Consider the following 57,671-nt stretch of genomic DNA (forward strand, 5'->3'; position numbering starts at 1 on the left):
GGATCAGCGTAGACCGCCACACTGGCGATCCCCGCGTCCCGGCACGCACGAGCGACACGGACAGCGATTTCGCCACGGTTGGCGATAAGCACCTTACGCACAACAAACTCCTCAACAGGGGGGTGGATTCACAGGCACAGTTCAACGCGACCTCGCACAAGCCCGGCCACAGGCGTCCGGCAGTAGGGCGTTACGAGCGCGGCCGCAGGGGCAGGTGCAGGTCCACGCGGGTGCCGTCGACCGGAGAGCTCTCGATGGTCAGCCGGCCGCCGATGTCCTCCATGCGCTGCGCCATCGACGCCAGCCCCGCCCCTCCGGTCCCGCCGGCCTCACCGCCGGTGCCGGCCTCGCCACCGGCCGCGTCGAAGCCGCGCCCGTCGTCCTCCACCCCCGCGTGCGCCCACCAGCGCGTCGTGCGCAGCGTGACCGTGACCCGGCTCGCGTGGGCGTGCTCGAAGCAGTTGCGCAGGGCCTCGCGCACGGCGAGGAAGAGGGCGTGCCGGTGGGCGGTGGCGATGAGCTGTTCGTTGCCGGTCGCCCTGACCGTGACCTCGACGCCCGGCGGTGCGGTGCGTGTCGCGAACCGTTCGATCGCCTCGCGCAGCGGCGGCAGTTCCGTGACGGCGCGCAGCTCGCCCAGCAGTTCGCGCACGTGGGACTCGGCTTCGCGCAGCAGGTCGTGGGCGGCCGCCAGGCGGGCCGGGGCCTGCGGAGCGGCGGCGCTCTCCGTGATCAGCCGCCGGGCCGTGGCCAGCGTGCCGCCGATGTGGTCGTGCAGGTCGCGGGCCATGCGGCGGCGTTCGTCCCAGCGGCACTCGACGTGCGCGTCGCGCTCACCGGCGAGGCCGTCCCCTTCGACGTCCCCTCCGTGCGCGTCGCGACCGTCCTCCCCGGCCCACGGCAGGACCGGTGTCCGGCGCCCGGCGTCGGTCTCCGGGCGCGGGGCGCCCGCCGTGCGGGTGCCCGCCAGGCGGGCCAGGCCCTCGTGCAGGGCGCGGGCGAAGTCCTGTCCGACGGCCGAGGCCAGTACCGCCGCCCCCTCGGTCTCCATCTCTCAGCTCCTCGTGCCTCGAGGGGCCTTCGGGTGGCACGCCCCCACGGGCGACCCGCGGCCCCTCCCAGGCCCGAAAGCTAACCGGAGGGTTCCTACTGGGCACCCACCGTCGGGTAATCAGGCACTACGGGCCGGTCACTGGCCGTCTCACAGCCGGTCAGGCCGGTCAGGTACGACGTGGCGGGGGTGGTGCGGAGCGTGGACAGTTGATCCTCGACGACGAGGGCGCCGAGGAAGAGATCCCACATGCCGCTGATGCGCACGGCGAGCCGTTCGGGGCTCATGCCCCGGCAGGCGTCCGCCTCGGCGCCGGCGATGATCGCGGCCACCAGGGCCTCGGCCGAGTCGGTGGCGACGTCCGTACGCAGCAGCCGTTCGTGCCGCGCCTGGCTCAGCAGCCTCAGCGCCGCCTGGACGCACACCGAGTGGTAGTCGACGAACTGCTCCTCGTCGCTCGCGCGTTCGCGGCCGATGCGGAGGCTGGCCCGTACCGTCGGCTCCTCGCACACCCAGCGCGCCAGCAGATGGGTGACGTCGATCAGGGTCTGCACCGGGGAGCAGCCGTTGCCGTGCAGCAGCCGCGTGATGGTGTCCTCGAGCAACTCGCAGCCGGAGCGCTGAACGGCCTCGGCCAGATCGCCCTTGGACGCGAAATGGAAATACAGCGCGCCCGTGGTCACTTGGGCGCGGCGGCTGATGTCGGTCAGCTTGGCCTCGGCGTAGCCATGTTTGTCGATCTTCTCGGCGGCGGCCTCGAGCAACCTTCTGCGGGTTCGCTCCGATCTCTGCTGCATCGCCGATCAACACTCCTCCCGGCCCGGCCCACCCGGCCCTCGCTGGCTGTCCCGCGACGTCAGAATAGGCCCTGACGGGCGCCGTCAAAGGCCTGACGAAGGGGCCTGCCGGCCGCCTCGTGCGTATCTCGTCCAGTTCTCGAGCGCGCTGTCCGAAAATGCGGGCGGATACCGACCGCGACGCACGCGAGGAGAAGAAGCAGTGGGCGCAGTGGGCACTGAATGGTTCCGACGCTACGGACCGGCCTCGCAGGACGGCCCGCGGCTCATCTGCTTTCCGCACGCCGGGGGCGCGGCAAGCGCCTTCCTGGGCCTCTCGCGTGCGCTCGCCCCGGCCCTGGACGTGCTGGCCGTGCAGTATCCGGGCCGGCAGGACCGTCATCAGGAGACCCCGCTGGACGACATCGGCCGGCTGGCCGACCGGCTCGCGGAGGAGACGGCGGCGCTGACCGACCGCCCGTACGCGTTCTTCGGGCACAGCATGGGCGCCGTCCTCGCCTACGAGACCGCGCGGCGCCTGGAGCAGCGGTCGGTGCCGGGCCCGGAGCGGCTGTTCCTGTCCGGGCGCGGCGCGCCCGGCGCCCGGCCCAACCCGCACGACCAGGTGCGCACCGACGCCCATGTGCTGGCCGCGATCCGGCGTCTGGGCGGCACGACCGGCGGCGTGTTCCAGGACCCCGACCTGCTGGCCATGGTGATGCCGGCGCTGCGCGCGGACTACCGGGCGCTGAGCGGCTACGCCTGGACGCCGGGCGCGCCGCTGAGCACGCCGTTCACGGTGCTGATCGGCGACAGCGACCCGGTCGTCAGCGTGGAGGACGCCGCCGCCTGGCACGGGTTCTCCGCGGTCGCCGGCGATGTGCGGGTCTTCTCCGGCGGCCACTTCTATCTCGACCATCACACGGCGGAGCTTGCGGAGTTGATTTCCCGGACGCTCGGTGTGGCGGCGGTCGGCTCGGCGCTCTGAACGGTGGGCTCGGCGCTCTGAACGGGGGGCCGTCGCGGGTGCGGCGGCTCATTCCCGGGTCATCACTCGCCAACGCCGTTGCACAGAACGGCGGATGACCATTTCATTACTGGGCGTTTCCGGGGGATTACGCGGGCGCCCGTATGTTCGTCGCCATGAACGCTGAATCCCCTGAACTCGAACTCGCGGAACCTTACCTCCTCGAGTGGCTGGCCTCCGTCGGCCTCGACGTCGAGTACGTCCGGGCCGAGGGAAATACGCTCTACTACCTGGACGCGCAGGGCCAGGAAATTCCGGTGCTCGACTACGCGGGCGGCTACGGCTCGCTGATGCTGGGGCACAACAATCCCGAAATCGTCGAGTACGCCAAGTCGCTGCTCGACCGGGGGATCCCGGTGCACGCCCAGTTCTCCCGGCACCCCTACGCCCATCACGTCGCGGTGGCGCTGAACGAGATCCTGCACCGCGAACTGGGCGACGACGAGCCCTACTCGGCGATCTTCGCCAACACCGGGGCCGAGGCCGTCGAGGCGGCCGTCAAGCACGCCGAGCTCGACCGGGTCATGCGGATGACGGACCTCCTCTCCGCCGTCGAGGGCCGGATCGAGGCCGCGCGGGCGGCCGTCGCCGCAGGTGAGGCGACCGTGTCCGGCACCGCGTTCGACGCGCTGGGCATCGGCGAGCGGCCGGCGGGCGCGGCGGGCTTCGAGGCCCTGGCCGCGGAGATCGCCCGCCGCAACGCCGAGACCCGCTCGCGGGGCCCGGTGTTCCTGGCCCTGGAGGGCTCCTTCCACGGCAAGCTGATGGGCAGCGTCCAGCTGACCCACAACGAGGGCTACCGCGCCCCGTTCGCGACGCTGGCGGCACAGGCGCGGTTCGTGCCCCGGGACCGTCCCGAGGTCCTGAAGGAGATCGTCGAGGAGGAGCGGGCCGGGCTGTTCGACGTGGTCGTCGAGCACGGGTCCGTCGAGGTCGTCGAGCGGAACGCGCCGGTGTTCTGCGCGTTCCTGCTCGAGCCCATCCAGGGCGAGGGCGGCATCAACGTCGTCACGCGCGAGCTCGCCGCCGAGATCCAGCGGGTGTGCGCGGAGATCGACTGCCCGATCGTCGTCGACGAGGTGCAGAGCGGCATGGGCCGCAGCGGGGCGTTCCTCGCCGGCTCCCTGGTGGGCCTGCGCGGCGACTACTACGCGCTGGCCAAGAGCCTGGGCGGCGGCCTGGCCAAGGCCTCGGTGATGCTGGTGCGCCGCTCCCGCTACCGCAAGGAGTTCGAGCTGGTGCACAGCTCGACGTTCGCCAAGGACGCCTTCTCCTGCTTCATCGCCCTGAAGGTGCTGGAGCTGATGGAGGCCGACGGGGGCCGTGTCTACCGGCTGGCCGCCGAGCGGGGCGAGCGGATGAAGGCCATGTTCGAGGCGGTGCGGGCCGACTTCCCCGACGTCGTCAAGGAGTCGCGGGGGCAGGGGCTGATGCTGGGCTTCGAGTTCCGGGACCAGAGCCAGGCTGCGGATGCGGTGATTCGGGAGAATGCCGGGTTCTTCGGGTATGCGGTGGCCGGGTATCTGCTGCGGGAGCATCGGATACGGACGTTTCCTACGGCCAGTGCGGTGCATACGTTGCGGTTCGAGCCGTCGGTGTATGTGACCGATGAGGAGATCGGGCGGTTGGAGGCCGGGTTGCGGGACGTTTGCCGGGTGCTGCGGGAGCAGGACGGGGAGCGGTTGGTTTCCGTTCGGTAGGGCTTCGGGTGCGGGTGCGTGGTGGGGTTCTTTTCTCCCCCACCCCGCCCCTTCCCGTAACCGGGGGCTCCGCCCCCGGACCCCCGGTCCTCAAACGCCGGACGGGCTGAGTGGTTGCCGGGGCGAGCCGAGTGGTTCCCCGGACGAGCCGAGTGGTTGCCCGGACGAGCCGAGTGGTTGCCCGCACTCACACCGCCGCCGCCAACCCCCTCGGCTTCCTCAGCCTTCCGTACAAGTGCCGCAGTGCCCCCGACGGGGAGCCCGAGGCCAGGAGTTTGCGCATGTAGCGGCGGCGGTCGTCGGGAGCCTCGCCTACGTCGGCGAACAGGTCGCGGCGGTCGGCGGGGGCGGCGAGCATGAATTCGACCAGGTGGTCGATGGCGGCGTCGGAGAGTGGGTCGAGGCCTATGGTGCTGGCGTGTCGTTTGCCCGCGCCCCAGCCGGGGCGGCGCTGGAGCAGTTCGGGGCGGGCGGCGGCCACCACGAGCAGGGGGACCGCGCCCGCGGATTCGACCAGGCCCTCGACGCAGTCCAGCAGGGCGGCGTCCGCGCGGTGCAGGTCGTCGATGATCAGCACCAGGGGGCGTTCGGCGGCCAGGGCGACCAGGAAGCGCCGCCAGGCGTCCAGGACGCCGGCCGTGCCGGCGCCCAGCCAGGTCGCCGCCTCCGGTACGACGAGCGGGGTGAGCAGGGACAGCATCCGGTCCGTCTCCTGCTGGTCGCCCGTGATGCGGGCGACGGCTGCGACCAGCTTGGCGCGGGCGTCGTCCGCCGCCTCGCCGGGCAGGATGCCGCAGGCGGCCGCCAGGATCTCGCTCTGCACGGCGAGGGCGTTGTCGTCGAGGAACGAGGGGGTGCGGCCGATCAGGAAGCGCGGCGGTTCGCTCTTCTCCGCGAAGGTGCGCTCGAACTCCATGACGAAGCGGGTCTTGCCGATGCCCGGGTCGCCGAGGACGGTCACCAGGTGGGGCGTCGAGCGGTGCCGGGTGCGGCCGAGCAGGCCGTGCAGGACGTCCAGTTCGCAGTCGCGGTCGACGATCGGCACGGCGTGCTCGCCGGGGTATTCGCGGCGGATGCCGCGCACCTCCCAGCCGGTGGCGGGGTCGCCGACCGGGGAGAGGGCGAGCGCGGCCTCGGTGGCCTGCCGGGTCGCCGCGCAGACCCGGATCTCGCCGCCGGGCACCCGGGACAGCAGCAGCTGGCCGGTGTGCAGCAGGGTGCCGATGACGGTGGGCGGGGTGTCGGGGTCCTCGGGGCGGTAGCGGACGATGGCCTCGCCGGTGACGACCGCCGCGCGGACGGCGGGGCGGTGGGCGGGGCGGACGGTGGCGTACGCGGTCGAGCCGAGCGCCGCCCGGATGGCCATGCTCGCGTGGACCGCGCGTTCCGCCGCGTCCTCCTGTCCGCTGCACATGCCGAAGACGACCAGGGAGACCGGGCCGATGGAGGCCACCACGGTGCCGCCGAAGTACTCGGCCTTCTCCTGGATGGCCGAGGCCACGCCTTCCAGGGCGGTGTCCGCCTTCTCGGTGGCGGCGGCCGGCACGTCGTCCTGGTCGAACAGCTCGGTGGCGATGAGGGCGACGCTGACCTGGGTGCGCTCGGCGACGGTCGCCCAGGTCCGCTGCCCGGCGACCGGCGCGGGGGCCGCGGGCGCGGGCGCGGGGGTGGCGGGTGCCGGGGCGAGCGCCGGGACCGGGGCCGGCGGGGCGGGTGCCGCGGCCGGCTCGGGGGCGGTGCGGCCGTCGGCCGACCGCACCGTGTACGGGGCCGGGCCGGCCGGCGGCAGCGTCAGGGAGGGGTCGTGGGTGAGGATGGCGTGCTGGAGGCTGCGCAGGGAGCGGCCCGGCTCGAGGCCGAGGTCCTCCACGAGGGTGGAGCGCACCTTGTCGTAGGCGGCCAGCGCGTCGGCCTGCCGGCCGCAGCGGTAGAGGGCGAGCATCAGCTGCCCGCAGGAGCGCTCCCGCAGCGACTCGGTGGCGACCATGGTCTCCAGGTCGCCGAGGACGGCCTGGTGGCGGCCGCAGGCCAGTTCGGCCTCGAAGTAGTCCTCCATGGCGTCGAGCCGGGCCTTCTCCACCGCGGCCAGTTCCGGCCAGGCGATGCCGGTCTCCACCAGGTCGGCGAGCGCGGGGCCCTGCCAGAGGGTGAGGGCCTCGCGCAGCAGGGCGGCGGCGTCCTCCGGAGCGCCGGAGGCGAGCCGGGAGCGGCCCCGCTCGACCTGGCGCTGGAAGCGGTGGAGGTCGACCTCCTCGGGGTCGACGCGCAGGATGTAGCCGGGGGCCTGGGTGAGCAGCGCCGGGGCGGAGCCGTCGCCCGTCGAGAGCACGCCGCGCAGTCCCCAGACCGCGTTCTGCAGGATCTTCCGGGCCGAGGTGGGTGCCTCGTCGACGGCCCACAGGGCCTTCAGCAGCTGGCTGGTGGCCACCACCCGGTTGGCCTGCAGCAGCAGGAAGCCCAGGGTGGCGCGCTGCTTGATGCCGCCCAGGGCCACGGCCCGGTCCGCGTCGAGGACTTCCAAAGGACCCAGCATTCGAAACCGCATCGCTCACCCAAGTTCGTATGGCAAACCCACTGAAGCGGTGGAAACGGTAACGAGTGGATCTCGGAGGCTCCTCGGGGTGCTCTGGGAGACCTCTCGGGGTGCTGTCGGGGTCCGGTCGAGGCGCCCTTGGGGCGCTCTCGAGGATCCCTCGAGGAGGGCCGGTGATCCGCCCGGACCGGCGGGCTCAGCCCGAGGGGCGCAGCATGCGCAGCTCGTGCTCCTCGCCCCAGGCGGCGAGCGGGCGAAGACTCTCGTGCAGGGTGATACCCAGTTCGGTCAGCGAATATTGCACGGCCCTGGGTACGGTCTGGGGGCAGACGTCGCGGTTGACCACGCCGTCGAGCTCCATCTCGCGCAGCTGCTGGCTGAGCACCTTCTCGCTGACGCCCGGGATGGCGCGCCGGAGCTCGCCGAACCGCAGGGGGCGGCGGCGCAGTTCGGTAAGGATGATCGGCTTCCACTTGCCGCCGATGACGTGCAGGGCCGTCACCAGCCCACCGGTGAACGAATGCAACGTCTGCAACGACTGGTGTGCCATGCCCACTCCCCTACCCCCGCCACGACCGCGATCGACCGAGCCTGATGACCAATCAGGGCGACCATACCGCATAAACGGTATGTTTCTCCTGGTCAGGGGGCGGGGGACGGGGTGGTGCACGGCGAAGAGCCCTCGCCGCCGGGCGGGGGAACCCGGCGACGAGGGCTGGCGTGCGCCCGGGGCCGTTACTCGGCCACCAGGCCGTTCTTGGCGACGGGGCGGTCGATGGCCATCAGCCAGCGGCCGTCCTCGTTGCGGGTCAGGACGTCGGTGCAGACGCCCTCCAGGCGCAGCGGGGCGCCCTCGGCGTCGACGGTGTCGATGGCGTACTCGACGCCGATCAGCGCCACGTCGCCGGCCACGTAGGAGTGGGTGACCTTGGCCTCGAGCTTGGGCTTGGTCGCCAGGAACTCCTTGAAGAACTTCAGGCGGGCCTCGCCGGTCAGCGGCTCGCCGGAGAAGTTCGACACCGAGTCCTCGCGGTAGAGGCTGTCGAACCACTCGCCCTTACCGGAGTTGAAGACCTGGAGGAAGATCTCGTTCTGGGTCCAGGTGTCGTCGGTGAGGTCCGGGTTGCTGGGGTCGAAGTCGACGGTGAGGTTCGTCATGGCGGACTGTCCCACTTTCTTTGAGTCACGGGTCGTGGAGCATGGGTCATGGGGTCATGAGCGGGTGGCGGGCGCTCGGGCCCGCCACCCGTCACGGCGCTGCGGGGCCGGATTGCGGGGTGTGCGGGAAGTCCCGGCTCACATCTCGCCGTTGGCCAGCTGGGCGGCGCGCATGCCCGACTCGATGGCGCCGTCGATGAAGCCGCTCCAGCCGTTGGCGATGTCGCCGCTGGCGAAGGTGATGCGGGGGGTGGCCTGGTTGAGGATGTCCGGGTACAGCGTGGTCAGCTGGCCCGGCTTGCGGAAGGTCCAGCCGCCGCGGGAGAACTCGTCGGTGCCCCAGTTGTGCGCCCGGATGCCGATGATGTCCAGGTCGGCGCCGATCTTCCGGATCTCGTCCCTGACCTGGGTCTTGTTGGTCGGGTCGACCGTCGGGTCGACGCTGAAGGCGATGTAGAGCTGGCCCTCGGCGGTCTTCTTGTTGGGGATGAGCAGAGGGATCTTCGAGCCGCCCTCGGCGCCCTGGGCGACGACCCGGTCCGAGCCGCGCGCGTGGATCCACAGCTTGAGGGCGTTCTTCACCGACAGGCCCTGGGAGGCGGCCGCGGTGTGGACGGCCGGCAGGCCCGGCGACCACTTGATCGTGCTCCAGGAGTTGACCGGCATCGCCACGATCACGCCCTTGGCGCTGTAGGTCTTGCCGGCGCGCGTGGTCACCCGCGCCCACCTGCCGTCGTCGGTGATCGCCGAGACCGGGTTGTTGAGCATCAGCGTCGGCTTGGCCTCGTTGAGCATGGCCGAGATCATTCCGCCGGTGCCCGTCTTCAGCCGGTGGTAGGTGGTCTCGCCCCAGCCCTGGATGCTGTAGCCGGACAGTGCCCACCAGTGGGCGAACATCGTCAGGGCGCCCATGGAGCTCGTGCCGCCCGAGTAGATGGCCGTCTGGCCGTTGATCATCAGCTCGTCGGCGAGCGGCAGCTTGATCTCGTTGAGCTTGTCGCGCAGCGAGAGCTTGTCGATCTGCTGGAGCAGGTCCATCCGGGTGGTCGGCGCGTAGGGCTGCGGGAAGTAGTCCCGGGCGCCCGCGAAGAGCTTGTCGAAGGCGGCGCCCATGCGCGCGTTCGCCTCGTCCGCGGTGAAGGCCTTGGGGCCGTCCGGGGTCGGCATCATCATGCGCGAGGGCGCGTCGTCGTCCTCGAGCAGGAGGTTGTAACGCTTCAGCTCCCGGCCGATGTTGGGCTGGGTGGCCTCGACCCAGGTGCCGCCGACCTCGATCTGCTGGCCGGCGTAGGTGTCCGTCCACGTGCGGCCGCCGATCCGGCCCCGGGCCTCCAGGATCAGCACGCGCTTGCCGCGCGCCCGCAGTTCGCGCGCCGCCGTGACACCCGCGAAGCCCGCGCCCACCACGATGAAGTCCCAGGGGACGTCCTCGGCGCCCTCGGACCCCTCGGCCCAGGCCGGGACCGACAGGGTGCTCGCCGCAGTGGCGGCCAGCGCGGTCGCTCCGGCCGCCTTGAGGACCGTACGACGGGAAACATGACGGCGGCCGGCACCGGAAACGGCAGGCCCACCGGTGACGTCGTTCTCGAAGCTTTCGGTGTTCACAGTACTGCTTTCCCCCTGGGCGAATACGGACTGGACATCCGTGATCGGCGGTCGGAAGTGGACGGGAGGGAGTGCGGGCCGGCTCACGGCCGGACGGCCGCGAGCCAAACGGGAACCGGCAGTTTCGCTTTACTCGGCCTGGCCGTACGGGTCGTCGATGGCGTAGCGCCAGTGACCGTCGGTGCCCAGGCGCAGGACGTCCACACCGATGCCCTTCAGGTGCTCGGGCTTGCCCTCGTCGTCGACCGTGTCGATGGTCCAGTCGACGATGAGCAGCGCGGTGTCGCCGGTCACGAAGGACTGCCGGGGCACGGCCGTCATCTTCGGGCCCTTGGCAAGGAATTCCTTCACCGCGTCCTTGCGGGCCTGGCCGGTCAGCGGCTGGCCGGGCTCCCAGACCGCCACGGCCTCGTCGGTGTAGAAGGCGTTGACCGCGTCCGCGTCACCGGCGTTGAACGCCTCGACATACAGCGCGGTGTGCTTTTCGACGTCATTCGTGAGCTGTGCCATGACAGGACTGCACCCACTTTCATTTGGGGTAAGTGACCGGGAAATCGCGCTTGGACACTAACCGCACACTTCCAACCAAACGCTCACCGCGAGGTAATGACCGGCTCACCATCCGTCTGCGGCCGGTCAGTTACCGCGGCATGACCGCTCGCTGAAGTCCCGCTGGATCGCCCCTGCCTAGGATCGATGCAGGATTCAAGTGTTCTCACACGTTGCCGTAATTCATAGGCCGCTGGGGAAAATTCGGTCAGGAAAGGGCTGCTGAGCGCGATGACGAAGAAGCACAACCCCGAAGGGGTCACGGCGCTCCGGGGCGGGAGCGAGCCCATCGCGGTCGTCGGCCTGTCCTGCCGGCTTCCGATGGCGTCGGGCCCTGCCGCCTTCTGGGAGCTGCTGCGCGACGGCTCGAGCGCCATCACCGAGGCGCCGGAGGGCCGTTGGGAGTCCGCGCTGGAGGGCGCGGGCGCCGCCGGCCAGGACCGCGCGGCGCGCCGGGCCGGGTTCCTCGACGACGTCGACCGCTTCGACGCGGCCTTCTTCGGCATCTCGCCCCGCGAGGCCGCCGTCATGGACCCGCAGCAGCGCCTGGTGATGGAGCTGGCCTGGGAGGCCCTGGAGGACGCCGGCATCGTCCCCGCCACCCTCGAGGGCAGCCGGACGGCCGTCTTCGTCGGCACCCTGCGCGACGACTACTCGGCCCTGCTCTACCAGCACGGCGAGCAGGCCGTCACCCAGCACACCATGACGGGTGTCAACCGCGGCGTCATCGCCAACCGCGTCTCCTACCACCTGGGGCTGCGCGGCCCGAGCCTGACGGTCGACGCCGCCCAGTCGTCCTCGCTCGTCGCCGTCCACCTGGCCTGCGAGTCGCTGCGCGCGGGCGAGTCGTCGATGGCGATCGCGGCGGGCGTCAACCTCAACGTCCTGGCCGAGAACGCGGTCACCGAGGAGCGCTTCGGGGGTCTGTCCCCCGACGGCACCACCTACACCTTCGACGCCCGCGCCAACGGCTTCGTGCGCGGCGAGGGCGGCGGCGTCGTCGTCCTCAAGCCCCTCTCCGCGGCGCTGGCCGACGGCGACCACGTGTACGGCGTGATCCGCGGCAGCGCGGTCAACAACGACGGCGCCACCCCGGGCCTGACCGTCCCCAGCCGGGCCGCCCAGGAGCTGGTGCTGCGCGAGGCCTACGAGAAGGCCGGCGTGGACCCGGGCTCGGTGCAGTACGTGGAGCTGCACGGCACGGGCACGCCCGTCGGCGACCCCATCGAGGCGGCCGCGCTCGGCGCCGTCCTCGGTTCGGTGCGCGAGGGCGGCCGTCCGCTGCTGGTCGGCTCGGCCAAGACCAACGTCGGTCACCTCGAGGGCGCGGCCGGCATCGTCGGCCTGCTCAAGGCCCTGCTGGCCCTCGGCCACCGGAAGCTGCCCGCGAGCCTGAACTTCGAGACGCCGAACCCGCAGATCCCCCTCGACGAGCTCGGCCTGGCCGTGCAGCGCGAGCTCACCGACTGGCCCGCGCCGGACCGGGAACTGGTCGCCGGTGTCTCCTCCTTCGGCATGGGCGGCACCAACGCCCACGTCGTGCTGACCGAGGCCCCCGCGGAGGCCCGGCCGGCCCCGCGCGAGGACGTCACCGAGCCCGCCGTGACCCCCTGGGTGATCTCCGCCCGCAGCCGGGCCGCGCTGGGCGCGCAGGCCGGCAGGCTGCACGCGGCCGTCACCGCCGACGAGGGGGCCGCGACCGCCGACATCGGCTGGTCCCTCCTCTCCTCCCGCACGGTCTTCGACCACCGCGCGGTCGTCCTCGCCGAGGACCGTGCCGGGCTGCTGGACGGCCTGCGGGCGCTGGCCGAGGGCACCCCGGCGCAGGGCGTGGTCTCCGGCGCGGTGCAACCCGGACCCCTGGGTGTGGTGTTCACAGGACAAGGGGCCCAGCGAACGGGCATGGGGCAGGAGCTGTACGAGGCCTTCCCCGTGTTCGCCGAGGCGTTCGACGCGGTGTGCGCCGCGCTGGATCCCCATCTGCCGGGGGCGCTGCGGGAGGTGATCGCCGTGGGTGAGGGGCTGGACGAGACGGGCTGGACGCAGCCCGCGCTGTTCGCCGTCGAGGTCGCCCTCTACCGGCTCGTCGAATCCTGGGGCGTACGTCCCGACTACCTGGCGGGGCACTCCATCGGCGAGATCGCCGCGGCCCATGTGGCCGGTGTGCTCTCGCTCGAGGACGCCGCCGAGCTCGTCGCCGCGCGCGGCCGCCTGATGCAGGCACTGCCCGCCGGCGGCGCCATGATCGCCGTCCAGGCCACGGAGGAGGAAGTCCTCCCGCTGCTGGACGGCCGTACCGACGAGGTCGCGATCGCCGCCGTCAACGGGCCGCGTTCGGTGGTGATCGCCGGTGCCGAGGACGCGGCGCTGGAGATCGCCGGGCAGCTGCGCGAGCAGGGCCGCAAGACCAAGCGGCTCACCGTCTCCCACGCCTTCCACTCCCCCCTCATGCAGCCGATGCTGGAGGAGTTCCGCGCGGTCGTGGCGGGGCTGGAGTTCCGGGAGCCGCGCATCGCCGTGGTCTCGACCGTGACCGGCGAGCCGGTCACCGACGGGCAGTGGACGTCGGCCGACTACTGGGTGGAGCAGGTCCGGCGCCCGGTGCGGTTCCTGGCCGCCACGCGCGCGCTCGAGGAGGCGGGCGTGAGCACCTTCCTCGAGCTGGGCCCCGACGGCGTCTGCTCGGCGATGGTCGCCGACTCGCTGCGGGAGGCCTCCGCCGCCGCTGCCGTGCCGGCCCTGCGCAAGGACCGGAGCGAGCCGCAGACACTGCTGGCCGCCCTCGCCACGCTGTTCACGCGCGGCGCCTCCGTCGAGTGGGCCACCGCCTTCGAGGGCACCGGCGCGCGCCGGGTGCCCCTGCCCACGTACGCCTTCCAGCGCGAGCGGTACTGGCTCGACGGCGCGGCGCGGGCCGCGGTGCCGCTCGCCGCGGCACAAGAAACCGGAAGTGCCGCTTCCGTTCCGCGGGGCGAGCTGGGCCTCCGCCTCGCCGGGCTGTCCGAGGCCGAGCGCGAGCGGGCCGTCGCCGAGCTGGTCTCCGCGCACATCGCGGCCGTGCTGGAGTACGGCAAGGGGCAGCGCGTCGAGTTCCACGCGCCCTTCAAGGAGCTGGGCTTCGACTCCCTGATGTCCGTCGAGCTGCGCGGCACCCTGGCCGAGGCCACCGGGCTGCGGCTGCCCAGCGGACTGCTCTTCGACCACCCCACCCCCGCCGCCCTCGCCGCCTACCTCCAGGCCGAGCTGACCGGCGCCGGCGCCCTGGCGGGCGACGACCTCGCCGTGCCGGGCGACGACGGCGAGCCGATCGCCATCATCGGCATGGCCTGCCGCTACCCCGGCGGCGTGGCCTCCCCCGAGGACCTGTGGAAGCTCGTCGCCGCCGGCACCGACGCCGTCTCCGGCTTCCCCACCGACCGCGGCTGGGACGAGGACCTCTACGACACCGACCCCGGGCGCAACGGCAAGAGCTCCGTGCGCGAGGGCGGCTTCCTGCACGACGCGGCGCGCTTCGACGCCGGCTTCTTCGGCATCTCCCCGCGCGAGGCCCTGGCCATGGACCCGCAGCAGCGCCTGCTGCTGGAGACCGCCTGGGAGGCCGTGGAGCGGGCGGGCCTGGACGCCGGCGCGCTCAAGGGCACCCGCACCGGCGTCTTCGTCGGCGCCACCGCCCTCGACTACGGCCCCCGCATGCACGACGCCCCCGAGAGCGTCGAGGGCCACCTGCTCACCGGCACCACCTCCAGCGTGATGTCCGGCCGGATCGCCTACCAGCTGGGCCTCGTCGGCCCCGCCGTCACCGTCGACACCGCCTGCTCCTCCTCGCTGGTCGCCCTGCACATGGCGGTGCGCTCGCTGCGTTCGGGCGAGTCGACGCTGGCCATCGCCGGCGGCGCGACGGTGATGTCCTCGCCGGGCATGTTCGTGGAGTTCTCCCGGCAGCGCGGCCTCGCCGCCGACGGCCGCTCGAAGTCCTTCTCCGAGTCCGCCGACGGCACCTCCTGGGCCGAGGGCGTCGGCCTGCTCCTGGTCGAGCGCCTCTCCGACGCCCGCCGGAACGGCCACCGGGTCCTCGCCGTCGTCCGGGGCACCGCCATCAACCAGGACGGCGCCTCCAACGGCCTGACCGCCCCCAACGGCCCCTCCCAGCAACGCGTCATCCGCCAGGCCCTGGCCGACGCGCGCCTGTCCCCCGCCGACGTCGACGCCGTCGAGGCGCACGGCACCGGCACCAAGCTGGGCGACCCCATCGAGGCCGACGCACTGCTGGCCACCTACGGCCGCCGCCGCGACGAGTCCGCCGCCCCCGCCTACCTGGGCTCGCTCAAGTCCAACATCGGCCACGCCCAGGCCGCCGCCGGCGTCGGCGGCGTCATCAAGATGGTGCAGGCCATCCGGCACGGCGTCCTGCCGCAGACGCTGCACGTCGACACCCCCACCAGCCACGTCGACTGGAGCGCCGGCGGCGTCGAGCTGCTGACCGAGCAGCGGGAGTGGCCCGCCACCGGCGCGCCCCGCCGCGCCGCCGTCTCCTCCTTCGGCATCAGCGGCACCAACGCCCACGTCGTCCTCGAGCAGGCCGAGGAGGCCGCGCCGGCCGGATCGTCCGGCGAGCTCGCCGCCCCCGCGCCCTGGGTGCTCTCGGCCCGCGACGACGCCGCCCTGCGCGAGCAGGCCGCGCGGCTGCGCGAGCACGTGGCCACCACCGGCGCCCACCCGGCCGACGTCGGCCACTCCCTGGCCACCACCCGCGCCGCCTTCGAGCAGCGCGCCGTGGTCAGCGGCCGGACGGCCGAGGAGTTCCTGGCCGGGCTCGACGCCCTCGCCGCCGGCGCCGACGCGCCCGGCCTGGTCACCGGCAGCGCCGCCCGCGCGGGCCTGACCGCCTTCCTCTTCACCGGCCAGGGCGCGCAGCGCCCCGGCATGGGCCGCGAACTGCACGCCGCCCACCCGGTGTTCGCCGAGGCCTTCGACGCGGTCGTCGCCGAGCTGGACCGGCACCTGGAGCGGCCGCTGCGCGAGCTGGTGTTCGCCGAGGAGGGCAGCGCCGACGCCGCCGCCCTGCACGAGACCCGCCACACCCAGCCCGCCCTCTTCGCCGTCGAGGTCGCGCTGTTCCGCCTGCTGGAGCACCACGGCCTGACGCCGGGCCTGCTGGCCGGGCACTCCATCGGCGAGCTGGCCGCCGCCCATGTGGCGGGCGTGCTGTCCCTGCCCGACGCCGCCCGGCTGGTCGCCGCGCGCGGCCGCCTGATGCAGTCGGCCCGCTCCGGCGGCGCGATGATCGCCATCCAGGCCGCCGAGGCCGACGTGGCCCCGACGCTGGCGGGCAAGGAGCACGCCGTCTCGATCGCGGCCGTCAACGGCCCCGAGGCCGTGGTCATCTCGGGTGACGAGGACGTCGCCGAGTCGGTCGCCGCCCACTGGCGCGAGCAGGGCCACAAGACCCACCGGCTCACCGTCAGCCACGCCTTCCACTCCCCGCACATGGACGACGTGCTGGAGGAGTTCCGGGCGGTGGCCTCGGAGCTCACCTTCCACGAGCCGCGCGTCCCGGTCGTCTCCACCGTCACCGGCCGCCCGGCCGAGCCCGGTCAACTGACCTCGCCCGAGTACTGGGTGGGCCAGATCCGCGAGGCCGTCCGCTTCCACGACGCCGTGCGCACCCTGCACGAGCAGGGCGCGACCGTCCTGGTCGAGGCCGGGCCGGACGCGGTGCTGACCGCCATGGCCAACACCTCCCTGGCCGGCGAGGACGTCACCGCCGTCGCCCTGCTGCGCAAGGGCCGCCCGGAGGCCGAGACCCTCGCCGCCGGCATCGCCCGCGCCCACACGGCCGGGGCGCCGCTGGACGCCGCCTCCTTCTTCCCCGGCGCCGCCCGCGTCGACCTGCCCACCTACGCCTTCCAGCGCGAGCACTACTGGCTGGCGGCCGCGCCCGCCACCGACGCCCGCAGCCTGGGTCTGGACGTGGCCGGGCACCCGCTGCTGGCCACCGCCGTCGAACTCGCCGACCGCGAGGACCTGCTGCTCACCAGCCGCCTCGCGCTCGGCAGCCACCCGTGGCTCGCCGACCACACCATCACCGGCACCGTGCTCGTCCCCGCCACGGCCTTCCTCGAGCTGGCCGTCGCGGCCGGCGACCGGGCGGGCGCCGGCCAGGTCGAGGAGCTCACCCTGCAGGCCCCGCTCGCCCTGCCCGAGCGCGGCGCGGTGCGGGTGCAGGTCGCCGTCGGCGCCCCCGAGGCGTCCGGCAGCCGCCCGTTCACCATCCACTCCCGCCCCGAGACCGGCGACGACGAGCAGCGCCCCTGGACCCTGCACGCCTCCGGCGCCCTCGCCCCGGCCCCCGCCCCGGCGGCTCCCGCCGCCGGGCCCGGCCCGTGGCCGCCGGCCGGCGCGACCGCCGAGCCGCTGGAGGACGTCTACGAGCGGCTGGCCGCGCTCGGCTACGAGTACGGGCCCGCCTTCCAGGGCCTGAAGGCCCTCTGGCGCCAGGGCTCCGACCTCTACGCCGAGGTGCGGCTGCCCGACGACCACCACGAGGCCGCAGGGCACTTCGGCCTCCACCCCGCCCTCTTCGACGCCGTGCTGCACCCGCTGGTGCTGGCTGCCGCCAATCCGGCCGAGCCGGAGCGCATCAGGCTGCCGTTCGCCTGGGCCGACCTCGCGCTGTACGCGGCGGGCGCCACGGCACTGCGCGTGCGCATTGCCCCCGGAGCCGACGGCGACACCTTCTCCCTCGAGCTCGCCGACACCACCGGGCAGCCCGTCGCCTCCGTCGGCGCGCTCACCCTGCGCCCGGTCGACAAGGCCCAGCTGGCGCCGCGTGCGGCCGGGGCCGACTCCCTGTTCACGGTGGAGTGGACCGCGCTCGCGGCCGAGGCCGTCCCGGCGCCCGCCGCGTGGACCACGACGGACAGCGACGAACTGCCCGCGCTCACCGACGTCCCCGAGGTGATCGTGGCGACCCCGGCGGCCGGCGACGACGCCCGCGCCGAGGCCCGCCGCGCCCTGCGCCTGGTGCGCGCCTTCCTCACCGACGAGCGCCTGGAGGGCTCGCGGCTGGTGTTCGTCACCCACCGCGCGGTGGCCGCCGCGCCGGGCGAGGACGTCACCTCCCTGGCCTCCGCCCCCGTCTGGGGCCTGGTCCGCTCCGCCCAGTCCGAGCACCCCGACCGCTTCGTCCTCGTCGACACGGACGGTCCCAGCACCGACCCCGCTCTGCTCGCCGCCGCGATCGCCTCCGGCGAGCCGCAGATTGCCGTGCGCGGCGCGGAGTTGCGCGTACCGCGCCTGGCCCGAGCCACGGCCGGCGGGCAGGCGCCCGCCCTCGACCCCGAGGGCACCGTCCTGATCACCGGCGGCACCGGCGGCCTGGGCGCCCTGTTCGCCCGGCACCTGGTCACCGAGTACGGCGCGCGGCACCTGCTGCTGAGCAGCCGGCGCGGCGCGGACGCCCCCGGGGCCGAGGAGCTGGCCGCCGAGCTGACCGGGCTCGGCGCCCGCGTCACCCTGGCCGCCGCCGACGCGGCCGACCGCGAGACCGTCGCCGGCCTGCTCGCCCGCGTCGACGACGCCCACCCGCTGACGGCCGTCGTGCACACCGCCGGTGTGCTCGACGACGCCACCGTCGAGGCGCTGTCCGAGGAGCAACTGGACGCCGTCATGCGGCCCAAGACGGACGCCGCGTGGCATCTGCACGAGCTGACCGCCCACCTGCCGCTGGCCGCGTTCGTGCTCTTCTCGTCCGTGTCGGGCATCACCGGCACCGCCGGCCAGGCCAACTACGCGGCCGCCAACACCTACCTGGACGCGCTGGCCGCCCACCGCCGCGCCGCCGGGCTCGCCGCCACCTCGCTCGCGTGGGGCCTGTGGGACAGCACCCACGGCATGGGCGGCACGCTCGGCGAGGCCGACCTGGCGCGCTGGACCCGGGCCGGAGTGGCCCCGCTGACGCCCGAGCAGGGCCTGGCCCTGTTCGACGCCTCCCTGGCGGGCGGCGAGGGCCTGTACGTGCCCGCCACGCTGAACCTGGCGGCGTTCCGCGCCGCCGACGGCCCGGCGCCCGCGCTGCTGCGCGGCCTGGTCCGTACCCGCGCCACCCGCCGCGCCGCGAGCGCGGCCGCGGGCGACGGCTCCTCGTGGGCGCAGCAGATGGCCGCGCTGCCCGAGGAGCAGCGCACGGAGACGGTGACCGACCTGGTGCGCGGCCTGGTCGCCTCCGTGCTCGGGCACGCCGGGGCGGCCACGATCGACCCGGAGCGGGCGTTCAAGGAGATCGGCTTCGACTCCCTGTCGGGCGTGGAGCTGCGCAACCGCCTCAACGCCGTCACCGGCCTGAGGCTGCCCGCCACGGCCGTCTTCAACCACCCCTCGCCGGCCGCGCTGGCCGCGTTCCTGCTGACCAAGGTCTCGGACGTCCAGGGCGCCCCGGCGGCGCCCGTGGTCCGGGCCGCGGCCGCGGCCGACGATCCGATCGCGATCGTCGGCATGGCCTGCCGCTACCCGGGCGGCGTCAGCTCGCCCGAGGAGCTGTGGCGCCTGGTGGCCGACGGCGTCGACGCCATCAGCGAGTTCCCCGTCAACCGCGGCTGGGACCTGGGCGAGCTCTACGACCCGGACCCGGAGAAGACCGGCAGCTCCTATGTGCGCCACGGCGGCTTCCTGCACGAGGCCGACCAGTTCGACCGGGAGTTCTTCGGGATCTCGCCGCGCGAGGCCACCGCGACCGACCCGCAGCACCGCCTGCTGCTGGAGACCGCGTGGGAGACCTTCGAGAGCGCCGGCATCGACCCGGCCACCGTGCGCGGCTCCAACACCGGTGTGTTCACGGGCGCGATGTACGACGACTACGCGTCCCGGCTGGCGGGCACGCCCGAGGAGTTCGAGGGCTTCCTGCTCGCGGGCAACCTCTCCAGCGTCGTCTCCGGCCGGCTGTCCTACACCTACGGGCTCGAGGGCCCGGCGGTGACGGTGGACACCGCCTGCTCGTCCTCGCTGGTGGCCCTGCACCTGGCGGCCAACGCGCTGCGCTCGGGCGAGTGCGACCTGGCGCTGGCCGGCGGTGTGACCGTCATGGCCGGACCGCACGTCTTCATCGAGTTCAGCCGCCAGCGCGGCCTGTCGCCCGACGGCCGCTGCAAGTCCTTCTCCGCGGACGCCGACGGCACCGGCTGGGCCGAGGGTGTGGGCCTGCTCCTGGTCGAGCGGCTCTCCGACGCCCGTAAGAACGGCCACCAGGTCCTCGCGGTCGTGCGGGGCACGGCCGTCAACCAGGACGGCGCCTCCAACGGGCTCACCGCCCCCAACGGCCCCGCCCAGGAGCGCGTCATCCGCCAGGCCCTGGCCAACGCGGGCCTGGCGCCCTCCGAGGTCGACGCGGTCGAGGCGCACGGCACCGGCACCACCCTCGGCGACCCCATCGAGGCCCAGGCCCTGCTCGCCACCTACGGCCAGGACCGCCCGGCCGACCGGCCGCTCTTCCTGGGCTCGCTGAAGTCCAACATCGGCCACGCCCAGGCCGCCGCCGGCGTCGGTGGCATCATCAAGATGATCCAGGCGATGGAGCACGGCACCCTGCCGCGCACCCTGCACGCCGAGGAGCGCTCGCCGCACATCGACTGGACCTCCGGCGCGATGGAGCTGCTGACCGAGGAGCGGCAGTGGCCCGAGACCGGCCGCCCGCGCCGCGCGGGCGTGTCCTCCTTCGGCATCAGCGGCACCAACGCCCACGTCATCATCGAGCAGCCGGCCGACGAGAGCGCCGCCCCCGCCGAGCGCCCGGCCACCGGCGGCGTCCTGCCGTGGCTGGTCTCCGGCCGCGACGAGCAGGCCGTACGGGCCCAGGCCGAGCGGCTGCGCGAGTACGTCGCCGCCCGCCCGGAGCTGCACCCGGCCGACGTCGGCCTCTCCCTGGCCACCACGCGCGCCCTGCACGACCGTCGGGCCCTGGTGCTCGGCACCGGCCGCGACGAACTCCTCGAGGGCCTGGCGGCCCTGGCCGCCGGCGAGCCGTCGCAGGCCGTCGTGGAGACCGGCGGCGCGCGCCGCGGGAAGACGGCGTTCCTGTTCACCGGGCAGGGCTCGCAGCGCCTGGGCATGGGACGGGAGCTGTACGCCTCCTCGCCGGTCTTCGCGGCCGCCCTGGACGAGGTGTGCGCCCACCTGGACCGCGAACTGCCGCGCCCGCTCAAGGACGTGCTGTTCGCCGCCGAGGGCTCCGCGGACGCGGCGCTGCTGGACATGACGGTCTTCACCCAGGCGGCCCTGTTCGCCGTGGAGACCGCGCTGTTCCGCCTCGCCGCCCACCAGGGCCTGAAGCCGGACTACCTGCTGGGCCACTCCATCGGCGAGGTCACCGCCGCCCACCTGGCCGGTGTGCTCGACCTGCCGGACGCCTGCCACCTGGTGGCCGAGCGCGGCCGGCTGATGCAGGCCGCTCGCGACGGCGGCGCCATGGCCGCCCTGCAGGCCGCCGAGGCCGACGTCCTGGCCTCCCTGGAGGGCTTCGGGGACCGCGTCGCGGTCGCCGGGGTCAACGGCCCGCTGTCCACGGTCGTCTCCGGCGACGAGGACGCGGTCGAGGAGCTGGTCGCGCTGTGGCGCGAGCGGGGCGCCAAGACCAAGCGGCTGTCCGTCAGCCACGCCTTCCACTCCCCGCACATGGAGGACGTGCTGGAGGAGTTCCGGGCCGTCGCGGCCGGGCTCACCTTCCACGCGCCGCGCGTGCCCGTCGTCTCCAACGTCACCGGCACCCTCGCCACCACCGAGGAGCTGACCTCGCCCGACTACTGGGCCCGTCACATCCGCCAGGCCGTCCGCTTCCTCGACGGTGTGCGGTACCTGGAGGAGCACGGCGTCACCGAGTGGCTGGAGCTGGGCCCCGACGGGGTGCTGACCGCGCTCGTCCAGGAGTCCCTGACCGGGGACGCCGGCTCGATCACCCCCGCCCTGCGCAGGGGCCGGCCCGAGGAGCGCACGGCCGCCGCCGCGTTCGGCCTGCTGGCCGCCCGGGGCGTGCGGACCGACTGGGCGGCCGTCTTCCCCGGCGCCCGCCGGGTGGCCCTGCCGACGTACGCCTTCCAGCACCGGCGGTACTGGCTCGACGCGCCCGCCGTCACCGGCAGCGCGGCCGGCCTCGGCCTGGACACCGCGGGCCACCCGCTGCTGGGCGCCGCCGTCCAGCTCGCCGAGCGCGACGAGTACGTCTTCACCGGCCGCGTCTCCCGCCACACCCACCCCTGGCTGGCCGACCACGCCGTGTGGGGCTCGGTCCTGCTGCCGGGCACCGGGCTGCTGGAGCTGGCGCTGCGCGCCGGCGAGCAGGCCGGCTGCGACCAGGTGGAGGAACTGACCCTGGCCGCCCCGCTGGTGCTGCCCGAGAACGGCGCGGTCCAGCTGCAGCTGGCCGTCGGCGCCGCCGACGGCTCCGGCCGCCGCACCGTCGAGGTCTACTCCCGCCCCGACGGCGACGACGACCCGGCCCGCCAGTGGACCCTGCACGCCTCCGGCACCCTCGGCGGCGGCGCTCCCGCCGGCGATGACCTGCTCGTGTGGCCGCCGGCCGGCGCCGCCGAGGTGGGCCTGGACGGCGTCTACGAGCGCCTGGCCGACCAGGGCTACCAGTACGGGCCCGCCTTCCAGGGCCTGCGCCGCCTGTGGAAGGGCGAGAACGAGCTGTACGCCGAGGTGGCACTCGGCGAGGAACTGCGCGCGGACGCCGCCGCGTTCGCGCTGCACCCGGCCCTGCTGGACGCCGCCCTGCACACGCTGCTGCCGGGCGTCGCCGCCGAGGACGGCCCGTCCTGGCTGCCGTTCTCCTGGTCCGGCGCGAGCGTCCACGCCACCGGCGCCACCGCCCTGCGGGTGCGCCTGGCGCTGCAGAGCCCCGAGCCCACCACGCTGCTGGCCGCGCTGACGGTGGCCGACGGCACGGGAGCGCCGGTGGCCACGGTGGAGTCGCTGACCCTGCGTCCTCTGTCGAAGGAGGCCCTGAGCGCGGCCAACAGCGCCGCCCGCGACGGCCTGTTCAAGGTCTCCTGGAGCACGCCGCAGTCCGCGGGCACCCCGGTGGACCCCACCTCCTGGGCCGTCCTCGGCAAGGGCGGTTACCCCGACCTGGAGGCGCTGGGCGCCGCGGTGGCCGACAGCACGGCCGTCCCGGCCGTGGTGCTGGCGCCGCTCGCCCCGGCCGGTGCCGACGCCGCCTCCGTCCACGGCGTGCTGCGCGACGTGCTGGAACTGACCCGTCAGTGGCTGGCCGACGAGCGGTTCGAGGGCTCCCGCCTGGCGGTGCTCACCCGCCGCGGCGTCACCGCCGGGCACGAGGACGTCCCCGGCCTCGCCCACGCGGGCGTGTGGGGCATGCTGCGCTCCGCGCAGACCGAGAACCCGGGCCGGATCGTCCTCGTCGACCTCGACGAGGACACCCCGGACGAGCTGGTCGCCGCGGCGCTGGGCACCGGCGAGCCGCAGCTCGCGGTGCGCGGCACCGGCCTCCTCGTGCCGCGGCTGTCCCGCGCCGAGCGGGCCGGCGGCGAGGACGGGGCCCCGGTGGACGACGCCGCGCCCGCCTGGGACCGCGGCACCGTACTGATCACCGGCGCGACCGGCGCGCTCGGCGGGATCCTCGCCCGGCACCTGGTCACCCAGCACGGCGCCCGCCACCTGCTGCTGCTCAGCCGCCGCGGCATCGACGCCCCCGGGGCGGCCGAACTGCGCGACGAGCTCAGCGAGCTGGGCGCCGGGGTGACGGTGGCCGCCGTGGACGTCGTCGACCGCGACGCGCTGGCGAAGGTCCTCGCGGACATCCCCGCCGAGCGCCCGCTCACGGCCGTCGTGCACACCGCCGGCGTCCTGGAGGACGGCGTCGTCGCCCAGATGACGCCCGAGCAGCTGGAGAAGGTGCTGCGGCCCAAGGTGGACGCCGCCTGGAACCTGCACGAGCTCACCCGCGAGCTGGACCTGGAGGCCTTCGTCCTCTACTCGTCCGTCGCCGGTCTCCTGGGCACCGCCGGCCAGTCCAACTACGCGGCCGGCAACACCTTCCTGGACGCCCTCGCCGCGCACCGCCGGGCGCAGGGGCTGCCCGGCGTCTCGCTGGCCTGGGGCCTGTGGGGCGACACCAGCTCCATCGCCGGGCACCTGGGCGACGCGGACCTGCGACGCCTGGCCCGCTCGGGGCTGCTGCCGCTGCAGGCCAAGGAGGCCATGGAGCTGTTCGACGCCGCCCCCGGCACCGGCGAGGCCGTGCTGGCCGTCACCCGGCTCGACACCGCCGCCCTGCGCGCCCTCGGCGACGAGCCGCCGGTGCTGCTGCGCGGCATGGTCCGCACCCCCGTCCGCCGCGCCGCGGCCGCGACGGCCGCGGCCGAGGCCGGCCCGACGCTCGCCGAGCGGCTGGCGGGCATGTCGCCGGCCGAGCGGGAGCGGGCGCTGACCGACCTGGTCCGCGCCCAGGTGGCCGCCGTGCTCGGCCACGCGGACGCGAGCGGCATCACCGCCGACCGGGCCTTCGGCGACCTGGGCTTCGACTCCCTGACCGCCGTCGAGCTGCGCAACCAGCTGAACAGGGCGACCGGCCTGCGGCTGCCCACCACCCTCGTCTTCGACCACCCCAGCCCGGCCGCCCTGGCCGCCCACCTGGGGGACCAGCTGGTCGTCGAGGAGGCCTCGCCCGCCGAGCCCGTCCTGGCCGGACTGGCCGGGCTCCGGCAGGCCATCGAGTCGGCGGCCGCCACCGGCGCCGACGCCCACGAGCGGATCACCGCCCGCCTGCGGGAGCTGCTGGAGGCCGCCGAGGCGGCCGCCGGCACCCCCGCGGCGGACGAGCCGGCCGACAAGGACCTCGACGACGCGAGCGACGAGGAGCTCTTCGCGCTCTTCGACGGACTCGAGTGAGGCGGCCCGGCATGAAGCATCCGCACCGCACCCGCACCCAGACACCGCCCGCCCACGCACACACCATCAACGGGGAGCTGAAGACACGTGGCTGACGAGGTAAAACTCCGCGAATACCTCAAGAGGGCCATCGCCGACGCGCGAGACGCGCGCAAGCGTCTGCGCGAGGTGGAGGGCAAGGACCAGGAGCCCATCGCCATCGTGGGCATGGCCTGCCGCTACCCCGGCGGGGTCACCTCCCCCGAGGACCTGTGGAAGCTGGTCGAGGACGGCGTCGACGCCGTCTCCGAGTTCCCGGTCAACCGCGGCTGGGACGTCGACGGCCTCTACGACCCCGACCCCGAGCAGGTCGGCAAGTCCTACTCCCGCGAGGGCGGCTTCCTGCACGACGCCGACCTGTTCGACCCGGCGTTCTTCGGGATGTCGCCGCGCGAGGCGCTGGCCGCCGACCCCCAGCAGCGGCTGCTGCTGGAGACCGCGTGGGAGACCTTCGAGCGCGCCGGCATCGACCCCGAGGGCCTGCGGGGCAGCCGCACCGGCGTGTTCACGGGCGTGATGTACAACGACTACGGCTCCCGCCCCAACCTGCCCCCGGAGGGCTTCGAGGGCTACCTGTTCAGCGGCAGCGCCGGCTCCATCGCCTCCGGCCGGCTCGCCTACAGCTACGGGCTCGAGGGCCCGGCCGTCACCGTGGACACCGCCTGCTCGTCCTCGCTGGTCGCCCTGCACCTGGCGGCCAACGCGCTGCGCCGCGGCGAGTGCGACCTGGCACTGGCCGGCGGCGCCACGGTGATGTCCACCCCGGTGGCCTTCATCGAGTTCTCCCGGCTGCGGGGCCTGGCCGCCGACGGCCGCTGCAAGTCCTTCGACACCTCCGCCGACGGCACCGGCTGGGCCGAGGGCGTGGGCCTGCTCCTCGTCGAGCGGCTCTCCGACGCCCGCCGGAACGGCCACCGGGTCCTCGCCGTCGTGCGCGGCTCGGCCGTCAACCAGGACGGTGCCTCCAACGGCCTGACCGCCCCCAACGGCCCGGCCCAGGAGCGCGTCATCCGCCAGGCGCTGCTGAGCGCCGGCCTGTCCGCCTCCGAGGTCGACGCCGTGGAGGCGCACGGCACCGGCACCACCCTCGGCGACCCCATCGAGGCCCAGGCCCTGCTCGCCACGTACGGCCAGGACCGGCCCGAGGGCCGGCCGCTGTACCTGGGCTCGCTGAAGTCCAACATCGGCCACGCCCAGGCCGCCGCCGGCGTCGGCGGCATCATCAAGATGGCCCAGGCCATCCACCACGGCGTGCTGCCCCGCACCCTGCACATCGACGAGCCCACCCAGCACGTCGACTGGGTGCCGGGCGCCGTCGAACTCCTCACCGAGCAGCGCGAATGGCCCGAGACGGGCGCCCCGCGCCGGGCCGCGGTGTCCTCCTTCGGCTTCGGCGGCACCAACGCGCACGTCATCATCGAGCAGGCCCCGGGCGCCGAGGACGCGGCCGCCCCCGAGGACGCGGAGGGCGACGCCCCGGCGCAGGCGGCACCCGTCGCGGAGCCCGTCGAGCTGCCCGTCGTGCCGTGGCCGCTGTCCGGGCACACCGCCGACGCGCTGGCCGAGCAGGCCCGCCGCCTGCTCGAGCACGTCGAGTCCGACCAGGGCCTGTCCGCGACCGACGTCGGCTTCTCCCTGGCCACGGGCCGCACGGCGCTCGAGCACCGCGCGGTGGTCACCGGCACCGGCCGCGACGAGCTGCTGGCGGGCCTGAAGTCGCTGGCCGAGGGCGGCACCGGCGCGGGCGTGGTCCGCTCGGTGCGCACCGCCGGCCGCACCGGCTTCCTCTTCACCGGCCAGGGCGCCCAGCGCGCCGGCATGGGCAAGGAGCTCCACGCGGCCTTCCCCGTGTTCGCCCGCGCCCTGGACGAGGTCGTCGCCGAGCTCGACCGGCACCTGGACTCGCCCCTGAAGCCGGTGCTGTTCGCCGAGCCCGGCAGCGCCGACGCCGCACTGATCGACGACACCGGCCGCACCCAGCCCGCCCTGTTCGCCCTCGAAGTGGCCCTCTACCGCCTCGCCGAGTCCTGGGGCGCCCGGCCCGACTACCTCGCCGGGCACTCCATCGGCGAGCTGTCGGCCGCCCACGTGGCCGGGGTGCTGTCCCTGCCGGACGCCGCGAAGCTCGTCGCGGCGCGCGCCCGGCTGATGCAGGCCCTGCCCGGCGGCGGCGCCATGATCGCCGTGGAGGCCGCCGAGGACGAGGTGCTGCCGCTGCTCGAGGGATTCGAGGACCGGCTGGCGATCGCGGCCGTCAACGGACCCCGTGCCGTGGTGATCTCCGGTGACGCGGACGCCGCCGAGGAGGTGGCCGCCCGGCTGAAGGAGAGCGGCAGCAGGACCAAGCGCCTGACCGTCAGCCACGCCTTCCACTCCCCCCACATGGACGGGATGCTGGAGGAGTTCCGCACCGTCGCGGCCGGCCTGACCTACCACGCGCCCGCGATCCCCGTCGTCTCCACCCTCACCGGCAAGGTCGCCGGCGGCGACGACCTGCGCACCGCCGCCTACTGGGCGGACCAGGTGCGCGGCGCCGTCCGCTTCCTGGACGCCACCCGCACCCTCGAGGCCGAGGGCGTCACCACGCTGATCGAGCTGGGCCCCGACCCGGTGCTGTCGGCCATGGCCGCCACCATCGCCCCCGAGACGGTCGCCGGCGCGCCGATGCTGCGCGCCGGCCGCCCCGAGGCCGCCACCGCCGTCGCCGCGCTGGGCCTGCTGCACGCGCGCGGTGGCAGGGCCGAGTGGCCGGCGCTGTTCGCCGGCAGCGGCGCGCAGCGGGTGAGCCTGCCCACGTACGCCTTCCAGCACCAGCGGTTCTGGCTGGAGCAGTTGGAGCCGCGCACCGACGCGTTCGGCACGGCGGCCCCGTCCGGGCAGCACCCGGTGCTGGGCTCGCCGATCACGGTCGCGGGCGCCAACCAGATCCTGTTCGCCAGCCGGCTCTCGCTCAAGACGCACCCCTGGCTGGCCGACCACATCGTGCTGGGCTCGCCCGTGCTGCCCGCCTCCGCGCTGGTCGAACTGGCCATCCACGCCGGTGACATGATCGGCTACCCGGTGGTGGACGAGCTGAACCTCCAGGTGCCGCTGGTGCTGCCCGAGGACGGCCAGCTGCAGCTGCAGGTCCGGGCCGGCATCCACGACGACTCCGAGCGCCGCTGCCTGTGCCTGTACTCGCGGCCCGACGTCGCCGACGCCCCCTGGACCATGCACGCCGAGGGCTACTACCTGCCCGAGGACACCGAGCCGGCCGAGCGCCCCGCGGCGCAGGGCAGGACGGTGGAGTTCCAGCTGCCGGAGGAGCTGCGCGACGAGGCGGGCCGCTACGGCATCCACCCCGCCCTGCTCGACGCGGCCGTGCCGCGCCGGCCCGCCGACCCCGCCAACGGCACGGTGGCCGTGCCCGCCGACTGGTACGGGGTGCGGCTGCACGCCACCGGTGCCACGGCGGTGACGGCCCGGGTGACCGAGCTGGACGACAACAGCGTCGCACTGGAACTGTCCGATCCGTCCGGAGAGTTGGTCGCCACCGTCGAGTCGGTGGTCTTCCGCGACATCCCCAACGGCCAGTTCACCCCCCACGTGGACAGCACCGGCCGGGACTCCCTGCTGCGCCTGGACTGGGTGCGGGCCGGGGCCCTGGAGGAGGGCACGGGCGAGATCGAGACCGTCGTCGTCCAGGGGGCCGCGGGCGAGATCCCGGCCGCCGTCCACCGGGCCACCGCCGACATCCTCGAGCTGCTGCGGGGCCGGCTGTCCGACGACAGCCTTGCGGATGTCCCGCTGGCCCTCCTGACCCGGGGCGCTGTCTCCACCGCTCCCGGCGAGGACGTCACCGACCTGGCGGCCGCCGCCGTCTGGGGCCTGGTCCGCTCCGCGCAGTCGGAGCACCCCGACCGGTTCGTGCTCGTCGACACCGACGGCACGCACACCCCCGAGCAACTGTCCGCCCTGGCCGCCTCCGGCGAGCCGCAGGCCGCCGTGCGCGACGGCAAGGTGCTGCTGCCCCGCCTCCAGCGGCTCCCGGCCCCCGAGTACCGGCCGGCCCGCCCGGAGTGGCGCACCGACGGCACCGTGCTGGTCACCGGCACCGGCGCCCTGGGCGCGGTGTTCGCCCGCCAGCTGGTGGCCGAGCACGGCATCTCCCACCTCGTGCTGGCCAGCCGCAGCGGCGAGGGCACCGAGGGCCTGGCCGAGGTCGTCTCCGACCTCAAGGTGCTGGGCGCCGAGGTCACCGTCGCCACCTGCGACGTCGCCGACCGCGACGCGCTGGCCGCGCTGCTGGCGGCCATCCCCGCCGAGCACCCGCTGACCGGTGTCGTGCACACCGCCGGCGCCCTCGACAACGGGCTGCTGGACGCCCAGACGCCCGAGCGGCTGGCGTCGGTGCTGCGGCCCAAGGCGGACGCGGCCTGGCACCTGCACGAGCTCACCCGCGAGCTGGACCTCGCCGCGTTCGTGCTGTTCTCCTCCGCCGCCGGCGTCCTCGGCGGGCCCGGCCAGGCCAACTACGCGGCCGCCAACGCATTCCTCGACGCCCTCGCCCAGCACCGCGCCGCCCAGGGCCTGCCCGCCACCTCGCTGGCCTGGGGCCTGTGGTCGGTGCCGGGCGGCCTCAACAAGGACCTGGACGAGGCCGACCTCAACCGCTTCGCCCGCGACGGCTTCCGGCCGATCGCCCGCGTCGAGGGCCACTCGCTGTTCGACCGGGCGCTCGCCCACGACAGCGCGGCACTGGTGGGCCTCCCGGTGGGCACGGCGGCCGTACGGGCCCAGGAGCGCGTCCCCGCGCTGCTGCGCGCCCTGGTGGGCTCCACGGCACCCCGCCGCAGCGCGCAGGCCGCGGACGAGCGGGGCGAGTCGCTGGCCGACCGGCTGGCGGGCCTGGCCGCCCCCGAGCGGGAGGCACTGCTGCTGGACCTGGTGCGCACCACCGTGGCGGCCGTGCTGGGCCACGGCGACCCGGCCGGCATCGAGGCCGAACGCGCCTTCCAGGACCTGGGCTTCGACTCGATGACGGCCGTGGAGCTGCGCAACCGTCTGACGGTGGCCGCCGGTGTCCGGCTGCCCGCCACCCTGGTCTTCGACCACCCCACCTCGGCCGCGCTCGCCGGCTTCCTGCACCGCCAGCTGGTCCCGGACGACGGGGACGCCGCGCACCCGGTGCTGTCGGAGCTGGACCGGCTGGAGGCGCTGCTGCCGGGGATGGACGCGGACGATCCCGCCCGCGCCTCGGTGTCCGTACGCCTGCAGACGCTGCTGGCCAAGCTGAACGAGTCGGCGGCGGCCGCGGAGCCCGAGGAGGACGTGGCGGACCGGCTGGAGTCGGCCTCGGCCGAGGACATCTTCAGCTTCATCGACAACGAGCTCGGCCGCTCCGCCGGCTGAGGCACTCACCGACTTCCGTATCTCCTGGAGAGAGACGATTCCCGATGTCCAACCCCAATGAAGAGAAGCTGGTCGAGTACCTCAAATGGGTGACGGCCGATCTGAAGAAGGCCCGTGCCCGCCTCGCCGAGCTCGAGGCGGGCGCCGAGGAGCCCGTCGCGATCGTCGGCATGGCCTGCCGCTTCCCCGGCGGCGTGGCCTCGCCCGACGACCTGTGGCGGATGGTGGAGGGCGGCGTGGACGGCATCTCGCCGTTCCCCACCGACCGCGGCTGGGACCTGGAGAAGCTCTACGACCCCGACCCGGCCACCCCCGGCACGTCCTACACCCGTGAGGGCGGGTTCCTCGACGGCGCCACCGAGTTCGACGCGGGCTTCTTCGGGATCTCCCCGCGCGAGGCGCAGGCGATGGACCCGCAGCAGCGGGTGCTGCTGGAGACCGCGTGGGAGACCTTCGAGCAGGCCGGCATCGACCCGGCCGGCCTGCGCGGCCGGAAGGTGGGCGTCTTCGCGGGCGTCATCGAGCAGAGCTACCTGGGCCTGGACGGCCCCGAGGAGTTCGAGGGCTACCTGCTGACGAGCAAGCTCAACAGCGTCGCCTCGGGCCGCATCGCCTACACCTTCGGCTTCGAGGGCCCGGCCCTGTCGGTCGACACCGCCTGCTCCTCGTCGCTGGTCGCCCTGCACCTGGCCGTGCAGTCGGTGCGCCAGGGCGAGTCGACGCTGGCGCTCGCGGGCGGCTCCACCGTGACGGCGACGCCGGGCGGCTTCGTCGACTTCTCCCGCCAGAGCGGCCTGGCCCCCGACGGCCGCATCAAGTCCTTCGCGGCGGCCGCCGACGGCACCTCGTGGTCCGAGGGCGTCGGCCTGGTCCTGGTCGAGAAGCTGTCGGACGCGCGGAAGAACGGCCACCGGGTGCTCGCCGTGATCCGCGGCTCGGCCGTGAACCAGGACGGCGCCTCCAACGGCCTGACGGCCCCCAACGGCCCCTCCCAGGAGCGGGTCATCCGCGACGCGCTGGCGAGCGCCCGGCTGACCACCAACGACGTCGACGTCGTCGAGGCGCACGGCACCGGCACGCGTCTGGGCGACCCCATCGAGGCGCAGGCCCTGCTGGCCACCTACGGCCAGGGCCGCCCCGAGGGCCGTCCCCTCTACCTGGGTTCGCTCAAGTCCAACATCGGCCACAGCGTCGCCGCGGCCGGCGTCGGCGGCGTCATCAAGATGATCCAGGCGATGCGCCACGGCGTGCTGCCCAGGACGCTGCACGTCGACGAGCCCACCCCGATGGTCGACTGGGAGTCCGGCGCCGTCGAACTCCTCACCGAGCAGCGGGACTGGCCCGAGACGGGCGCCCCGCGCCGCGCCGCGGTGTCCGCGTTCGGCGTCAGCGGCACCAACGCCCACCTGATCCTGGAGCAGGCCCCCGCCGAGGAGCCCACCCCGGCCCCGGCCGCGCCGGCCACCCCGCCCGTCCTGCCGTGGCTGCTGTCCGCGAGGAGCGCCGAGGCGCTGCGCGAGCAGGCCCGGCGGCTGCTGGAGCACGACGGCCGCTCCCCGCTGGACGTGGCGTACTCGCTGGCCACCTCCCGCTCCGCCCTCGAGCACCGCGCGGTCGTCACCGGCACGTCCGGCGACGAACTCGCCGCGGGGCTGCGGGCGCTGGCCGACGGCGAGCAGCACCCGGCCGTGGTGACGGGCACCCGCGCCACGGGCAGGACGGCCGTGCTGTTCACGGGCCAGGGCGCGCAGCGCGCCGGAATGGGCCGCGAGCTGTACGCGGCGTTCCCCGCCTTCGCGGCCGCCTTCGACGCGGTGGCCGCGGCGCTCGACCCGCTGCTGGAGCGTCCGCTGCGGGAGGTCGTCGACTCGGGCGAGGGCCTGGACGAGACGGGCTTCACCCAGCCCGCGCTGTTCGCCGTCGAGGTCGCCCTCTACCGGCTCGTCGAATCCTGGGGAGTGCGCCCCGACTACCTGGCCGGGCACTCGATCGGTGAGATCGCCGCGGCCCACGTGGCCGGCGTGTTCTCCCTCGAGGACGCCGCCAAGCTCGTCGCCGCACGAGGCCGCCTCATGCAGGCACTGCCCGCCGGCGGCGCCATGATCGCCGTCCAGGCCACCGAGGACGAAGTCCTCCCCCTCCTCGAAGGCCGCACCGACGAGGTCGCGATCGCCGCCGTCAACGGGCCCGCGTCCGTCGTCATCGCCGGCGTGGAGGGCCCCGCCCTGGAGATCGCGGACAAGCTGCGCGAGCAGGGCCGCAAGACCAAGCGGCTCACCGTCTCCCACGCCTTCCACTCCCCCCTCATGCAGCCCATGCTCCCCGACTTCCGCAAGGTCGCCGAGAGCCTGACGTACCACCAGCCGACCGTCCCCATCGTCTCCACCCTCACCGGCACCCTCGCCGACCCGGCGCAGCTGTGCACCGCCGACTACTGGGTGCGCCATGTGCGCGAGGCCGTGCGCTTCGCCGACGCCGTGCGCACCCTGGCCGGCCACGGGGTGACGGCCTTCGCCGAGGCGGGCCCGGACGGCGTGCTCACCGCCCTCGCCCAGGACACCCTGGAGCAGGCGGGCACCGCCGTGGCCCTGCTGCGCCGCGGCCGGGAGGAGGCGGCCACCCTGGTCGCGGGTCTCGGCCAGTTGCACAACCACGGCGTGGCCGTGGACTGGCGGGCGTTCTTCGAGGGCACCGGCGCCCGCCGGGTGGACCTGCCCACCTACGCCTTCCAGCGCCGCCGGTTCTGGGTCGAGTCGGCGTCCGCCGGGGCCGACGCCGCGGGTCTCGGCCTCGCGCCCACCGGCCACCCGCTGCTGGGCGCGGCCCTGCCGGTCGCCGGCGGGGACGAGGCCCTGTTCACCGGACGGGTCTCGCTGCGCACCCACCCCTGGCTCGAGGGCCACCGCGTGCTGGGCACCGCCGTCCTGCCGCCGGCCGCCCTGGTGGAGCTGGCCGTCCGCGCCGGCGACGACCTCGGCGCCGACACCCTGCACGAGCTGACCGTCGACGCGCCCCTGGCCCTGCCGGAGTCCGGCGCCGTCCAGCTGCAGGTCCAGGTGGCCCCGCGGGACGCGGACGGCCGCCGTGCCGTCACCCTGCACGCCCGGCCCGACGGCCTCGACGTGCCCTGGACGCGCCACGCCCACGGCGTGCTCGGCACGGACGGCGCCGACGAGCCCTTCGACCTGGCCGCCTGGCCGCCGGAGGGCGCGAGCGCGCACCCCCTCGACGAGGACGCCGCCGCCCGCGGCCTGACGGCCCTGTGGCTCCACGGCGAGGAGGTGTACGCCGAGGTCCGCCTGCCCGAGGGCGCCGACCCGGCCGGCTTCGGCCTGCACCCGGCGCTGCTGGAGGCGGCCCTGCGCGCCGCCCTGGCCGCGGCCGGCCGTACGGACGGCGACGTGGCCGGCCGGTGGAGCGGTGTGCGGCTGCACGCCACCGGCGCCACGGCACTGCGCGTGCGGATGACGCCGGCCGCCGACGGCACCCTGGCGCTGCGCCTGGCCGACCTGAGCGGACAGCCGGTGGCCTCCGTCGCCGCGCTCACCACCCGCCCGGTCACCGCCGCCGGCCTGACCGGCGCGCTGGCCCGCCACCACGACGCCCTCTTCCACATGGCGTGGACGCCCGTCGCCCTGCCCGAGCCCCGGACGGAGCTCGCGTGGGCGGTCATCGGTGACGCGACGGCCGAAGGGCCGCGCCTGACCGGCCCGTCCGCCGTCGCCGAGGCCGTCGCGGCCGGACGCCGCTACGACGCGGTGTTGCTGCGGCCCTCCGCCGGGCCCGAGGGCGACCTGCCCGGTGCCGACCTGCCCACCACGGTGCACTCCACCGCGCGGCGCACGCTGGCCCTGGTCCAGGAGTGGCTGGCCGACGACCGGCTGGCCGGCATCCCGCTGGTGGTGGCCACCTCGGGCGCCCTGGCCACCTCGGACGAGTACGTCCCGGACCTGGCCGGCGCCACCGTGTGGGGCCTGCTGCGCTCGGCGCAGTCCGAGCACGCCGGCCGCATCGTCCTCGTGGACGCCGACGCCGAGGCGGCATCGGACACACTCCTCGCCCGGATTGCCGTCTCCGGCGAGCCGCAGGCGGCCGTGCGCGGCGACGACGTGCTCGTCCCCCGCCTGGCCCGCGCCGAGGAGGCGGCCCCCGGGGCCGCCGGCACCGGCTCGTGGAACCCCGACGGCACCGTCCTGATCACCGGCGGCACCGGCAGCCTGGGCGTGCTCTTCGCCCGGCACCTGATCACCGAGCACAAGGTGCGCCGCCTGCTGCTCACCAGCCGCCGCGGCCCGGCGGCCCCGGGCGCCGAGGAGACCGTCGCCGAACTGACGGCGCTGGGCGCCGAGGTGACCCTCGCCGCGTGCGACGTCACCGACCGCGACGCGCTCGCCGCGCTGCTGGCGGCCGTGCCCACCGAGCACCCGCTGACGGCCGTCGTGCACACCGCCGGTGTGCTGGACGACGGGCTGATCACCGCCCTGACACCCGAGCGGCTGGCCGCCGTGCTGCGCCCCAAGGTGGACGCGGCCTGGCACCTGCACGAGCTCACCCGCGACCTCGGCCTGTCGGCGTTCGTGCTGTTCTCCTCGATCGCCGGTGTCGTCGGCGGACCGGGCCAGTCCAACTACGCGGCCGCCAACGTCTTCCTCGACGCCCTGGCCCAGCACCGCGCCGCCCAGGGCCTGCCCGCCACCTCGGTGGCGTGGGGCCTGTGGGAGCAGGACGGCGGCATGAGCGGCCACCTGGACGACACCGACCTCCGGCGGATCGCGCGCAGCGGCTTCCGCCCGGTCACCGCCGCCCAGGGCCCCGCGCTGCTGGACGTCACCCTCGCCCTGCCGCACGCCGCCGTCACCGCCACCCCGCTGGACCTCGCGCCGCTGCGCGAGGCACCCGACCGGGCGCCCGTCGTGCTGAGCGCGCTGGTGCGCACCCCGGTCCGGCGCGCGGCCCGCAACTCCGAGGCGGCACAGGGCTCGCTCGCCGAGCGGCTGGCCGGGCTGGCGGAGGACGACCGGCGGCAGGCCGTGCTGGAGCTGGTGCTGGCCGAGATCGCCGGGGTGCTCGGGCACTCCGGGGCGTCCGGTATCGGCGCCGAGCAGTCCTTCGCCTCGCTCGGCTTCGACTCGCTCACCTCGGTCGAGCTGCGCAACCGGCTGGGGACGGCCACCGGCGTCAAGCTCCCGGCGACCGTGGTGTTCGACCACCCCACCCCGGCGGGGCTGGCCGGCTTCCTGCACACCGAGGCGCTGGCCGACACCGCCGGTTCCGGTGCCCCGGCGCCGGCCGGGGTGGACTTCGCCGCCGAGGTGACGCTCGCCGACGACATCCGCCCGGCGGCGGAGGTCGTCCGCACGGCCGGCGACCCCGGGCACGTCCTGCTGACCGGCGCGACCGGCTTCCTGGGGGCGTTCCTGCTGCGCGACCTGATGCGCACCACCTCGGCGCGCATCACCTGCCTGGTGCGCGGCGGCGACGAGGCGGACGCGCTGGCGCGGCTGCGCGCCAACATGGAGTACTACCGGGTGTGGGACGAGGTCGACCCCGGCCGGCTGCACATCGTCCTGGGCGACCTGGCCGAGCCCGGACTGGGCCTGGCCGCGGAGGTCTTCGACGAGCTGGCCCGCACGGTCGACGTGGTCTACCACAACGGCGCCCGCGTGCACTGGCTCCACCCGTACTCGGCGCTCAAGGCGGCCAACGTCCTGGGCACGGAGGAAGTGCTGCGGCTCGCCGCCCGGCACCGGACGGTGCCCGTCCACTACGTCTCGACGGTGGGCGTCTTCAACGGCGTGCTCGAGGAGGGCGTGCCGCTGAAGGTCACCGACGCGACCGGCCCGGCCGAGGCCCTGCCGAGCGGCTACCTGCAGAGCAAGTGGGTCGCGGAGCAGCTCATCGGGCTGGCCCGGGACCGCGGGCTGCCGGTGTCGGTCTACCGGGTCGACGTGATCTCGGGCGACCAGGTCAACGGCGCCTGCCAGACGGCCGACTTCGTCTGGCTGAGCCTCAAGGGCCTGCTGCAGGCGGGTGCCGTGCCCACGACGAGCGGCGGCCGCTTCCACCTGCTGCCGGTGGACTACGTCAGTGCCGCGATCCTGGGCATCTCCCGGCGGAAGGAGGGCGCGGGGGACACGTTCCACCTGTTCAACCAGAGCTCGCTGAGCCTGGGGACGTGCGTGGAGTACCTGCGCGAACTCGGCTACTCGCTGGGTGAGCTGGACTGGTCGACGTGGAGCGCGGCGGTGAAGGCCGACCGTGAGAACGCGCTGTACCCGCTGCTGCACGCCTTCGAGATGATGACGTCGGACACCGACGCCTTCTACCCGCCGATCGGCACGGACGAGACGGAGGCGGCGCTCGAGGGGACGGGCATCTCGTGCCCGGAGTTGACGCGCGAGCTCTTCGAGAAGTACGTCGCCTTCTTCGTGGAGGCCGGCCACTTCCCGGCCCCCGCGGCCGGCTGAGCGAGGACGCGCGTGGGGCCGGACGGGCTGATTCCGGTCCGTCCGGCCCCACGTGAGGACCACTTGGGCCCGGCTCGAGGACCACTTGGGCCCGGCTCGAGGGCCGCTTGGGCCCTGCTTGAGGGCCGCTTGAGCCCGGCCCGAAACGATCAAGCCCTGACACACTCGGGATCATGACGAACTATCGGCTTCTCGCAGGCAAGGTTGCGTTCATCACCGGCGCGAGCAGCGGCATCGGGGCCGCCGCCGCCCGCGTCTTCTCCCGGGAGGGGGCGGCCGTCGTCCTCACCGCCCGCCGCGAGGACCGCCTCGCCGAACTGACCCGGCAGCTGCGCGAGGCGGGCGCCGAGGCCTCCTACGTCGTCGCCGACGTCACCCGCCCCGAGGACGCGCGGCGCGCCGTGGCGTTCGCCGTCGAGCGCCACGGCCGCCTGGACGCCGCCTTCAACAACGCCGGCATCGGCGGCGACCGCACCCCGCTGCACCTGATGGGCGACGACGTCTACGACACCGTCATGGACACCAATGTCCGGGGGGTGTGGAACTGCCTGCGCCCCGAGATCGCCGCGATGCTCGCCGGCGGCGGCGGGACGATCGTCAACAACAGCAGCGTCGCCGGGCTCGTGGCCATCCCGTCCGCCGCCCCCTATCTGGCCGCCAAGCACGCGGTGGTGGGCCTGACCCGGGCCGCGGCCGACGAGTACGCCCGCCAGGGCATCCGGGTCAACGCCGTGGCCCCCGGCATCACCCGCAGCGAGATCACGGCCGACTGGTTCGGGCGCAACCCGGGCCTGGAGGAGATGGTGCACGCGATGACGCCGCAGGGGCGCACGGCCGAGCCGGAGGAGATAGCCGAGACGGCGGCCTGGCTGCTCAGCGACCGCTCACCGTTCCTGACCGGCGCGGTGGTGCCGGTGGACGGCGGCTTCGTCAACCAGTGAGGCGACGGCACCGGTGAGCCGACGGCCGGCGGGCCGGCGGCCGTGCGGCGCCGGATCGCGTGCGCAGCCGGATCCCGTGCGGCGTCAGCCGGCCGGCGTCAGCCCGACCCGGAAGGCCGTCCGGCCGTGCTGCAGGCCGGTGACCTCGACGCGGCCGGGCAGCACGGCCGCCTCCAGCAGGCAGGGCGCGTCGAACTCGACGTACCGCTGGTAGGAGGTGGTCACCTCGGTGACCACCAGGGCGCCTCCCGCCCCGGTGGCCACCCGGGCCGCCTGATGCGCGGCGGCGAGCAGGGTCAGGCCGGGGACGTGGTCGACGGGGTGGTCGAACTGGGCCGTGTTGGCGCTGTCGCAGCGCAGCCGCCAGCGCCCGGGGCGGTCGCCCGCCGCCAGGAGGACCTCGGCGGGCGCGACGCAGCCGACCGCGGCCGGCTCCAGGGGCGGCGGAAGCTCCCAGGCGCCCCAGTCGACGACGAAGTGCTCGCCGCGCAGCCGCCGGTAGACGCCGGGGGAAATCCACGCCTGTCGGGACTCGGCCCGGACGACCGTGTGGTCGCCCTGCCGGACCGTGAATTCCATGAATCCGGAACCGGTTATTCGTTCACCGCGCATGCCCGGTGGTGAACTCCGGACGTCGACCGTGAGCTGGAGCGGCCCATTCCGTTGTGCGGGATACGGGGAAAGCGTAGGTGCGATGGAGAGGTCGAGAACCCGAAAGAGGGATTGATAGTCGAGCGGAACATTGAACTCCGCGTGAGAAATGGCAAGTCCGCACTGTCGTACGGTCTGTGCGGCGAGCACGGGGTCGGGCCGGTGACCGGCCACGGCGGCGGGCCACCGGACGGCGCACGTGAATTCGACGGGCCCCCGGCGCACCCAGTCGCTGACGAGTACGGCCGACTCGTCCCGAAGATGCACGAATTCCTTGGCTACTCCACCCCCTGGCGCCCCCGCCGATTTCGGAATTGCGGCTTCCAGCGTGCAGGATTGCTGCAACGTTACGGACACGGTCCCCCCTGGGATGCCGGCGTGTACGTCTGAGTGATCAGGCACTGGACGCCAAAGATACCTACCGATCAGTACATTTCAAGGGGGGTCGGCTGAACAGAAGGAGGGGTTTCGTGGCGCAGCAGGAGCGTGCGATCCGGACCCGGCAGGCGATTCTCGAAGCCGCCGGAAAAGTCTTCGACGAGTGCGGCTACGAAGCGGCCACCATTGCCCAGATCCTCGCACGGGCCGAAGTGACAAGAGGCGCACTGTACTTCCATTTCGGTTCCAAGGAAGATCTGGCCCGCGGGGTCCTCGATCAGGCGGTGACGACGGAAGGCGTCCTTCCGCAACAGTTCAGGCTGCAGGAACTGGTCGACGCCTCGCTGCTGCTGGCCCACCGGCTGCCGAGGGAGCCGCTGCTGCGGGCGGGCCTGCGGCTGTCGGTCGACCAGCGGGCGCGCTCGCTGTTCGGCACCAAGTGGCCCGACTGGATCAGCGTCGCCGCCGGGCTGCTGGCCGAGGCACGCGCCAATGGCGAGATCCTGCCGCACGTGGAACCCGAGGAGACCGCCCGGCTCCTGGTGGGTGCCTGGACGGGGGTGCAACTGGTCGCGGAGGCCGTTCCGCGGCGCGGGGAGCTGATCGAGGAGATCTGCGCGCTGTTCCGGCTGCTGCTGCCGAACATCGCCGTCCCCGGCGTCCTGGCCAGGCTCGACGTCGCCCCGGACCGCCCGCTGCGGCTGGCCGGGGCCGAGGTCCCGGCCCGTAATTGAGCCGCCCGGCTGGGCCGTTCGGACTACCCCCGTCCGGGTGCACCAACGACACGCTAAACCGATCGTATGGTTTATTTACAGTGGTCTCCTCGGCGGGGCGGTTCCGCCCCACTTGAGGAGACTTCTCCCTGCCTCGGGACAGGCGCGGAACGCATAACCAACGGACCTCACGGATCAGCATGCGCACGTAGACCGGCCCGCCGGCCGAAGTTCAAGGGGGATTGATGGCAGCGTCGGACATCGGCCCACGGGGCCTGACAACGGCAAGCGGAGACGCGGACGACGACGGGGACGCGGTACTGGCGGACCTGTGCGCCGAGCTCTTCGCCTCGCTCCAGCGCAGCGACCAGCGCCTGCGGGCCGAGCAGTACGTGCGCGGCCTGCTGATGGCCGAGGGCCGCAAGACCCTGCGCAACATCGCGGACCAGATCGGCGGCGGAACGGCCCAGCAGAGCGTCCACCACTTCATCAGCGACTCGTCCTGGGAGTGGGGCCCGGTCCGCCAGGCGCTGCTGCGCCGCGCCGAGGACCTGCTCGCCCCCCAGGCCTGGGTGGTACGGCCCACCGTCATCCCCAAGGCGGGGGTGCACTCGGTGGGGGTGGAACCGCGCTTCCTGCCGGAGCTGGGCCAGACCGTCAACAGCCAGCAGGCGTACGGCGCCTGGCTGGTCTCCGAGCGGGCCGCCGTCCCCGTGGACTGGCGGCTGCAGCTGACGGAGAGCTGGCTGGCGGACCCGGTGCGCCGCCGCCGGGCCAACATCCCGGCCTGGCTGCGCTCCATCGCTCCCGAGGAGTGCGCGAGCCAGGTGGTGCCGCGCGCCGCGGCCGACGGGCCCCGGCGGCTGCCGGTGATCGTCAACGCGGAGGGGCTCGACGCCGCCGCGACCGTCCACCACCTCGACGGACTCGGCGCGCCGCTGATCGTCCGGGCCGATCCCACGACGCGCCTGAAGGCGGACGGCGCCCTCCTGCAGGGCTACAGCGACCGGGCGACGACCGCCGGGCAGCTGGTGGAGTCCATGCGACGCCTGCGCCGGCCCGCCGACTGGGCGCGCGCGGTGGTGACGTCGGTCCCCGTGCTGCTGCCGGGGGCGGAGACCTGGCGGCCCATGCGGCTGCTGGGCGAATGGCGCGGCACCGACCACCGGCAGGCACGGCTGTGGCTGACCGACGCGGGCCCCGAACAGCCGACGGGAGCGCTGCTGCGGCTGGCCCGCCTGGCGCGGGTCGCCGACCGCGACGCGGCGCGGATCGCCGACCAGGTCGGGATCCGCGACTTCGTCGGCCGGTCCTTCCAGGGCTGGCACCGCCATGTGACGCTGGCGTCCGTGGCACACCTCGCCGTGGTCATGGCGGGCGCCGAGGACTTCCCGGCGACCCGGGCGGCGGCGACCGGTACCGCGGCGTGAGGCCGGCGACAGTGAGGCCGACGACGTGCGGTCCGGCGGGCGGTGCGGCGGGCGTGCGGGTGCCGTCAGCCCTGACCGACGGCGGTCAGCTCGTGGAAGCCCCGCTGGAAGTACACCAGCGGCTCGCCCTCGCCCTCGTGGGCGTCGTGGACCTCGCCGATCAGGATCAGGTGGTCGCCGCCCGGTATCCGGCGCTCGGTGCGGCACTCCAGGCGCGCCAGCGCCCCCGGCAGGACGGGCTGGCCGGCGGCCGAGAGGGTCACGCCGGTGCCCGCGAACTTGTCCGCGCCCTTGCTGGCGAAGCGCCCCGCCAGCTCTTGCTGGCCCTGGGCGAGGAGGTGGATGACGAAGCCCTCCGACTGGTCGAAGGCGTCGAAGCAGTTCGCCTTGTTGTCCAGGCACACCAGCACCAGGGCGGGGTCCAGGGACACGGAGGAGAACGCGCTGGCCGTGAAGCCGTGGCTCTGCCCGGCGGCATCGCGCGTGGTCACCACAGTGACGCCGCTGGCCCAGTGGGAGAGTGCGGCGCGGAACAGGTCAGGGGAAATCGTCTCTGTGAGCACGGCCCAAGCCTGCGTCGTGGCACTCGAGTTGGGATCGAGGCACGGGTGAGATCCGGTGGAGTCCGGCCCAGGCGAAAGTCCAGCCCGTTTCGAGCCGCTCTATAGCGCGGCTCGCCACCCTGGGGGCGCCGAGCGCCACCGTAGGACCGGGGCGTTCCCGACCCGAGAGAGGCCCGCGTGAGCATCGTCGAGGACCAGTCGCCGACCGCAGCCCCGGGAGCCCCGGCCGACATGAACGGCCGCGTGGCGGAGCTCGCCGATCTGCGCGAGCGGATCCTCGAGGGGCCCAGCGCCAAGGCGACCGAGGCCCAGAAGGCCAAGGGCAAGCTTACGGCGCGCGAGCGCCTCGAGCTCCTGTTCGACAAGGGCACGTTCACCGAGACCGAGGCCTTCCGGCGGCACCGCGCCACCGGCTTCGGCCTGGAGGAGAAGAAGCCGTACACCGACGGCGTCATCACCGGCTGGGGCGAGGTGGACGGCCGTACCGTCTTCGCCTACGCGCACGACTTCCGCATCTTCGGCGGGGCCCTCGGCGAGGCGCACGCCCAGAAGATCCACAAGCTGATGGACCTGGCCGAGACCGCCGGGGCGCCCATCGTGGGCCTGTGCGACGGCGCGGGCGCCCGCATCCAGGAGGGCGTCACCGCGCTGGCCGGCTACGGCGGCATCTTCCAGCGCAACGTCCGCAACTCCGGTGTGCTGCCCCAGATCAGCGTCATCATGGGCCCCTGCGCGGGCGGCGCCGCCTACTCCCCCGCGCTCACCGACTTCGTCTTCATGGTGCGCGGCACCTCCCAGATGTTCATCACCGGCCCGGACGTGGTGCAGGCGGTCACCGGCGAGCAGATCACCCAGGAGGGCCTGGGCGGCGCCGACGTCCACGCCGAGACCTCCGGCGTGGCCCACTTCGCCTACGACGACGAGGAGGCGGCCCTGGAGGACGTCCGCCACCTGCTCTCGCTGCTGCCCGCCAACAACCGCGAGATGCCGCCCTCCGAGCCCGTGCACGACCCGGCGGACCGGCGCACCGACCGCCTCCTCGACCTGGTGCCGGCCGACGGCAACCGGCCGTACGACATGCGCGCCGTCATCGAGGAGATTGTCGACGACGGCGACCACTTCGAGGTCCACGAGCGCTGGGCGCCCAACATCATCTGCACCCTGGCCCGGATGGGCGGCGAGGTCGTCGGCATCGTCGCCAACCAGCCGCAGCGGCTGGCCGGGGTGCTCGACATCGAGTCCTCGGAGAAGGCCGCCCGCTTCGTCCAGATGTGCGACGCCTTCAACATCCCGCTGGTCACCCTGGTCGACGTGCCCGGCTTCCTGCCCGGCGTCGACCAGGAGCACGGCGGCGTCATCCGGCACGGCGCCAAGCTGCTCTACGCCTACTGCAACGCCACCGTGCCCCGGATCTCCCTGGTCCTGCGCAAGGCCTACGGCGGCGCGTACATCGTGATGGACTCCCGCTCGATCGGCGTGGACCTCGCCCTGGCCTGGCCCACCAACGAGATCGCGGTGATGGGCGCCGAGGGCGCCGCCAACGTGGTCTTCCGCCGCGAGATCGCCGCCTCGGACGACCCGGAGGCCACCCGGCAGGCCCGCATCGCCGAGTACCGCGAGCAGTTGATGCACCCGTACTACGCCGCCGAGCGCGGCCTGGTCGACGACGTCATCGACCCCGCCCTGACCCGCACCGCCCTGATCGACGCGCTCACCATGCTGCGCAGCAAGCACGCCGCCCTGCCCGCCCGCAAGCACGGCAACCAGCCGCAGTGACGGGGGCGTGTGACGGTTCCATGAACGGAGCAAGTGTTGACGGTAAAAATACTTACCGTTAGGTAACCTGACACTCTTGGGTCCTTACGGTGTGAATCCACACCGGACATGCCTAGTGTCTGAATCACCCTTTCAGGTGATCGGCGCGGGGGTATCGGGGCGCCGGGAACAGGAGTGTGGACAGTGAGGTTCAACCTCATCGGGCCGTTCGAGATCGTGGCCGAAGACGGCAGAACGTACGTGCCCAGCACTCCAAAGGTCTGTCAGGCCCTGGCACTTCTGCTGACCCGGCCGAACGAGATCGTCACCGCCGACGCGCTGATCCAGGAGCTGTGGGGCCAGAAGCCGCCGCGCAGCGCCCTGACCACGCTGCAGACGTACATCTACCACGCCCGGCGGATGTTCATCGGCGAGGACCTGGCCCCGTCGGGCCGGGTCCTGCTGGCGACCCGCGCGCCGGGCTACGTCATCCAGGTCGACGACAGCGAGGTCGACATCAAGGTCTTCGAGCAGCTGGTGGCGCGCGGCCACGAGGACCTGCAGAACGACGACCCCGAGTCGGCCGTGCTCCACCTCAACCAGGCGCTCGGGCTGTGGCGCGGGCCGGTGCTCTCCAGCATCCCCTCCGGGGACCTTCTGGCCGGCTCCATCGCCCACCTCGAGGAACTGCGCATCCGCGCCCTGGAGTTGCGCATCGAGGGGCAGACCCGGCTCGGCCGGCAGCGCGAGTCCATACCCGAGCTGCGGCTGCTCGTCCACGCCTACCCGCTCAACGAGTGGTTCCACGGCCGGCTCATCTCCGCCCTGCACGCCGCGGGCCGCCGCGCGGAGGCGCTGCAGGCCTACCAGAACCTCTACCGCATCCTCAACGACGAGCTGGGGCTGGAGCCCTCGCCCGAGCTGCAGCGACTGCAGCACGAGGTGCTCAACCCGGAGCACTCGCTGACCGGCTGAGCGCCGCGTCGGCACCCCGCGACGAAGGCCACCGGTACGGTCGGTTCCAATTACCGCAGCATGACCGGGGATTGGCCGGGCAAAGTCACCGCGTCAGTATCGTTGGTCGATGAAACTGGACTGACGAGGAGCCCTTTCCATGGCCACGAATGGCGACCTGGCATCCATTCTGGATGCGGTGAAGAACATTGTTCCGACCCTCCGCAAGAACGGCTTCGAGGCCGAGGAACGGCGCTGGATCCCGGACGAGAACATCAAGCTCCTCGAAGAGGCCGGCGTCTTCCGGATGGCCGTTCCCAAGCGGTACGGCGGCCTCGAGATGTCGCAGGGCGACCAGGCCAAGGTCATCGCCGAGATCTCCCGCGCCTGCCCCTCCACCGGCTGGGTCACCATGGTCTGGATGACCAGCACCTGGTGCGCAACCCTCTACTCGGACAAGGCCCAGGAGGAGATCTTCGCCAACACCGACACCCGGATCTCCATCGTCTTCGCGCCGACCGGCACCCTCACCCCCGTCGAGGGCGGCTACCGCCTCAACGGCACCTACCGCTTCAACACCGGCTGCCGCGGCGCCCAGTGGAACTTCGCCGCCGCCATCGTGGAGCACCCGGACGGCAGCCACGAGGAGGTCATGGCCATCGTTCCGATGGACAAGATGACCATCGAGGACGACTGGGACGTCTCCTCCGGAGCCGGCACCGGCAGCGCCACCACCCACGCCAAGGACGTCTTCATCCCCAAGCACCACACCGTGGACTACGGCGAGGTCATGGTCGGCGCCACCGGCGACCGCTCCAACACCGGCGCCACCGGCCGCAACTACGGCCTGCTCGCCTACATCCTCTCCGAGGTGACCGCGGTGTTCCTCGGCATCGCGCAGGGCGCCTACGAGCTCTTCGTCGAGCGCCTGCCGGGACGCGGCATCACCTACACCAACTGGACGGACCAGAAGCTCCACCCGCTCACCCAGATCCAGGTGGCCACCGCCCGCAACAAGATCGACGCGGCCGTGTCCCTCTCCGAGCGCTGGATCGAGGTCCTCCAGAAGCGCGCGGACGCCGGCGAGCAGCCCACCGACGAGGAGAAGGCGATCATCCGCGGCCAGACGGCCTTCGCCACCCAGCTGTCCAAGGAGGCCGTGGAGATCCTCTACAGCGCCAGCGGTGGCTCCGTCATCAAGCGGAGCGTCGACCTGCAGCGCTTCCACCGCGACATCCAGGGCTTCTCCCTGCACGCGCTGGCCCAGCTGAACGCCAACCTCGAGGTGCAGGGCCGGGTGCTGCTCGGCATGGACCCCGAGACCGACTTCCTCTAGGAAGGCCCGGGTCCGGCCCCCACCCGGACCCGCCGCGGAATTCCGCCCGCTTCCCCCACCGGGAGACCCGGAAAAGGCCCGGACCGCCGTCGGCGGTCCGGGCCTGATCCCGGGGGACGGAAAAGTGGTCTGCCCCCGATTTACGCAGCTGCGCGACGTCCGGGCAAGTACCCACTTGAAAGTGCCCACTTACCCGGAGGTGCGTACCGAAAGGTCACGTGTCGCGGGCCGAAAGGCCGAATGTGCCGGGACCGGGCGGTCGGACGGGCGGCCGCGCGTCAGCGGACGGTGCCGTCCCAGCGCCAGCCCACGCGGCGCTCGAGGCCCGGCAGCGCGATGCGGCCGGTGCACCACAGCAGCGTCTCGGCGGCGCCGAAGCCGGTGGGGGCGTCCGGGAAGAGGCGCTCGACCACCGGGGCGCACAGCTCGTCCGACGGGGTCCAGTCGATGCCCAGGGTCAGCGCGATGTCACGGCTGTGGACGACCATCTCGAGCACGCCCATCGCGGCGAAGCCGGGGCCGTCGGAGTGCCCGTAGGGGTGCCAGGCGCGGACCTCGGGGGCGGCGTCGCGGACGGTGGTGGACAGCAGCCGGCCCGCGATGCGGATGCCCTCCAGGGCGGCCGGGACGGGCGCGTGGGAGTCGATCGAGGAGAAGAGCGTGATGTAGCGGTCGGTCGGCTGGGCGATCAGCAGACCCGCGTAACCCACCACGCCGAGCGCGATGTGCGAAAGGGTCTCACGACAGTTCCAGTCCAGTTCGGTCGCCCTGCGGGACCAGTTCTGGTCGGCGCCCTTCAGCAGAACGGCGGTGCTTTCGTCGGCGGCGGCGGTCACAAGTTCGGGCCAAGAGATCGTCATGCAACGGATGTTGCCACACTGTGAACCGGCCTCCGGTCATGGGCGACGCATTCCACTGTGCGGCCCGCCGCGATCGGTCATCGCCCGTCCACCGGACGGTAATCGGCCGGTAATTGGCCCGTGGCGAACGTCTCGCGGGGACGGATTACTGCCGCATTACCGCGCGTGCTCGGCACCGTGACACCCACTCAGTATGGTTTTCGGGCACCGTGAGCGGAGTGCCTTGAGGCTATTACGCGCATCGTTCATGGCCGACGGAACCGGACTGACGAGGAGCCTTTGCATGGCCACGAATGAGGATCTGGCATCCGTGCTGGATGCAGTGAAAAGCATCGTTCCGACGCTCCGGAAGAACGGTGTCGAGGCCGAGGACCGGCGCTGGATCCCGGACGAGAACATCCAGCTTCTCGAAAAGGCCGGTGTCTTCCGGATGGCCGTGCCGAAGCGCTTCGGCGGCCTCGAGCTCTCCGTGGCCGACATGGCGAAGGTGGTCACCGAGATCGCCCGCGGATGTCCGTCCTCCGCCTGGGTGACCATGATCTGGGTCACCAGCACCTGGACCGCCTCCCTCTACCCGGACAAGGCCCAGGAGGAGATCTTCGCGGGCGACTCCGTCCGCATCTCCAGCGCCTTCGCCCCCACCGGCACCGCCGTGCCGGTCGAGGGCGGCTACCGCCTCAACGGCACCTGGCACTTCAACTCCGGCTGCCGCGGCGCCGAGTGGAACTTCACCGCGGCCATGGTGGAGCGCCCCGACGGCACGCACCAGGAGATCATGGCCGTCGTCCCGATGAGCGAGATGACGATCACCGACGACTGGGACGTCTCCTCCGGATCCGGTACCGGCAGCGCGACGACCCACGCCAAGGACGTCTTCATCCCCGCGCACCACGCGGTGGACTACGAGGAGGTCATGACGGCTGCCACCGGCGACCGCTCCAACACCGGTGCCACCGGCCGCAACTACGGCCTGCTGAGCTTCGTCATGTCCATCTGCGCCGCCGTCTTCACCGGCATCGCGGAGGGCGCCTACGAGCTGTTCCTCGAGCGCCTGCCGGGACGCGGCATCACGTACACCAACTGGACCGACCAGAAGCTCCACCCGCTCACCCAGATCCAGGTGTCCACCGCCCGCAACAAGATCGACGCGGCCGCGTCGATGGCGCCCCGCTGGCTGGACGTGCTCCAGTCGCGCGCCGACGCCGGCGAGCAGCCCACGGACGCGGAGAAGGCGATCGTCCGCGGCCAGACCGCGTTCGCGGCACAGCTGGCCAAGGAGGCGGTGGAGATCCTCTACAGCGCCAGCGGTGGCTCCGTCATCAAGCGGAGCGTCGACCTGCAGCGCTTCCACCGCGACATCCAGGGCTTCACGCTGCACGCCTTCGCCCAGCTGAACGCCAACCTCGAGCTGCAGGGCCGGGTACTGCTCGGCCTGGAGCCGGGCACCGACTTCCTGTAGGCGGCCCCCCGGCCCGCGGGGCCGGGCTTGCCGGCCGGCCCGTCATCGGGGCCGGTCGGCGGGAATAGAACGACCCTTACCAAGCGGTAAGTACCCACTTTGAAGTGGGTACTTGTCGCACATGAATTCCGTCAGTCAATCTACGAACGTGAGCGCCGGCCGCGGGAACCGCAAGGCCTGATCCGAATCCATGGCGCCCGTACACGTAGCAAGCAATTTCTCTGGAGGCACAGTTATGGGCGACAACCGCGCCCCGGTGACCGTCATCGGACTCGGCCTGATGGGTCAGGCGCTTGCCGCCGCGTTCCTCAAGGGCGGCCACCCGACGACCGTGTGGAACCGTTCGGCCGGCAAGGCCGAGCAGCTCGTCAAGGACGGCGCCGTCCTCGCGGCCACCCCGGCCGAGGCGGTCGCGGCCAGCGAGCTGCTGATCGTCTGCCTGTCGACGTACGAGAACATGGACTCCGTCCTCGAGGGCCAGGACGAGGCCCTCAAGGGCAAGATCCTGGTCAACCTGACCTCCGGTTCCTCGGACCAGGCCCGCGCCACCGCCGAGCGCTTCGCCGGCCTGGGCGTGACGTACCTGGACGGCGCCATCATGATCACGCCCCCCGGCATCGGCGCCGAGAGCTCCGTGCTCTTCTACGCCGGTGACGAGGAGGTCTTCAAGGCCCACGAGGCCACCCTGAAGCTGCTCGGCGGCAACACCACCTACCTCGGCACCGACCACGGCCTGCCGGCCCTGTACGACGTGTCGCTGCTCGGCCTGATGTGGGGCACCCTGAACGCCTTCCTGCACGGCGTCGCGGTCGTCGGCACCGCCAATGTCGAGGCCAAGGCGTTCCTGCCCTGGGCCCACGGCTGGCTCGACGCCATCAAGGGCTTCACGGCCGACTACGCCAACCAGATCGACCTGGGCGACGGCAAGTTCGTCCCCACCGACGCCACGCTCGAGACCCACCTCGAGGCCCTCAAGCACCTGGTGCACGAGAGCGAGCACCTGGGCGTCGACGCGGAGCTGCCGCGCTACTCGCAGAACCTGATGGAGAAGATGATCGAGCAGGGCCACGCGAAGAACAGCTACGCGGCCATGGTCAAGGCTTTCCAGAAGCCGTCGGCGTAACCCCCGGCCGCACGGCACCACGGAAGGGCCCGTCCCGCGGACACCCCGCGGGCCGGGCCCTTCGCCGTGCCGTCACCGTGGCCTCACCGTGGCCCTCGCCGTGCCCTCACCGGCTCTACGGAACACCGCAATCCGGAAGTTGCCGGCCCCGGATCGCCGCCAAGACGATGAGGCGTTCCGAGGCCGACGACGAGAGGCACGAACGACCATGACGACCGCCGATGCGGCCCCCCGCGCCGGGCGCCGGGAGTGGACCGCGCTGGCCGTGCTGTCCCTGCCCACGATGCTGCTGATGCTGGACATCAACGTCCTCATCCTGGCGCTGCCGCACCTCAGCGCCGACATGGGCGCCTCCGCCACCCAGCAGCTGTGGATCACCGACATCTACGGGTTCATGATCGCCGGCCTGCTGGTCACCATGGGCACCCTCGGCGACCGCATCGGCCGCCGCAGGCTCCTGCTCACCGGCGTGGCCGCGTTCGGCCTCGCCTCCGCGCTGGCCGCCTACGCGCCGAACCCCGAGCTGCTGATCGTGGCGCGCGCGGTGCTGGGCGTCGCGGGCGCGACGGTGATGCCGTCGACGCTGGCGCTGATCAGCAACATCTTCAAGGACCCCCGGCAGATGGGCGTCGCGATCTCGGTGTGGGCGACCGCGATGATGGGCGGCGTCGCGCTCGGCCCGGCCGTCGGCGGGCTGCTGCTGGGCTCCTTCTGGTGGGGCTCGGTGTTCCTGCTGGCCGTGCCCGTGATGCTGCTGGTCCTGCTGACCGGCCCGGCCCTCCTCCCCGAGAGCCGCGACGAGAACGCCGGCCGCCTGGACCTGGCCAGCGTGGGCCTGTCGCTGGCCACCGTGCTGCCGGTGATCTACGGGCTGAAGGAGCTCGCGCGCGACGGCTGGGACGTCCTGCCGGCCCTGGCCGTGGGGCTGGGAGCGGCGGTCGGCGCGGCGTTCGTCGTCCGCCAGCGCCGCCTGGCCGACCCGCTGCTGGACCTGCGGCTGTTCGGGGACCGGGCGTTCACGGCGGCGCTGATGGTCGGCACGCTCAACGCGGTCATCATGGGCGGCGTCGGGCTGATGGTCTCCCTGTTCCTGCAGACGATCGCGGGGCTGAGCCCGCTGCGGGCGGGCCTGTGGCTGCTGATCCCGGCGGTGACGCTGGTCGTAGGCGTGAATGTGACGCCCATGGTGCAACGCCGCGTACGCCCCGGCGTGATCCTCGCGGGCGGCCTGCTGATTGCGGCCGCCGGCCAGCTGCTCCTGACCCGGGCCGGCGCGGACGGCGGACTGGCCCTGGTCATCACGGCCGCCGCCCTCGTCTACTTCGGCGCCAGCCCGGTGGGTTCCCTGACGACCAACCTCGTCCTGGCCTCGGCCCCGCCGGAGAAGGCGGGCTCGGCGTCGTCGCTGTCGGCGACGGGCGGCGAGTTCGGCGTGGCCCTGGGCATCGCGGGCCTGGGCAGCCTGGGCACCGCGGTGTACGGGTCCGAGGTGACAGTGCCCGCCGCGGTGACCGCCGGGGACGCACCGGAGGCCCGCGAGTCCATCTCCGGCGCCCTGGCGGTGGCCGACCGCCTGCCGGCGGAGGCCGCCGACACGTTGCTGGAGTCGGCCCGCTCGGCCTTCACCTCGGGCCTGCACGCGGTGGCCCTGACCTGCGCGGTCCTGTCGGTGGGCCTGGCGGTACTGACGGCAATCAGACTGCGGCATGTGGAGCCGACGGACGGGCATGAGGGGGCGGGGCACACGGAGGGGGCGGTGCAGCAGGGCGGGTGAGGGGGGCGGGCTGTACTTACTCAGGAACCAACCTGAGAACCAGCCGTCACAGTCGTGGGGCAGGATGACCCCCCGTGATCGACTACCAGCACCAGCAGCCACAGCAGCCTCACCCGTACGCGCAGCCGTACCAGGCCCCGTACGGGCACCCGCAGCCTCACCCTCACCCTCACCCGTCCCCGTATGCGCATCCGCAGCCGCCGGCCGTCCCGGAGCCGGCGAGTGATGAGCGCCGCATGCTGGCCGCCACGGTCGACGGCGCCATCGCGCTCTTCGCCGGTCTCAAGCTGGCCCTGCTGTTCGCGGGCGACAAGAGTGGCGGCATCTTCTTTGCCTACCTGGCCGGGTGGATACTCGGTGTGTCCTTCATCCACCATGTGCTGGGGGCCGTGGTGTTCCGGACGACCGTGGGCAAGTTCCTGCTCGTCATGCGCGTGGTACGCGACGCCGACGCCGGGCGCCCCCACTTCTGGCAGGCCGTGGGCCGCTGGCTCCGCGGCCTGACCTGGCTGCCGATGCAGCCACTGCGAAGCCTGTTCGGGGCGGAGGGCGAACCGTACGAGGACGCGTGCGGCCTGCGGTACGTACGCGTCAGGGACCTGCGGCGCGTGAACGGTTCCGGCGCCTGACCTGGCCGAATCAGTGCCGCAGAGTGTCAACGAACGTGGCCCACGTCGAGGGGCGAAGGGCCAGGGCCGGGCCGTGAGGGCTCTTGCTGTCCCGGACGCGGACGACGGAAGAAGACGCGTCGTCGACTTCGAGGCAGTCGCCGTTGTCAGGACCGCTGTGGCTGGACTTCCGCCACGTGGCGGGCTCAGGGCGAGTCAACGTCGGAGCGTGGCGACGAACGTGGACCACGTCGACGCTGCAAGCATCAGGACCGGTCCGTCGAGGGTCTTCGAGTCCCGTATGCGGACCACGCTGGGTATGTTGTCCGCGACTTCGACACAGTTCGCATCGCCCCCATTGCTGTAGCTGCTCTTGCGCCATTCGGTCCCGGTCGGGTCAACGGTGGTCATCATGATGTGCTCTCCTCCATGAGGTGCTGGATGAACGCCAGTGATTCCGGGGGTGCGAGCGCCATGTCCCGTACGCGATCGTAGGACAGTCGCAGCTGGGCGACCTCGTTCGGGCCATCGACCAACTCACCGGACTTGCTGCCTTCGAGATAGGCGACGCACTGCCCATCCGGAAGCCACAGCAAGGACAATGATCCGCTCATGAGATCGTGCACCCCTGCCTCGAACGGCAGAACCTGAATCACCATGTGCGGCGATGAAGCCGAGCCCACGATGTGGGCGAGCTGATGTCGCCACGTCTTCCGATCGGCGGCCGGTCGCCGCAACGCGGCCTCGTCGAGAATGATCCGGACGTTCGGTGGCGGCTCTCGGTGCAGGAGCTCCTGCCTGCCCATTCGAGCCGCTACCTGATCTTCCAGATCGTCGCTTCCACCGACTGATGGTGGACTCGAGGACAGCACCACCCGCGCGTAGTCCTCAGTCTGCAGAAGGCCCGGGATGGCCAGCATGTACTTGTGCATGATGGCGGCCTTCGCCTCGTACTGCATGAACTCCTTGTACTGGTCCATGAAGACTTCCTGCCGCGCCAGCCTCCACAGGCGGGTCAGAAGGCCACCGGTCTTGTAGACGCTGTCCAGCGCTTCCATGACGGGAAGCTGGGAGAGGCGTTCGCCCGTCTCGAGACGGTGCAGGTAAGTGCGGTCGTACGAGGTGTCCTCCGACAGCTGTGCCAGCGACTTACCGGACTCTTCCCGCAAGCGCCGGAGCTCGAAGGCAAGCACCCATCGAGCGGAGTCATCGCTTTCGGACGGACGTTCTGACATCTCAACTCCCCTTTGTTGTCGCGCAGTCAGGCAACAGCCCCCCTCTGTCGGAGCGTAGTCCCGCACCGCGACCCTGTGCGTACAGCCAGTGAAAGACCTTCGAAGGGGACACCGTGCACGACAGGCCACAGCAGGATCCGACACCCGAGGTGATGACCTACCGCGAGGGCTCGTACGTCATCGACACGCGTAGCGGGACGTTGGCCCAGGTGATGGGGATCGTGGGGCCTCGGGTGCAGTTGAGGCACCCGGGGGGTGGGCGGGAGTGGGAGGTGCCGCCGAAGTGGTTGCGGCTGGCGTCGCGTGCGGAGCGGGAGGCGGCCGTGGGGTGCGCGGAGTGTGTGGTGTTGCGGACTGCTCAGCGGCGGGCTGTGGATGGTGGGGAGAAGTGGGCGGCCGTGGAGGCGACGGTCGCGGTGCGGCGGCATGTGCGGGAGGTGCACGGGTGGTGAGCGCTGCTCGTAACTGCCCGCATCATGCGGGGTGGTCGCGGGGCGCGGACGGCGCCTGGCGTTGTGATCGGTGCGGGACGCGTCGGTTCGACGATTACGGGGCTCTCCGGCCCCCGGGGCTGCCGGAAACGATCAAGCCGAGCCCTGCCGCGCTGCCGGCAAGGGACCGGGCGGCAGCCCGGTTCGTGGCGGAGCGGTTGCCGCGTGGCATCCGGTGGGGGCGGAAGGAGGCGGATCTGCCCAGGCCGTCGTGGTCGCCGTTGCGGCGGCGCACGTGCCGGGCTGCGCCCGCGGCCCGCTTCGCGACCTGACGCGCGCACCCGGTGAGACCGGGCCGCGTTGTCAGTGGTGGGTGGCATGCTGCGGCCATGACTGAAACCGTGAAAGGCCCTGCCAGTTACTTTCCGTCGATCGAGAAGAAGTACGGTCGGCCGATAGCCGAGTGGAAAGAACTCATCCGTACTTCGCCCCTGAGCAAGCACATGGAGCTGGTCGGCTGGCTCAAGGCCGAGCACGGTCTGGGGCACGGCCACGCCAACGCCCTCGTCGCCCATACCCTCGCGGAGGACAGCGGAAGGTAGACACCTCCGGTCAATGGCCGGACAGGCGGAGGAGCAGGCTGGGGCAGTGGCAAGGGCGGCCGCATTGGGGGCAGGAGTGGTCGCCGGTTGTTGTGGCCGGTAGCCAGTAGTCGTGGAGGACGGTGACCGGCCGCCAGCCGAGAGCCTGAAGCAGGCCGTCGCTGCGGCCCTGCCCGTTGTGCAGCCAGGAAATCACGTATGCCTCGGTGCACCGCTCTCGCAGCCACTCGGTGCGGTATGCGGCAAGGGCGCTGCCGAGGCCGCGTCCGCGCATCGGCGCCGTCACGGCCATGGCGTTCAGCCGCCCGATCCGGCGGTCGCCGGCTGAGGGCGGGGCGGCGGGGAGGGTGCCCGGCGGCATGGGGGCGACGAGCTCGCGGTAGCCGTCGTCGTCCAGCACACGGGCCGTCGCCATGCCCACCAGCGCAGAAGGCTCTCCCGCGTATGCGGTCAGGAAGAGCAGCTTCCCGCCGCGGAGATCTTCAAGGACCTGTTCGGCGGCGAACATGCCACGCCCCAGGATGGCGTCGGCCAGGCGGCAGGCGTCCGTCACGGCCTGCCGGTCGTGCGGTCCGAGTTCGGCGATGTCCCAGTCGGTCATGCCGTCACTGTCTCGCGCACGCCCGGCGATATCGGTTCCAGCGAGTAGCGCGTCGGGACCCCGCGCCGCGTGCCGTCGGCGGGCCCCACACGGGCCCGTCGGTCCGGCATCGTCTTCAGAGACTGCGGGCCGCGATGTCGCCGTAGGCCGTGGTCGCGTGGATGTTCAGGTCGACGGTGCCGCCCGTGTTCTTGAGCGCGTTGTGGATGCGGCCGTAGCTGGTGCCGGCGTCCAGCGCGGCGGAGACTCCGGCGGCGGCGCCGACCGAGATCTGGCCGTGCTCGGTGCGCAGCGCGACCGTGCCGCGTACCGCCTCGGCGACGTGGATGTCGCCCTTCTGGGTGCTGATCTCCGCGGGCCCGCCCAGGCGGCCGACCGAGACGTCGCCGGCCATGAGGGTGAGCGTGGCGCTCGCGGTCTCGTCGAGCTTGACCGAGGCCTGCGCGGCATCGAAGTCGACGTCGCCGAGGCGTCCGACGCCCCGGAGTTCGGCGCTGGCCGCCTTCGCCTCGACGCGGGAGCCGGCGGGCAACTGGACGGTCACCTCGAGGGATCCGCAGTTGCCGAGGATCCGGTTCTTCGCCGCCGGAGCCTCGATCCGCAGGACGCCGTCGCCGTACGCGACCGTGACCTGCTCCGCCGCCTTCACGTCGCGGCTCTTCGAGGCGTCCGCGGGCAGCACCTCGACCGTGGTGTCGGCCCGGTCGGCGGCGATGAACCGGATGCGTCCCGCGGGGATGTTGAGGACGGCGGAGATCGGGGAGAGGGTGTCGAACTTCTGCATCGTACTGTCCTTCGGTTCGTTGTTTCCGACGAGAGAAACGCTACGTTGCCTTCACCTATCAAGCAACGTTCTCGTTGCGTCAGTTCAGCATTCTTGCAGGTCAACGAGGTTTAATCATTGCAACAACCTTGTCCGTTAACGCAACAGCAGCCGCCTGTTCGTTGCAATGAAATGAGCGTGAACGCTATGTTGGGGAACCTGAGGAGTACTCACGCAAAGGAGACCGCTATGCCGGGCGGCAGGCTCACCCAGCAGGAACGTCAGCAGATCGCGCTGGGACTGACCGACGGTCTCGCCTACGCGGAGATCGCCAGGCGCCTCGACCGTCCCACCTCGACGGTCACGCGCGAGGTCATGCGCAACGGCGGCCCCACCGCCTACCGCGCCGAGTTGGCCCACCGCGCCACCGAACGCCGCGCCCGGCGCCGCCGGCAGGCCGCGCCCCGGGCGGCGGAGGCGCCCCCGCAGGCCCACGGGCGCGACGCCGAGGCCGTGGGCGCCTACGAGGAGACGTTCACCACCGTCCTCATGGCTTCGGGCATGCCCGCGATGACGGCCCGGGTGATGGCCTGCCTCACGCTCACCGACGCCGGCAGTCTCACGGCGTCCGAACTCGCCCAGCGCCTTCAGGTCAGCCCGGCGTCCATCTCCAAAGCGATCGCGTTCCTCGAGAGCCAGGCCTTCGTCCGCCGGGAACGCGACGAACGCCGCCGCGAGCGCTACATCGTCGACGACGACGTCTGGTACCAATCGATGATGGCCAGCGCCCGGTCCATCGCCCAGGTCGTCGAGATCGCACGGCAGGGCGTGGGCGTCCTCGGCTCCGGCACCCCGGCCGCCACCCGCCTCGAGAGCATCGCCCGCTTCCTCGACTTCGTCTCCGAGAGCACCATCCGCGCGGCGGAACAGGCCCGCGAGGTCCTCTACACCAAACCCGGAACGACCTCGGGCGCCCCTGCCGAGCCGGGTTCGGACCGGTAGGGACGCCCGTAGGGACTGCGGCGTCGCGTCAGCTCAGGACCGACTTGCAGGTGGTGGGCTCGGCGTTGGCCGGGTCGAGGAGACCCGCGACCTTGTGGACGACGATGCGGTCGATGCTGCCGATCGCGATGTGCTCGGAGAGGTCGAGCGGGCAGAGGTCCTGCAGCAGGATGTTGCGGACGTTCGGGCCCGACAGGAAGTTCGTGCCGTGCGGCGTGACGATCTGGTCGTACTTGGTGGCGATGACCGAGTACTCGACACCGGGCATGGTGTCGGGGACGGAGTTGAGACGCTTGAGGAACTCGGAACCGAGGGCCTGGTCGGTGAGGCCCTGGGCCATCCCCCCGAGTGCCTTGCGGGCGCCCGGGACGCTGTCCATCAGCTTGGTCAGGCCCATCATGGTCGTGCCGTGGCTGGAAGGGGCGAGGCCGATCAGGTGGTTGACCTTGCCCGCGCCGCCCAGGAAGTTGATGTAGTAGCGCGGCATCATGCCGCCCTGCGAGTGGCCGACCATGTCCACCTTCTCGACACCGGTGGACTCGCGCACCTTGTCGACGAAGACGGAGAGCTCCTCGGCCGACTTGGCGATCGGGCCGAGGCCGTAGAGGACCGGCACGCCGGGCAGCTTGCCGTAGTCGAGGGAGAAGACGCAGTAGCCGCGCTTGACCAGGTAGGGCGCCATCACGAGCCAGTTGTCGACGGAGTTGCCGAGCGTGCCGTGGACCAGGACGACGGGGCGCGGATGGGCGGCGGAGGGCTTGCAGGTGAAGTCGTTCCAGCCGCTGCTGACCGTTGCGGGGCGGTCAGCGGCCGAGGCGGCGGAGCCGACGGCCAATAACAGGGCGAGAGCGGATAAAACGGAGCAGGCAAGGCGGAAGGATCTACGGATTCCAGACATGAAGACCTCGTACATCTCGTACATGGGGCGGACAGCCGACACCGGCGCACGACCTGTCCGGTCGTGCGCTGAAAGCCGTTCACATGGGTGCGAGTAAGATCACCGAAAAGTTACCCGCAAGTCAAGTAATGGCGTACGAGTGCGTCCGACTGCGTGCGCTCCCGCACCGTCAGGGCCCGTGGAGTTCCGTCTCCCACTCCTCGAACGGCGGCTCCACCTGGTAGCCCGGGTCGCAGTAGGCGCGGATCCACTGGGCGGCGCGGTACTGCGCGTCGCCGTCGTTCAGCACCTGTCCGTTCTCGTCGACCCGCAGCACATTGCCGTAGATCGCGAAGACCTGTTCCAGCGCGGAACCGAACCGGAACAAGGCCGGGCGGTAGTCGATGCCGTCCAGCAGGTCGAGGTCGACGGTGCCGTTCGCCAGGTAGAAGGCGAAGAAGCGGAGTGAGGCGCGAACGTCGACCGGCAGATGTTCCATGGACACATCATGCGGCGGACGGGCGCGGGCCGGGCGCCGGCAAGCCCGCCGTGGACCGCCAGTAGGCCGGGGACAGTCGCTTCTCGTCCTCCAGCCAGTCGGCGAGTTGCTGCGCCAGCAGGTCGAACGCGAAGCCCAGCGCGAAGTCCTGGAAGCCCGCCAGCTCGGTCAGTGGCAGCGTGGTCGAGTCGGCGACGTGTGTGGCGTGCCGCTCCTCGCATCCGCACGCCACGATCACCGCCCAGTAGACGCTGTCGCCGAACTCTCCCGAGCAGTCCGCCTCCAGCAGGAACGACAGGTGGTCGTCGGCCTCGTCGTGCACCGTGATCTCCGTCGACAAGACCCCGGGCTCCCACTCCCACTCCAGCCGAAACCCCGGCGGGCAGGCCGCGGTCAGTCGTGCGGCCGCGTGCCGCACGAGGGCGAAGTCGTCCTCCCCGGCGTCGGGAAACAGCTGCTCAAGCGGCGCGTCGTCCAGGCGCCCGCGGTGCGGAGTCGTCATGCGGCCGATCTCACCGTGCACCCGCGCGCCGGGCAACCGGTTTGCTGCGCAGCGCCGCGATCAACGCGTGGCCGCGCCTGTGGTGAATCGCAATTCAGGGCGTTCCCACGTGACCTTCGGCGGCGAGGGAGGGATCCTGCCCACCGGCTCGGCGCCCAGGCGCCGGTAGAACTGCTCGGCCGGAGGGTGCGACACGACACGTACGTGGGTCAGGCCCGCTCTTCCGGCCTGGTCGATCATGTGCTCCACGAGGAGTCGGCCGATGCCCGTCCCCTGTGCGTCGTCCGACACGAACGCCAGGTCCAGTTCGGCCGGTTCCAGCACCAGGGCGTAGAAGCCCAGGAGCCGCCCGGTCGCGTCCTCCGCCGCGAAGACCTGGTGCCGGTCGATGTAGTCGGCCGTGACCCGGTAGCCGC

38 protein-coding genes and 1 pseudogene (1 of these 39 running past the window's edge) are annotated in these 57,671 nt (G+C 72.9%); 19 read left to right on the forward strand and 20 right to left on the reverse strand.

What is annotated here, in order from left to right; translation table 11 throughout:
- From ACIG36_RS19370 to ACIG36_RS19380, 3 genes are all read right to left on the reverse strand, one after another.
- Positions 1-101 (reverse strand): biotin carboxylase N-terminal domain-containing protein (locus ACIG36_RS19370; RefSeq protein ID WP_158786612.1); only part of this gene is annotated, 101 nt, incomplete at its 3' end.
- An 89-nt stretch (positions 102-190) separates the two neighbouring features.
- Entirely contained in the window at positions 191-1,051 is an 861-nt protein-coding gene (locus ACIG36_RS19375; protein ID WP_399928983.1) for a sensor histidine kinase, read from the reverse strand.
- A 95-nt stretch (positions 1,052-1,146) separates the two neighbouring features.
- Positions 1,147-1,848: a ScbR family autoregulator-binding transcription factor gene (locus ACIG36_RS19380; protein ID WP_399928986.1), complete on the reverse strand. Its 702-nt coding sequence runs from the start codon at positions 1,846-1,848 to the stop codon at positions 1,147-1,149.
- A gap of 211 nt (positions 1,849-2,059) precedes the next feature.
- Between ACIG36_RS19380 and ACIG36_RS19385 the strand changes: the two genes are divergently transcribed.
- Both ACIG36_RS19385 and ACIG36_RS19390 read left to right on the forward strand, forming a co-directional pair.
- A complete protein-coding gene (locus ACIG36_RS19385; RefSeq protein ID WP_399928989.1) occupies positions 2,060-2,815 on the forward strand; it encodes a thioesterase II family protein in 756 nt (251 codons plus the stop codon).
- 155 nt (positions 2,816-2,970) lie between these two features.
- A complete protein-coding gene (locus ACIG36_RS19390) occupies positions 2,971-4,554 on the forward strand; it encodes an aspartate aminotransferase family protein (protein ID WP_399928992.1) in 1,584 nt (527 codons plus the stop codon).
- Between the two features lie 187 nt (positions 4,555-4,741).
- On the opposite strand, the gene ACIG36_RS19395 is transcribed toward ACIG36_RS19390, so the two are convergent.
- The 5 genes from ACIG36_RS19395 to ACIG36_RS19415 form a co-directional block, all read right to left on the reverse strand.
- Positions 4,742-7,075 carry a BTAD domain-containing putative transcriptional regulator gene (locus ACIG36_RS19395; protein ID WP_399928995.1) on the reverse strand — a complete coding sequence of 778 codons (2,334 nt, stop codon included), beginning with the start codon at positions 7,073-7,075 and terminating at the stop codon, positions 4,742-4,744.
- Positions 7,076-7,283: 208 nt separating this feature from the next.
- The gene (locus ACIG36_RS19400; RefSeq protein ID WP_399928998.1) at positions 7,284-7,637 is read right to left on the reverse strand and encodes a winged helix-turn-helix transcriptional regulator; all 354 of its coding nucleotides are present in this window, start codon (positions 7,635-7,637) and stop codon (positions 7,284-7,286) included.
- Positions 7,638-7,822: 185 nt separating this feature from the next.
- A complete protein-coding gene (locus tag ACIG36_RS19405) occupies positions 7,823-8,245 on the reverse strand; it encodes a YybH family protein (RefSeq protein ID WP_399929001.1) in 423 nt (140 codons plus the stop codon).
- A 138-nt stretch (positions 8,246-8,383) separates the two neighbouring features.
- Positions 8,384-9,850: a flavin monoamine oxidase family protein gene (locus ACIG36_RS19410; RefSeq protein WP_399929004.1), complete on the reverse strand. Its 1,467-nt coding sequence runs from the start codon at positions 9,848-9,850 to the stop codon at positions 8,384-8,386.
- Between the two features lie 129 nt (positions 9,851-9,979).
- A complete protein-coding gene (locus ACIG36_RS19415) occupies positions 9,980-10,360 on the reverse strand; it encodes a YybH family protein (protein WP_399929006.1) in 381 nt (126 codons plus the stop codon).
- Positions 10,361-10,630: 270 nt separating this feature from the next.
- Between ACIG36_RS19415 and ACIG36_RS19420 the strand changes: the two genes are divergently transcribed.
- The 4 genes and pseudogenes from ACIG36_RS19420 (at position 10,631) to ACIG36_RS19435 (ending at position 37,139) form a co-directional block, all read left to right on the forward strand.
- Complete coding sequence (locus ACIG36_RS19420; RefSeq protein WP_399929008.1) at positions 10,631-24,301, forward strand: type I polyketide synthase; 13,671 nt, start codon at positions 10,631-10,633, stop codon at positions 24,299-24,301.
- A 126-nt stretch (positions 24,302-24,427) separates the two neighbouring features.
- Positions 24,428-29,731: pseudogene (locus ACIG36_RS19425) on the forward strand (SDR family NAD(P)-dependent oxidoreductase); the annotation flags it as partial.
- Positions 29,732-29,775: 44 nt separating this feature from the next.
- Complete coding sequence (locus ACIG36_RS19430; RefSeq protein WP_399929011.1) at positions 29,776-36,198, forward strand: thioester reductase domain-containing protein; 6,423 nt, start codon at positions 29,776-29,778, stop codon at positions 36,196-36,198.
- Positions 36,199-36,371: 173 nt separating this feature from the next.
- Positions 36,372-37,139 carry an SDR family NAD(P)-dependent oxidoreductase gene (locus tag ACIG36_RS19435; RefSeq protein ID WP_399929014.1) on the forward strand — a complete coding sequence of 256 codons (768 nt, stop codon included), beginning with the start codon at positions 36,372-36,374 and terminating at the stop codon, positions 37,137-37,139.
- 84 nt (positions 37,140-37,223) lie between these two features.
- On the opposite strand, the gene ACIG36_RS19440 is transcribed toward ACIG36_RS19435, so the two are convergent.
- Positions 37,224-38,192, reverse strand: coding sequence for a ScbA/BarX family gamma-butyrolactone biosynthesis protein (locus tag ACIG36_RS19440; RefSeq protein ID WP_399929017.1), 969 nt, complete (start codon positions 38,190-38,192; stop codon positions 37,224-37,226).
- 68 nt (positions 38,193-38,260) lie between these two features.
- On the opposite strand from ACIG36_RS19440, the gene ACIG36_RS19445 reads away from it, so the two are divergent.
- Together ACIG36_RS19445 and ACIG36_RS19450 are read left to right on the forward strand one after the other, a co-directional pair.
- Positions 38,261-38,902, forward strand: coding sequence for a ScbR family autoregulator-binding transcription factor (locus tag ACIG36_RS19445; RefSeq protein ID WP_399929020.1), 642 nt, complete (start codon positions 38,261-38,263; stop codon positions 38,900-38,902).
- 224 nt (positions 38,903-39,126) lie between these two features.
- Positions 39,127-40,311 carry an IS701 family transposase gene (locus ACIG36_RS19450; protein WP_399929023.1) on the forward strand — a complete coding sequence of 395 codons (1,185 nt, stop codon included), beginning with the start codon at positions 39,127-39,129 and terminating at the stop codon, positions 40,309-40,311.
- Between the two features lie 65 nt (positions 40,312-40,376).
- Here the strand turns inward: ACIG36_RS19450 and ACIG36_RS19455 are convergent, their stop codons facing one another.
- Positions 40,377-40,874, reverse strand: coding sequence for a flavin reductase family protein (locus tag ACIG36_RS19455; RefSeq protein ID WP_399929026.1), 498 nt, complete (start codon positions 40,872-40,874; stop codon positions 40,377-40,379).
- A 231-nt stretch (positions 40,875-41,105) separates the two neighbouring features.
- On the opposite strand from ACIG36_RS19455, the gene ACIG36_RS19460 reads away from it, so the two are divergent.
- The 3 genes from ACIG36_RS19460 (at position 41,106) to ACIG36_RS19470 (ending at position 44,919) form a co-directional block, all read left to right on the forward strand.
- Positions 41,106-42,650: an acyl-CoA carboxylase subunit beta gene (locus ACIG36_RS19460; RefSeq protein ID WP_399930060.1), complete on the forward strand. Its 1,545-nt coding sequence runs from the start codon at positions 41,106-41,108 to the stop codon at positions 42,648-42,650.
- 183 nt (positions 42,651-42,833) lie between these two features.
- The gene (locus ACIG36_RS19465) at positions 42,834-43,604 is read left to right on the forward strand and encodes a BTAD domain-containing putative transcriptional regulator (RefSeq protein WP_399929029.1); all 771 of its coding nucleotides are present in this window, start codon (positions 42,834-42,836) and stop codon (positions 43,602-43,604) included.
- Positions 43,605-43,743: 139 nt separating this feature from the next.
- A complete protein-coding gene (locus tag ACIG36_RS19470; protein WP_399929032.1) occupies positions 43,744-44,919 on the forward strand; it encodes an acyl-CoA dehydrogenase family protein in 1,176 nt (391 codons plus the stop codon).
- A gap of 278 nt (positions 44,920-45,197) precedes the next feature.
- Here the strand turns inward: ACIG36_RS19470 and ACIG36_RS19475 are convergent, their stop codons facing one another.
- Positions 45,198-45,779 carry a hypothetical protein gene (locus ACIG36_RS19475; protein WP_399929034.1) on the reverse strand — a complete coding sequence of 194 codons (582 nt, stop codon included), beginning with the start codon at positions 45,777-45,779 and terminating at the stop codon, positions 45,198-45,200.
- Positions 45,780-46,062: 283 nt separating this feature from the next.
- Here ACIG36_RS19475 and ACIG36_RS19480 point away from each other — a divergent pair, with 283 nt between their 5' ends.
- From ACIG36_RS19480 to ACIG36_RS19495, 4 genes are all read left to right on the forward strand, one after another.
- On the forward strand, positions 46,063-47,238 hold the full coding sequence (locus ACIG36_RS19480) for an acyl-CoA dehydrogenase family protein (RefSeq protein WP_399929037.1): 1,176 nt from the start codon (positions 46,063-46,065) through the stop codon (positions 47,236-47,238).
- 235 nt (positions 47,239-47,473) lie between these two features.
- Positions 47,474-48,361, forward strand: a complete 888-nt coding sequence (locus ACIG36_RS19485; RefSeq protein ID WP_399929040.1) for an NAD(P)-dependent oxidoreductase — start codon at positions 47,474-47,476, stop codon at positions 48,359-48,361.
- A gap of 208 nt (positions 48,362-48,569) precedes the next feature.
- Entirely contained in the window at positions 48,570-50,135 is a 1,566-nt protein-coding gene (locus ACIG36_RS19490; RefSeq protein ID WP_399929043.1) for an MFS transporter, read from the forward strand.
- A 236-nt stretch (positions 50,136-50,371) separates the two neighbouring features.
- The gene (locus tag ACIG36_RS19495) at positions 50,372-50,764 is read left to right on the forward strand and encodes an RDD family protein (protein WP_399929045.1); all 393 of its coding nucleotides are present in this window, start codon (positions 50,372-50,374) and stop codon (positions 50,762-50,764) included.
- A 10-nt stretch (positions 50,765-50,774) separates the two neighbouring features.
- On the opposite strand, the gene ACIG36_RS19500 is transcribed toward ACIG36_RS19495, so the two are convergent.
- Genes ACIG36_RS19500 through ACIG36_RS19510 form a run of 3 tightly spaced genes read right to left on the reverse strand, consistent with a single transcriptional unit; the run spans position 50,775 to position 51,936 of the window.
- Positions 50,775-50,993 (reverse strand): DUF397 domain-containing protein, encoded by a 219-nt coding sequence (locus ACIG36_RS19500; protein ID WP_399929047.1) that lies wholly within the window; start codon positions 50,991-50,993, stop codon positions 50,775-50,777.
- Positions 50,960-51,157 (reverse strand): DUF397 domain-containing protein, encoded by a 198-nt coding sequence (locus tag ACIG36_RS19505; RefSeq protein ID WP_399929050.1) that lies wholly within the window; start codon positions 51,155-51,157, stop codon positions 50,960-50,962. The genes ACIG36_RS19500 and ACIG36_RS19505 overlap by 34 nt, the downstream gene beginning before the upstream one ends.
- On the reverse strand, positions 51,154-51,936 hold the full coding sequence (locus ACIG36_RS19510) for a helix-turn-helix domain-containing protein (RefSeq protein ID WP_399929052.1): 783 nt from the start codon (positions 51,934-51,936) through the stop codon (positions 51,154-51,156). Before ACIG36_RS19510 ends, ACIG36_RS19505 begins: the two co-directional genes overlap by 4 nt.
- A gap of 155 nt (positions 51,937-52,091) precedes the next feature.
- Here ACIG36_RS19510 and ACIG36_RS19515 point away from each other — a divergent pair, with 155 nt between their 5' ends.
- Genes ACIG36_RS19515 through ACIG36_RS19525 form a run of 3 tightly spaced genes read left to right on the forward strand, consistent with a single transcriptional unit; the run spans position 52,092 to position 53,011 of the window.
- Positions 52,092-52,430, forward strand: a complete 339-nt coding sequence (locus ACIG36_RS19515) for a hypothetical protein (protein ID WP_399929055.1) — start codon at positions 52,092-52,094, stop codon at positions 52,428-52,430.
- Positions 52,427-52,741 carry a DUF6255 family natural product biosynthesis protein gene (locus ACIG36_RS19520; RefSeq protein ID WP_399929056.1) on the forward strand — a complete coding sequence of 105 codons (315 nt, stop codon included), beginning with the start codon at positions 52,427-52,429 and terminating at the stop codon, positions 52,739-52,741. The genes ACIG36_RS19515 and ACIG36_RS19520 overlap by 4 nt, the downstream gene beginning before the upstream one ends.
- Positions 52,742-52,798: 57 nt before the next feature.
- Positions 52,799-53,011 carry a DUF4287 domain-containing protein gene (locus ACIG36_RS19525; protein WP_399929059.1) on the forward strand — a complete coding sequence of 71 codons (213 nt, stop codon included), beginning with the start codon at positions 52,799-52,801 and terminating at the stop codon, positions 53,009-53,011.
- Positions 53,012-53,021: 10 nt separating this feature from the next.
- Here the strand turns inward: ACIG36_RS19525 and ACIG36_RS19530 are convergent, their stop codons facing one another.
- Both ACIG36_RS19530 and ACIG36_RS19535 read right to left on the reverse strand, forming a co-directional pair.
- Positions 53,022-53,612: a GNAT family N-acetyltransferase gene (locus tag ACIG36_RS19530; RefSeq protein ID WP_399929060.1), complete on the reverse strand. Its 591-nt coding sequence runs from the start codon at positions 53,610-53,612 to the stop codon at positions 53,022-53,024.
- A 115-nt stretch (positions 53,613-53,727) separates the two neighbouring features.
- Positions 53,728-54,396, reverse strand: coding sequence for a DUF4097 family beta strand repeat-containing protein (locus tag ACIG36_RS19535; RefSeq protein ID WP_399929063.1), 669 nt, complete (start codon positions 54,394-54,396; stop codon positions 53,728-53,730).
- Between the two features lie 228 nt (positions 54,397-54,624).
- Between ACIG36_RS19535 and ACIG36_RS19540 the strand changes: the two genes are divergently transcribed.
- Positions 54,625-55,377 (forward strand): helix-turn-helix domain-containing protein, encoded by a 753-nt coding sequence (locus tag ACIG36_RS19540; RefSeq protein ID WP_399929066.1) that lies wholly within the window; start codon positions 54,625-54,627, stop codon positions 55,375-55,377.
- Between the two features lie 28 nt (positions 55,378-55,405).
- On the opposite strand, the gene ACIG36_RS19545 is transcribed toward ACIG36_RS19540, so the two are convergent.
- The 4 genes from ACIG36_RS19545 to ACIG36_RS19560 all read right to left on the reverse strand — a co-directional run.
- The gene (locus ACIG36_RS19545; RefSeq protein ID WP_399929069.1) at positions 55,406-56,275 is read right to left on the reverse strand and encodes an esterase/lipase family protein; all 870 of its coding nucleotides are present in this window, start codon (positions 56,273-56,275) and stop codon (positions 55,406-55,408) included.
- A 169-nt stretch (positions 56,276-56,444) separates the two neighbouring features.
- On the reverse strand, positions 56,445-56,753 hold the full coding sequence (locus ACIG36_RS19550; protein WP_399929073.1) for a hypothetical protein: 309 nt from the start codon (positions 56,751-56,753) through the stop codon (positions 56,445-56,447).
- Positions 56,754-56,760: 7 nt separating this feature from the next.
- Positions 56,761-57,255: a hypothetical protein gene (locus ACIG36_RS19555; RefSeq protein ID WP_399929075.1), complete on the reverse strand. Its 495-nt coding sequence runs from the start codon at positions 57,253-57,255 to the stop codon at positions 56,761-56,763.
- Positions 57,256-57,315: 60 nt separating this feature from the next.
- Positions 57,316-57,671: the 3' portion of a GNAT family N-acetyltransferase gene (locus ACIG36_RS19560; RefSeq protein ID WP_399929077.1), read on the reverse strand. The gene runs 106 nt beyond the window's last position; 356 of the gene's 462 nt are visible here — the last part of the coding sequence; the start codon falls outside the window, past its right edge — the gene reads right to left on this strand; its stop codon occupies positions 57,316-57,318.

The sequence above is a fragment of the Streptomyces sp. NPDC053048 genome (genome assembly GCF_044547045.1).
Lineage (GTDB): Bacteria > Actinomycetota > Actinomycetes > Streptomycetales > Streptomycetaceae > Streptomyces.

What these genes read in the sequence shown, in the direction of transcription:
- ACIG36_RS19390 (WP_399928992.1), top strand. Translation starts at nt 2,971, where the DNA reads ATGAACGCTGAATCCCCTGAACTCGAACTCGCGGAACCTTACCTCCTC.
- ACIG36_RS19450 (WP_399929023.1), top strand. Translation starts at nt 39,127, where the DNA reads ATGGCAGCGTCGGACATCGGCCCACGGGGCCTGACAACGGCAAGCGGA.
- ACIG36_RS19400 (WP_399928998.1), bottom strand. Translation starts at nt 7,637, where the DNA reads ATGGCACACCAGTCGTTGCAGACGTTGCATTCGTTCACCGGTGGGCTG.
- ACIG36_RS19380 (WP_399928986.1), bottom strand. Translation starts at nt 1,848, where the DNA reads ATGCAGCAGAGATCGGAGCGAACCCGCAGAAGGTTGCTCGAGGCCGCC.
- ACIG36_RS19525 (WP_399929059.1), top strand. Translation starts at nt 52,799, where the DNA reads ATGACTGAAACCGTGAAAGGCCCTGCCAGTTACTTTCCGTCGATCGAG.
- ACIG36_RS19430 (WP_399929011.1), top strand. Translation starts at nt 29,776, where the DNA reads ATGTCCAACCCCAATGAAGAGAAGCTGGTCGAGTACCTCAAATGGGTG.
- ACIG36_RS19545 (WP_399929069.1), bottom strand. Translation starts at nt 56,275, where the DNA reads ATGTCTGGAATCCGTAGATCCTTCCGCCTTGCCTGCTCCGTTTTATCC.
- ACIG36_RS19475 (WP_399929034.1), bottom strand. Translation starts at nt 45,779, where the DNA reads ATGACGATCTCTTGGCCCGAACTTGTGACCGCCGCCGCCGACGAAAGC.
- ACIG36_RS19550 (WP_399929073.1), bottom strand. Translation starts at nt 56,753, where the DNA reads ATGGAACATCTGCCGGTCGACGTTCGCGCCTCACTCCGCTTCTTCGCC.
- ACIG36_RS19375 (WP_399928983.1), bottom strand. Translation starts at nt 1,051, where the DNA reads ATGGAGACCGAGGGGGCGGCGGTACTGGCCTCGGCCGTCGGACAGGAC.
- ACIG36_RS19480 (WP_399929037.1), top strand. Translation starts at nt 46,063, where the DNA reads ATGGCCACGAATGAGGATCTGGCATCCGTGCTGGATGCAGTGAAAAGC.
- ACIG36_RS19405 (WP_399929001.1), bottom strand. Translation starts at nt 8,245, where the DNA reads ATGACGAACCTCACCGTCGACTTCGACCCCAGCAACCCGGACCTCACC.
- ACIG36_RS19490 (WP_399929043.1), top strand. Translation starts at nt 48,570, where the DNA reads ATGACGACCGCCGATGCGGCCCCCCGCGCCGGGCGCCGGGAGTGGACC.
- ACIG36_RS19540 (WP_399929066.1), top strand. Translation starts at nt 54,625, where the DNA reads ATGCCGGGCGGCAGGCTCACCCAGCAGGAACGTCAGCAGATCGCGCTG.
- ACIG36_RS19530 (WP_399929060.1), bottom strand. Translation starts at nt 53,612, where the DNA reads ATGACCGACTGGGACATCGCCGAACTCGGACCGCACGACCGGCAGGCC.
- ACIG36_RS19485 (WP_399929040.1), top strand. Translation starts at nt 47,474, where the DNA reads ATGGGCGACAACCGCGCCCCGGTGACCGTCATCGGACTCGGCCTGATG.
- ACIG36_RS19505 (WP_399929050.1), bottom strand. Translation starts at nt 51,157, where the DNA reads ATGATGACCACCGTTGACCCGACCGGGACCGAATGGCGCAAGAGCAGC.
- ACIG36_RS19555 (WP_399929075.1), bottom strand. Translation starts at nt 57,255, where the DNA reads ATGACGACTCCGCACCGCGGGCGCCTGGACGACGCGCCGCTTGAGCAG.
- ACIG36_RS19420 (WP_399929008.1), top strand. Translation starts at nt 10,631, where the DNA reads ATGACGAAGAAGCACAACCCCGAAGGGGTCACGGCGCTCCGGGGCGGG.
- ACIG36_RS19535 (WP_399929063.1), bottom strand. Translation starts at nt 54,396, where the DNA reads ATGCAGAAGTTCGACACCCTCTCCCCGATCTCCGCCGTCCTCAACATC.
- ACIG36_RS19495 (WP_399929045.1), top strand. Translation starts at nt 50,372, where the DNA reads ATGCTGGCCGCCACGGTCGACGGCGCCATCGCGCTCTTCGCCGGTCTC.
- ACIG36_RS19460 (WP_399930060.1), top strand. Translation starts at nt 41,106, where the DNA reads ATGAACGGCCGCGTGGCGGAGCTCGCCGATCTGCGCGAGCGGATCCTC.
- ACIG36_RS19435 (WP_399929014.1), top strand. Translation starts at nt 36,372, where the DNA reads ATGACGAACTATCGGCTTCTCGCAGGCAAGGTTGCGTTCATCACCGGC.
- ACIG36_RS19470 (WP_399929032.1), top strand. Translation starts at nt 43,744, where the DNA reads ATGGCCACGAATGGCGACCTGGCATCCATTCTGGATGCGGTGAAGAAC.
- ACIG36_RS19415 (WP_399929006.1), bottom strand. Translation starts at nt 10,360, where the DNA reads ATGGCACAGCTCACGAATGACGTCGAAAAGCACACCGCGCTGTATGTC.